Genomic DNA, 55,680 nt, shown 5'->3' on the forward strand with positions numbered 1-55,680 from the left:
GAACTCTGTCGCTGCCGCCGCTGGGCTGCTTCTTCGGCCAGATCGGCTGAGCTCTATTTCATCATCTCATTGAACAAGCACGGAGCGCCCGCAAGTCGCGCCGACAACCCGCACATCGGCCTCGCCGACATGCACGCCGACCGCCGCAAGCACGTTGTAGACCAGTGCGTCGACCGGCGCCGTCACGCCGTTCAGAACCGTTACCACCGCCGGCTTAACCGTTCCGAGCAGGGCCGTCACGTCCAGCCCGAGGCCCAGTGCATTGACGGAGAGCGAGAGGCCACTGACCAGCGATGTCGTGAGCGATTGCGTCAGGTTTTTTGTGGCGGCAGTTTTTATCGTCTTGTTGGCGATATCGGTGCTGTCGAAGGTCAATGTGGTCGGATCGTTGTTGGTGATGGCAAGTGATGAAGAACCCTTCACATCGAGCAGATTGAGGGTTAGCAGCAGAAGCTTCACGCTTACCTGGGCAATCGTGGTGTCGGAGAACGATTGCGGATTGCTGAAATCGGCGAAGGCCGATGGATTGTTGTCTGCGTCGCTGGCGGCAAGGTGCAGCGAGGCCACGCCAGGCTGCGCGGCGATCGAGACCTTGATGCTATCCGGCCGGCCCGTCGGGCAGCTGATGTCAGTCAGCTTGGCTTCCGCATAGGCGACTTCGACATGCAGAGGCAGATTGACGGACAGCAGACTGATGCCGCCGCCGAGATTGGAATTGCCGATGCCGACTGTGGTGACCAGCTTGATTCGTGTCTGCGCGGTGCGCACCACGGTGCCTTTTTCACCTACGGCCAGCCAGGGTGAATATTGCATCGGTTCACCGATGGCGATGGCGAGCGTAGTGGAGGTAAGTCCCGGAATAGTGGCGCCGAGATCGACCTGGACCTGGTTTGAGCCATTGGCCAGCGAGGCGGCGGCACCCAGCATGCCCATCGCGCTTGCGTCGACGGAAAAGCCGGGAGACTTTTGTCCGAGGCCGAGCTTACCGATCGGGCCAAGATCGATAAGATGACTGAGGGGTATCTTGACCGTGTTCGTGGCCCTTGACGCGATCGTCTGCAGCACAAGTTTGCTGGCGCTGCCCGACCCGGACGCATTGGCCATGGCGGTCGCGATCTGGCCTACCGTCGCTTTTGACGCCAGCACGTCGGAATAGCTGACACCTGTCAGTTGCAACTGTACGGCAAGGGCATCGACGAACGAAAGCACGTTGACGTCGGCCGAGATCAGCGCGTTGTAGTCCATGACGCTGAGCGAGATGTTGCCGCCCAGCAACTTGCTTAGAAGCGCGTTAAGGATGCCACCATTGACGCTGAGGAGCCTTGACCCGACCGAGAACATCGCTTGCGGGGTCACGCTGGCAATGGCTTCGGTGCCGATAACCGGAGTAGGGATGAGCGAACTGGCGAAATACCGGGCGGGGATTTTGTGCAGAGTGACGCGAACGGCGTTGTACGGCGTTTTACCGGCTTCGAAGCGCTTGTCGACACCAACGGAGGAAGCCGCTGAGTATCGACCGCCGGTGACGGACACGACGGTTTTCCCAGCCGTGGGGACGATTGTCTGACCTGGCTTTTGAACAATGATGCCGGGCATTCGGTTGTCACTGAGCGTGGTTACTGCCGCGGCTTCCATATTGTTGATGTTCGACGCCGCGGTGATCGCCGCCAGATCCGTCATCGCCTGGGCTTCCCTGCGCTCCGTGTAGATCGAACCTTCGTCGACGGCGAAGGCCGCAAGCCCCAGGGCGAATGGCGCTATCAGCGCCGTCATGACGGCAAAGTTCGCCTTCTCGTCGCCAACCAGCGAGCGAGCGATCCGCCCGATGCCCCTCAGCAAGAACTGCGACATTCAAATGCCTCCAATCCTTATGGTCGACCTGCGTGAGATCGTGGTTTGCGGCATCGCAAGGCTCGGTAACAGGTTCCAGATCGGCAGGTTGCTCGCATCGTACTGGATCGACACGACGAACTGATTTCCATCGGCCGTGCTGTCCGTCGCCTGATATGTCAGCTTGCCGGAATCGACGAACGGGTATCCACTGGCATTGTTTTTGACGAAACTCGCCACCAGCGCCTGGCGCTCGGTTTGGTTCAATCCGGCAATCGCAGTGCGGGCGGCATCGGCGGCGATCTGCTGTAAGGAGTTGCTTGCACCAAAATAGATACCATATGCAACCATTCCGAGCAGGAGCAGGATGAAGACCGGTGAAAGCAGGGCAAATTCGATCGCGGAAGTTCCGGACTCATCTCCAATTTTGCGTAGATTTGTCCTTATTCGACACGTGTTTTTTGCCGCTAATGAGACAGCTTTACTGTCTGTCTTATCCATTGCCCTTGTCCACGGAACTTAAGAGGGATGTGCCGAACCCGTCCAAATATGTAACCCGTGGTTGACTAAGAACCAATTAAGACATTCCCGCAAACTGAAATGATCCGCCAGATTATCTCCCACGCACGGGCGTTTTCTGGGCGATGAAACGCAGCCAAGCCCATGGTTCGATCATTGATTGGCCGTTCGCAAGGCGACTATCCCGGCGCCTTACTTTGGGTGACCCCGAGAGACTGTTGAAATAAAAAATCTCCACGTTACTGTTTGGCCACCAGCTGCCGGAAAGGGAACCGGCTGCGCGCTCGAAAGGAACCAGCCAATCGGTTTCGGGGCGTCAACGCTTAGAGACGTGGCTGAAGGGCGACGTCATTAGGGAGAACTCCATGTTGAAACATGTGCTGAAGGCGACGGTACTCGCCACGACTATGGCCTTGGCCGCCGGTACGTTCTACACGCCGGCTTTCGCCGAGACCGTCTACAACCGCGGAGCCGCCGCCGAAGCGGAGACGCTCGATCCACACAAGACCTCGACGGTCTACGAAGCCGATATCATACGCGACCTGTTCCAGGGCCTCGTCATGCACGACCAGAAGACGAACCTCATTCCGGGTGCCGCCGAAAGCTGGACGGTCTCCGACGACGGCACTGTCTACACCTTCAAGCTGCGCAAGGACGGCCTCTGGTCGGATGGCAGCCCGGTGACGGCGGACGACTTCGTTTATTCGTTCCGTCGGCTGGAAGATCCGGCCACCGCTGCCGAATACGCTTCCATGCTCTATCCCGTGAAGGGTGCCGAGGAAGTCAACACCAAGAAGGGCAAGCCGGAGGATATGGGCGTCAAGGCGATTGACGCAAATACTCTCGAAGTCACGCTCAAGGCGCCAACGCCTTACTTCCTGGAGATGCTGACCCATCAGGCGACCTATCCGGTTAACAAGGCGTCCATCGAAAAGCTTGGCGCCGACTGGATCAAGGCAGGCAAGCTGGTCTCCAACGGGGCCTTTACAGCGGCGGAGTGGATTCCCAACGACCATCTGAAGCTGGTCAAGAATCCGAAATTCTGGGACGCCGCGAGCGTCAAGTTCGACGTGGTCAACTACATCCCGACCGAGGATCGCTCGTCTGCGATGAAGCGGTTCGAGGCCGGCGAACTCGACAGTTACGGTGACCTGCCGACCGAACAACTCGCCGATCTCAAGGCCAAATTCGGCGACCAGGTCCGCGTCGGGCCATATCTCGGCATCTACTATTATGCGATCAAGACCGACAAGGCGCCGTGGGACAATGTCGAACTGCGCAACGCCATCTCTATGGCGATCGATCGCGACTTCCTGGCCGAAAAAGTCTGGCAGAATTCGATGCTGCCCGGCTATTCGATGGTACCTCCGGGCATCGAAGGCTACACGCCGGCACTGGCAAAATACGCCGACATGCCGCAGATCGACCGCGAAGATGAAGCCAAGAAAATCCTGGAGAAGCTCGGCTATACGCCCGAGCATCCGCTGAAGATGCAGATCCGCTACAACACTTCGGAGAACCACAAGAACACCGCTGTCGCCATCCAAGAACAGCTGAAGCCGCTCGGCGTCGAGGTCACGCTGCTCAACACCGACACCAAGACCCACTACTCCTTCCTCGAGCAAAAGGGTGACTATGACGTGGCGCGTGCCGCCTGGATCGCCGACTACAAGGATCCGGAGACCTTTCTCGGCATCTCTCGCAAGGCCAGCGGCAACAACTATTCGGTTTACAACAGTCCGAAATTCGAGGCAGCCATGGACGAGGCGGCCGCCGCGGGCGGCAAGCCCGAAGAGCGTATGAAGAAACTCGCCGAAGCCGAGCGCATCCTCGTCGACGATGTCGGCGAGATCCCACTTCTCTACTACAGCTACCACGATATCGTTTCCTCGAAGCTGCATGGCTTCGACGACAATGTGATGGACATCCATCCGTCCCGCTTCATCAGCAAGGACTGATCCTTCGCTGGGCCGCCGCGCAACTCAATGCGCGGCGGCGCTGGTTTGCCATCGCATCGGCCCGGGAACCGGAATAGATTTTCGGCAATGTCGGTGCGAAGATTTGAAGGCTAGAGCGCAATCGTCCAGCTGGACGCGCGCTCTGGATCAAGCGGGGCACCGATGCTGCGTTACGTATTCCGGCGGCTTCTGACCGCCATTCCGACGCTGTTCGTCATCGTGACCATAGCGTTCTTCCTGATACGTGTCGCGCCGGGCGGCCCGTTCAACCAGGAGCGGGGTCTGAGCCCCGAGATCAGGGCCAATCTCGAAGCCCAGTTCGGCCTCAATGATCCGCTCTGGTTGCAGTACGTCCACTATCTGGGCAATCTTCTGCGCGGCAATTTCGGTCCCAGCTACAACATGCCGGATTTTACCGTCGGCGAGTTGTTCAGGGAGGGCCTGCCGATCTCGATCCAACTCGGCGCTTCGGCACTCGTTCTGGCGCTGCTGCTCGGCAGCGTGCTCGGCACTGTTGCGGCGCTCAACCAGAATAAGCTTGCCGACTATTCGGTGATCGCGCTGGCGACCGCCGGCAGCACCATTCCGACCTTCGTCATCGCCCCGGTAATCCAGCTTGTATTCGGATTGACCTGGAAGCTGCTGCCGATCGGTGGCTGGGGCGATGGAGCCCTTATCAACAAGGTCGGCCCGGTACTGACGCTCGCTCTGCCGCAGATCGCCATCGTTGCCCGCCTGATGCGCGGCTCGATGATCGAATCGCTGCACTCGCATCACATCCGTACCGCGCGCGCTCTCGGCCTGTCCGACTGGTCAGTCGTCGTCAAGCATGCGCTGCGCGGCGCCATCCTGCCGATCGTCTCCTTTACCGGTCCGGCAGCTGCAGCCCTTCTCACCGGCTCGATCATCGTCGAGACCATCTTCTCTATACCGGGCATCGGCCGCCATTTTGTCGTTGCCGCGCTCAACCGCGACTACACTCTGGTTATGGGGACGGTGGTGGTCATCGCGCTCTTCACTATTGTCTTCAACCTGATCGTCGACGTCCTCTATGGTGTCGTCGATCCGAGGGTGCGCTATGACTGATATCGCAGTTGCCGCACCGGTCGTCGGCCGATCCCTGTGGGGTGACGCCTGGGCGCGCCTCAAGGCCAATCGCGCGGCCATGTTCAGTCTGTATTATCTTGCCTTCATCACCGTCATCAGTGTGTTTGGGCCCTATTTCGTGCCGCACCAGTATACCACCATCTATGCCGACTATGTGCGCACGCCGCCGAGCTTCTCCGCCTATCCGCAGGCCGACATGATCGAAGGCGCTCTCGATGAGGCGATCAGGCGTATGCGCGTCGACATCAAGGATTGGCGGCAGGAGGGCAGCCGTGTGTTCGTTACCGTCAGATCGTCCAAGCCGATCGACGACCGCAACATTCGCTACCTTGATCGTTCCGATACCTTTGATGACACAAAGATCGAGAGCAAATCGCCGGATGGTCTCGAAATGGTGATGAGTGCCTCGATCAAGCAGCAATATTTCCTGTTCGGCACCGACAACACCGGCCGCGATCTGCTATCGCGAACGCTGATGGCCGGGCGCATATCGCTGGCCATCGGATTGCTTGCCGGCATTGTGGCCGTGGTCATCGGCGTGCTCTACGGCGCCACCGCCGGCCTTGCCGGCGGCAGGGTCGACGAGGTGATGATGCGTGTCGTCGACGTGCTCTATTCTTTGCCGTTCATCTTCTTCGTCATCATGCTGGTTGTGTTTTTCGGCAGAAACTTCGTGCTAATGTTCCTGGCCGTCGGCGCGGTGCTGTGGCTCGACATGGCGCGTATCGTGCGCGGACAGGCGCTGTCGATCCGCCGGCAGGAATATGTCCAGGCGGCAGAGGCGATGGGCGTCGGACAGCGTGGCATTTTGCTGCGCCACGTCATCCCCAATTTGCTCGGGCCGGTGGTGATCTACATGACGCTGCTGGTGCCGCAGGTCATCATCCTGGAAAGCTTCCTGTCGTTCCTCGGGCTCGGCGTCCAGGAGCCGATGACAAGCTGGGGCGTGCTGATCTCGGTCGGCGCCCAGAACATCGGCTCGGCCAACTGGCTGCTTTTGTTCCCGGCATTCTTTCTCGTCTCGACGTTGTTCGCGTTGAATTTCGTCGGCGACGGCCTGCGCGACGCGCTCGACCCGAAGGATCGTTGAGAGATGGCTGCTTCCGAAACCATCCTCAGCGTCAAGGACCTTCGGGTCCGCTTCCGCACCCTCGACGGTGTGGTGGAGGCGGTGAAGGGCATCAATATCCACGTCAAATCAGGCGAGACCGTCGCCGTCGTCGGCGAATCCGGTTCCGGCAAGAGCCAGACGATGATGGCGGCGATGAGCCTGCTCGCCTCGAACGGCGAAGCCACCGGCACCGTCGATTATCGCGGCCGCAATCTTTTGAGCTTGAGCAAGCCCGAGCTCAACAAGATACGCGGCCGCAAGATCAGCATGATCTTCCAGGAGCCGATGACGTCGCTCGACCCGCTCTATTCGATCGGCAACCAGTTGATTGAGCCGATCCGCAAGCATCGCGGACTTGGCGCCGCCGCCGCGCGCGAGGAGGCGCTCAAGCTGCTGCGGCTGGTCCATATTCCCGATCCGGAGCGGCGGATGAAATCCTACCCGCACGAATTGTCGGGCGGTCAGCGCCAGCGCGTCATGATCGCCATGGCGCTGGCCAACGACCCCGACATACTGATCGCCGACGAGCCGACGACCGCGCTCGACGTCACCATCCAGGCGCAGATCCTCATGCTACTCGCCGAATTGCAGCGCAAGCTCGGCATGGCGATCGTCTTCATCACCCACGATCTCGGCATCGTCCGGCGCTTTGCCGATCGGGTCTATGTGATGCGCTATGGCGAGGTGGTCGAGGAGGGCGAGGCGGAAGCGATCTTCGCCAACCCGCAGCACGCCTACACCAAGATGCTACTTGCCGCCGAACCGACCGGCACCAAGGCGCCGCCGGCTCCGAATGCCCCTGTCCTGCTTGAAGGCAGGAACGTCGAGGTGACCTTCAAGATCGGCGGCGGATTTCTTGGCGGCGAGCCGCTGCTGCTGCGCGCCGTCGATCGCATTTCGATACGGCTGAAGCGCAACCAGACGATCGGCATCGTCGGCGAATCCGGCTCGGGAAAATCGACGCTCGGCCGCGCCTTGCTGCGGCTCCTGCCCAGCGACGGCATCATCCGGCTTGGCGACCGCGACATTTCCCACGCCGATCGCCAGGCGATGCGGCCGCTGCGGCGCGAATTACAGCTCGTCTTCCAGGATCCATTTGGCTCGCTGTCGCCACGCATGACCGTCGGCCAGATAATCACCGAGGGGCTGCTGGTCCACGAGCCCAATCTGTCGGGCAGGCAGCGCGATCTCCGCGCGGTCGATGCATTGCTAGAAGTCGGGCTCGACCCGAACACGCGCAACCGCTATCCGCACGAATTCTCCGGCGGCCAGCGGCAGCGCATCGCCATTGCGCGCGCCATGATACTCAAGCCTAAAGTGGTGGTGCTGGACGAGCCGACCTCGGCGCTGGACCGCTCCGTGCAGAAGCAGATCGTCGAATTGCTGCGCAAGCTGCAGGCCGACCACGAGCTGTCCTATCTGTTCATCAGCCACGACCTCGCCGTCGTGCGCGCCATGGCCGACTACATCATCGTCATGAAACAGGGCAAGATCGTCGAGGAGGGACCGGCCGAGGCGATCTTCAGCAATCCGCAGGCAACCTACACACAGACACTGATGGCCGCGGCCATCGATGTCACGCGATTTCGCCTGAGCGCATAGCGCGATTGATCAGAACTGCGGCGGATAGTGGTTGTTTCGGGAACAAAAACAGCTAAGCCGCTGTTTTTTCTGGTCGGAGTGGCAGGATTTGAACCTGCGACCCCATCGTCCCGAACGATGTGCGCTACCAGGCTGCGCTACACTCCGTGACCAGACCGCGGGCTTATAGCCGCCGCGTTTGGTTACTGCAAGCGCCAATGGAGGCGCTTCTGTCGCATTTCTTTCGCTTTCGCCGCCACGTCATACAGGTTTCAGTTTCCTGTCGCACAAACACGGCTTAAAGGGCTTCTGGGTAACCGTCGCCTTGCCTCGAAGCACCTGATTCAGCAGCCTGGAGTTTGCAGCCTTGTCGATGAAGATCGTTAGCGATGTCAGACCAAACACTTTTGAGTTTGAAACCTCGGCGCTGATCAAGCCGTCCGGGTTTCGCGAATATGATGCGCGCTGGTGGTTCGGCCATCCCGGCTCGAACGGAACGCCGGAACTCAATCTGATCGGGGTCCAGGCGCTCGGCATGGGGCTCGGCACGCTGATCCGTCGCCTGGGCGCCGGACCGGACATCGTCACCGGTCACGATTTTCGCTCCTATTCGCTTGCCATAAAGCTGGCGCTGGTTTCCGGGCTGATGGCAGCCGGCGCACGGGTCAAGGATGTCGGGCTGGCCCTGTCGCCGATGGCTTATTTCGCCCAGTTCGCGCTCGACACGCCGTCCGTCGCCATGGTCACTGCCTCGCACAACGAGAATGGCTGGACCGGCGTCAAGATGGGCGCGGCGCGCCCGCTGACTTTTGGTCCGGAGGAGATGAGTGCGTTGAAGGCGATCGTGCTGTCCGGCGATTTCGATCTTGTAGGTGGCGGCTCCTATGACTTCGTTGCGGACTTCCGCAAAACCTACCTTGACGATCTGACAGCGGGAAAGCGTATCTCGAGGAACCTCAAGGTGGTGGCCGCTTGCGGCAACGGCACCGCTGGGGCTTTCGCTCCCGAGGCACTGGAAAGGATCGGCTGCGACGTGATCCCGCTCGACGTCGAGCTCGATCATACGTTTCCCAATTACAATCCCAACCCCGAAGACATGCAGATGCTGCACGCCATTCGCGACAAGGTGCTGGAAACGGGCGCCGATGTCGGGCTCGGTTTCGATGGCGACGGCGACCGCTGCGGCGTGGTCGACAATGAGGGCAACGAGATCTTCGCCGACAAGGTCGGTGTCATGCTGGCGCGCGACATTTCGCACCTCTATCCCGGCTCGACTTTCGTCGTCGACGTCAAGTCGACCGGATTGTTCATGACTGACAAGGCGTTGCGGGAAAATGGCGCGGTCACCGACTATTGGAAAACCGGTCACTCCTATATCAAACGGCGCGTCGCCGAACTCGGCGCCGCCGCCGGTTTCGAGAAATCGGGCCATTTCTTCTTCAATCCGCCGATCGGCCGCGGCTATGACGATGGCCTGGTAACGGCCATCGCCATATGCCAGATGCTGGATCGCAGCCCGCAAAGCAGCATGGCCGATCTCTACCGCGATCTGCCGCTGACCTTCGGCACGCCGACCATGTCGCCACACTGCGCCGACGAGCTCAAATACGGCGTCGTCGAGCGCGTCGTAAGCGATTTTCGCAAGATGAAGAACGACGGCGCGGTCTTCGCCGGCCAGAAGATCGCCGAACTGATCACCGTCAACGGCGTCAGGGTCGTGGCGGAGGATGGTACCTGGGGGCTGGTGCGGGCATCATCGAACAAGCCGGAGCTTGTGGTGGTGGTGGAGAGCCCGGTATCATCCGAGCGGCGCCGGCAGATGTTCGAAGCCGTCGATGCGGTGCTGCGCCGCAGCCCCGAAGTCGGCGCCTACAACCAGACCTTTTGAGCGGGGCTCGTCTTCATGACCGAACGGATCGTCAGTTTTGTGATGAGTGGCGGCGTCGGCTCGCGGCTGTGGCCGCTGTCGCGCGAGGATAATCCCAAGCAGTTCCATGATTTCTCCGGCGACGGCTCGATGCTGGCCAAGACGCTGCGGCGGCTGACCGCACGGCCGAAGGGCGAAACGCCGGTCTTCCTGATTGCCTCGGAAAGGCACGCCGACCGCGTTCATGCCGATATTGCCGGTCTCGAGCTTTCCGGCGGCGGCCCGCTGTTCGAGCCAACCGGCCGCAACACTGCCGCGGCCGTTGCCTTGGCAAGCCTGCGCACCTTGTCGGAATTCGGCGACAGCCTGGTGCTGGTGGTGCCCTCCGACCACGAGATCGCGACGGCGCAGCAATTCTGGCAGAGCGTCGAAGCCGGCACCGCGGCGGCGCGCGACGGCAGGCTGGTGGTTTTCGGCATCAAGCCCGCGCAACCCGAGACCGGCTATGGCTACATCGAGGTGGCCGGCGAGCGGGACGGCATCTGCGACGTCTCGCGTTTCGTCGAAAAACCCGATCTCGCCACGGCGCAGAGCTATCTCGAGGCCGGTAACTTCTATTGGAACACCGGCATCTTCCTGTTTCGCGCCAGCGCCATGCGCGACGCATTCATGGCTTTCCAGCCCGACATCTGGAGCGCCACCGAGGCTGCTTATCAGGCGGCGACATCAGACCTTTCCGGCCTCTATATGCCTCTGGAGCTCTATGCCGCCATCCCATCGACATCGATCGACTATGCGATCATGGAGCGCGCCAGCGGCATCGCCATGGTGCCGGCGGGCTTTCGCTGGAACGATCTTGGCTCCTGGCAATCGCTGCTCGACGTCGGCCCCTCCGACAGGCAGGGCAATGTCATCGTCGGCGATGTTGTCGCCATCGATTGCGAGAACTCCTATATCCGCAGCGATGGTCGCCTGCTGTCGGCCATTGGCCTGAAGGACGTTGCCATCGTGTCGACCGCCGACGCCACTTTCGTCGCGCCGGTCAGCCACAGCCAAAATGTCAAAAAAATCGTCGAGCAGCTCGAAAAGAGCGGTCGCCTTGAGACCAGGTTCACGCCCGCCGACGATCGCGTCATCGAAAGCGGCGCCTGGCAGCGCCGCGTGCACCATTGGCTGTTCGAGGAGACGGTGCCGTTGTGGTCGACGGTCGGCGTCGATGAGCGCCATGGCGGTTTCCACGAAGCGCTCGGCTTCGATGCCGCCCCGCTGATGAAACCCAAACGCATGCGCACGCAGGCCAGGCAGATCTACGCCTTCGCCGTCGCCAAGGCGCGCGGCTGGAACGGCCCGGCCGATCGGCTGATCAGCCACGGCCTCGAATTCATGGCCAGGCACGGACGTACCGACAATGGCGGCTGGGTACGCACCCTCAACATCGACGGCACCGTCGCCGACGGCGCCGAGGATGCTTACGATCATTCCTGCGTGCTCCTGGCGCTGGCGCATGCCCATATGTGCGGCAATCCCGATGCGTTGCGGCTTGGCGAGGAGACCTTTGCGTTCATCGACGCGCATCTCGAGGACGAACGCCTGACCGGCTTCCGCGAGACCTCGAGCGGCGAGGGCGAGCGCCGCTCCAACCCGCACATGCATCTGCTCGAGGCGTTCCTGGCCTGGCATCAGGCGACCGGCGAGCGCGCTCATCTCCGCCGCGCCGCGCGCATCGTCGATCTGTTCCGCAGCCATTTCTTCGACCCGGAAAGCTGGACCCTTGGCGAGTATTTCGACGATGAATGGCGGCCGGCCCCTGGCGAGAAGGGCACCTGGACCGAACCGGGCCATCATTTCGAATGGGCCTCGCTGCTGGTCGACTTCGCCGGTCGCAGCCGCCAGAGCGACTTGACCGGCCTCGCCAGGAAGCTCTACGCGTCGGCGATCGCCAATGGCCTGAACCGCGCCACGGGCCTCGCCTACGGCGCCGTCTCGCGGCAAGGACTGCCGCTCGACCGTGTCTCGCGCAGCTGGCCGCAGGCCGAAGCGATCAAGGCGGCGATCGCGCTGGACGGTTCGGGGGGTCCCGACCTGAAGCCGGAAATCGAGGCGCGGGTCGGCCGGCTGTTCCGCTGGCACATCAATCCGGCACCGCTCGGCCTGTGGATCGACCGCATCGACGAGCGTGGCCGCTCGCTGGCAAACGAGGTGCCGGCCAGCATCTTCTATCATCTCGTCTGCGCGCTGACCCAGTATCTCGACGGCACGGCCCGCAAGGATCAGTACGGGCTGGCGACATCCCCGGTCTCGACATAGACCGACTTCAGCTGCGAATAGAGCGCTAGCGCCGCGAGCGAGTTCTCGCGGCCGATGCCGGACTGCTTGAAGCCGCCGAAGGGGATTTCGACCGGCGTCAGATTGTAGGCGTTGATCCAGCAGGTGCCGGCCTGCAGTTCGGCGATGACACGATGGGCGCGCGCCAGGTCGCGGGTGAACACGCCGGCGGCGAGGCCGAATTCGGTATCGTTGGCGCGCTCGATCACCTCGTCCTCGCTGTCGAACTTCAGCACGCTCATCACCGGTCCGAAAATCTCCTCGCGCGCTATGCGCATCGTGTCGGTGACACCGGTGAACACCGTCGGCTCGACGAAGAAGCCACCCTGGAAACCCTGCAGCGAAGGCACGTTGCCGCCGCAGGCGAGCACCGCGCCATCCTGCTTGCCGGCCTTGATGTAAGAGACCACCTTGTCGTGCTGCGCCTTCGAGACCAGCGGCCCCATCTGCGTGTCCGGATCGAGCGGATCGCCGATGCGGATTTTCTTCGTCCGTTCGGTCAGCCTCTCGACGAAACGGTCATGGATGCCGCTCTGCACGAAGACCCGGGTGCCGTTGGAGCAGATCTGGCCGGTCGAATAGAAATTGCCGAGCATCGCGCCGCCGATGGCATTTTCGAGGTTGGCGTCTTCGAAGACGATCAGCGGCGACTTGCCCCCGAGCTCCATCGTCGCGTGCTTCATCTTCGAGCCGGCGAGCGACAGCACCTTGCGGCCGGTCGGCACCGAGCCGGTCACCGAGACCTTGGCGACGACATCATGTCCGACAAGCCCGGCGCCGACATCGCCGAAACCCTGGACGACATTGAACAGGCCATCGGGCAGCCCGGCCTCGGTATAGATTTCGGCGAGCGCCAGCGCTGAAAGAGGCGTGTTCTCCGACGGCTTGAACACCATCGCATTGCCCATGGCGAGGGCGGGTGCGGATTTCCAGCCGGCGATCTGGATCGGGTAGTTCCAGGCGCCGATGCCGACGCAGACGCCGAGCGCCTCGCGCTTGGTATAGGCAAAGGGCCCGCCGAGATCGACGGCCTCGCCATTAAAGGCGGCAACGGCGCCGCCGAAATATTCCAGGCAGTCGGCCGCCGACGGGGCGTCAGCAACCAGCGTCTCCTGGATAGGCTTGCCGGTATCCAGCGTCTCGATGCGCGCCAGATCGGCATTGCGCGCGCGCAGAATGTCGGCGGCACGGCGCAGGATGCGGCCGCGCTCGACCGGCTTCAGCCGCGCCCAGGCCGGTTGTGCCGCACGCGCCGCCTCGATCGCGAGCTCCAGCACGTTTGGCGTCGCCGAGCGCAGCATGGCGATGGTCTCGCCGGTTGCCGGATAGATAACCGGCAGCGCTGCGCCGCGCTCGTCGTCGATATAGCGGCCATTGACATAATGCGATGCCGTTGGCTGGGCGCGCATGACTGTTCTCCAAATCGTCTTGTCGCGGCATGCGGAATATGCGTCCGCCGGATCATGGCCTATCTGTCCGACACCTGCCAGCGCGGATTGATCCATGGTTCCTGGTTGGAAGGTGGCAGCGGCGTGCGCCCGAGAATGTGGTCGGCGGCCTTCTCGCCAGTCATGATCGACGGCGCGTTGAGATTGCCGTTGGTGACGCGCGGGAAGATCGAGGAATCGGCGACCCGCAGCCCTTCGATGCCGATGACGCGGCATTCGGGATCGACGACGCTCATCGCATCATCGGCACGGCCCATCTTGCAGGTGCCGCAAGGATGGTAGGCGCTTTCGGCGTGATCGCGAATGAAGGCGTCGAGTTCGTCATCCGATTGTATATGCGCGCCCGGCGACAGTTCCTTGCCGCGGTACGGATCGAAGGCCGCTTGCCCGAAAATCTCGCGGGTCAGCCGGATGCAGTGGCGGAACTCCTTCCAGTCGTCCGGATGCGACATGTAGTTGAAGCGGATCACCGGCTTCGATTTGGGATCGGGCGAGCGCAGCGTGACCGAACCGCGCGACTTCGACCGCATCGGCCCGACATGCGCCTGGAAACCATGCGCCTTGGCCGCCGCCTTGCCGTCATAGCGGACCGCGGCCGGGATGAAGTGATACTGGATATCGGGATAGTCGACGCCGGCGCGCGAGCGCACGAAGGCGGCTGCCTCGAAATGGTTGGTGGCGCCGAGGCCGGATTTGAAGAACAGCCATTGTGCCCCGATCATCGCCTTCGAAAACGGATTCAGCACCGAGTTCAGCGTGATCGGCTTTGTCGATTCCTGCTGGATGTAGAGCTCCATATGATCTTGCAGATTGCGGCCGACACCCGGCCGGTCGGCGATCACCGGAATGCCGTTCTCCCTAAGGTGCTGGCCGGGGCCGATGCCGGAGAGCATCAGGATCTTGGGCGAGTTGATCGAGGATGCGGCAACGATCACCTCGCGCCGCGCTCTAACTACCTGAATCCGTTTGCGCGCTTCGATCTCGACGCCGGTGGCGCGTTGATTCTCGATGATCACCCGCCGGGCGAAACCCTTGACCAGGATGACGTTTTTCCGCCTCAGCGCCGGCCTCAGATAGGCGCTCGCCGCCGACCAGCGACGGCCGCCGCGGATGGTCTGCTCCATCGGCCCAAAGCCCTCCTGCTTCGCGCCATTGTAGTCGTCCGTCAGCTCGAAGCCGGCCTGACGGCCTGCCTCGACGAAGGCGCCATAGAGTGGGTTCGTCCTCGAGCCGCGCTGCACAGTCAGCGGGCCGCCATGGCCGCGCCAGCCATCCTCGCCGCCTGCGCTGTCCTCCATGCGCTTGAAATAGGGGAGCACGTCGGCAAACCCCCAGCCGGCCGCGCCCTGTTCGGCCCAGTGGTCGAAGTCGCGGGCATGGCCGCGCACATAGACCATGCCGTTGATCGACGACGAGCCGCCGATCACCTTGCCGCGCGGCGTCGCCAGCACGCGGCCACCGAGGTGCGGCTCGGGCTCGCTGGCAAAGCCCCAGTCGTAGAGGCTCATATTGAGCGGGATCGACAGCGCCGACGGCATCTGGATCAGCGGCCCAATATCGCTGCCGCCATATTCGATGACGATGACCGAATGCTTGCCGTCCTCCGACAGCCGGTAGGCCATGGCCGAGCCGGCCGAGCCGGAGCCGATAATGACGAAATCCGCTTCAAGCATGGTTCATGCGCGCCCGTGGTTCATATGCGCAATGAAATCGGCCAGCGAGACGTTGCCGCCGGTTGCCACTACGAGAACGGTCTTGCCGGTCGCGTCGACCTTGCCGCCGAGCAACGCCGCCAGCGAAGCAGCGCCGGATGGTTCGAGCACCAGCTTCAGCCGCTCGAAGGCGATGCGCATTGCGCGCCGCACCGAAGCATCGTCGACGGTGACGCCGCGAACGCCAGCCGCCTTCACCGCTGCGAACGGCGCGTCGCCCGGCCGCCGCGACATCAGCCCGTCGCAGATCGATTTCGGCCCGATCGGCATGGTTTCGATGGCGCCATGCGCCAGCGACGAGCCCATGCCGTCAAAACCTTCGGGCTCGACGCCGATGATCTCCGTGGCGGGCGACAGGTAATGGAAGGCCAGCGAAACGCCGCCGATCAGGCCGCCGCCGCCGACTGAGCAGAACAAGAGATCGACCTCCGCTTGCCTAGCGGCGAGTTGGTCGAGTGCCTCCAGCCCGGCACCGGCCTGGCCGGCGACGATCTCCGGATCGTCGAACGGGTGCAGCAGCGCCAGGCCTTCGCTCGAGGCGATCTCGCGCGCCTTGGCGGCGGCGACTTCCTCACGCGCGCGCTCGCCATGGTCAGTCAGCACCACGCGCGCGCCGTAACCCGATGTGGCGTCGCGCTTGGCGGCTGGAGCGTCGATCGGCATGACGATGGTGACGGGAATGCCAAGCGCTTCGCCTGCCGCCGCTAGCCCCTGCGCGAAATTGCCGGAAGAGTAGGCGACGACGCCCTTTTTGGTTTCGTCAGGCGAGAGCTTCTTCAGCCGCCAGTAGGCGCCGCGCACCTTGAACGATCCGGCCCATTGCAGCGATTCGGCCTTGACGAAGACGCGGGCCGCGCCGGTCTCGCGGGCGAGTGCCGCCGATTCCAGCAGCGGCGTGACCTGCGTTGCCTTGGAGGTGACGGCATAGGCCTGCCTGAGATGGTCGAGCGAGGGGACGAGACGGTCTGCCATCATTTGCCTCGCGGAAAGCGCTTCTGCTCTTCGAGCAGGTCGAGGTTCATATGGTTGCGCATGTAGCGCTCCGATGCCTTCTGCAGCGGCTGGAATTCCCAGGGATAATGGGTGCCGTTGCGCAGCGCCGGGTAGACCACCCAGCGGCGTGCCTGGCTGGCACGCACCGCGGCATCGAACGCCGCCATGTCCCAACGCGCCCGCACCTTGTCGGTGAAAGCGGCCACCAAAGCCGCATTGGCCGGATCGGCGGCGAGATTGGTCAATTCCCGCGGATCCGATTCAAGATCAAACAGTTGCGGCGGGTCGATCTCGCAATGGATGAATTTGTAGCGGCCCTCGCGCATCGCCACCATCGGCGCGTTGGAGCCTTCGGCGGCATATTCCATCAGCACCGGCGCGGAGCGTTTCTTTCCGTTCAGCAACGGCAGCAGCGACTGGCCGTCGGTCCACGGGGCAATCGCGCTGATGTCGATGCCGGCGAGGTCGCAAAGCGTCGGCGTCACGTCGAGATTGGAAACCGGCGTCTCGATCAGCCCGGCGTGTACGCCCTTGCCGGCGATCATCAGCGGCACGCGCGCCGAACCTTCGAAAAAGCACATCTTGAACCACAGGCCTCGCTCGCCAAGCATGTCGCCATGGTCCGAGCAAAACAGGATGGTTGTGTCGTCGAGCATGTGTGTGTGCTCGAGCACCGACATCAATTCGCCGAGCTTGTCGTCGAGATAGGAGATGTTGGCGAAATAGCCGCGCCGCGCGCGGCGTATCTGCTCAGCGGTGATGTCGAACCTGTCATAGTCGCTGGCGCGGTAGAGCCGCTGCGAATGCGGGTCCTGCCTGTCGTAAGGAATGAAGCCGACCTCCGGCTCGAGCGCCGGGCAATCCTGGTAGAGATCCCAGTAGCGCCGCCGTGCGACGTAGGGATCGTGCGGATGGGTGAAGGAAACCGTCAAGCACCAGGGCCGATGTGCGGCATCGTCGGAGACGCGGGCAAAATCGTAGAGCTTCTGCACCGCATAGAAGGCGACCTCGTCGTCATATTCCAGCTGGTTGGTGATCTCGGCAGTACCGGCGCCGCTGACGGAGCCGAGATTGTGATACCACCAGTCGATGCGCTCGCCGGGTTTGCGATAGTCGGGTGTCCAGCCGAAATCGGCCGGATAGATGTCGGTGGTCAGCCGCTCCTCGAAACCGTGCAACTGGTCCGGCCCGACGAAATGCATCTTGCCGGAGAGGCAGGTGTGATAACCTGCGGCGCGCAGATGATGGGCAAAGGTCGGGATCGAAGACGCGAATTCGGCGGCGTTGTCATAGACACCGGTGCGTGACGGCAACTGGCCGCTCATGAATGCGGCGCGGCCCGGGGCGCAGAGCGGCGAGGCGGTGTAATTGTTGCAAAAACGCGCCGAACGCGCGGCGAGCGCCGTCAGATTCGGCGCGTGCAGGAAATCCGCCGGCCCATCCGGGAACAGCGTTCCGTTGAGCTGATCGACCATCACGATCAGGATGTTGGGTCGCTTGGATGTCACTGCTTCTGCCGTCCGCTGAGCTTCGTTTCGAGATAGTCCTCGACCAGTGCGATTGCGGTCGCGGCATCGGGGACGCCGTCCTTCAGCGCGCGCCTGATATAGAGCCCGTCGATCAGCGCCGCAGTCGCTTCGGCGACCCGGTCGGCCTCGCTCCTCGGCAGGATGCCGGTCAGCCCGCTGAGCAGATTGGAATGCAGCCGCCGCGCATAGACCTTGAGCAGCCGGCGAAGCGCTGACGACTTCTGCGCCTCGACATAGAAAGCGAGCCAGGCGGCGATCGTTTCGGGCTGGAACTGGACGTCGGAGAAGTTGACCGCGACCACCGCCGAGACGCGCTGGCGCGCCGTGCCGGCCGCGCGAAGTGCACGGCGCGTATCGGCGGTGAGCTCGCTCAGGATGTGCCGCATGGTCGCCAGCAGCAATTCGTCCTTGGCGCCGAAATAATGGTGGGCAAGCGCCGAGGACACGCCGGCGCGCCCGGCGATTTCCGACATCGTCACATCGAGCGAACCGCGCTCGCCGATCGCCGAGATCGTTGCGTCGATGAGCGCCCTGCGGCGCAACGGTTCCATTCCGAGTTTCGGCATTCTTGCTCCGGCCTGTTGGCACCAAGATTATTTTTTATTGACGCATCAATCAACAAAAATCCGGTCTGATTTGCTGGCAAAAGCCAGGCACTATGACCAGATGTTCGAGATCAAGCGATTGTGCGGTTCTGGCCCCTTCACGAAGCCGGCGGAACGGTTCATGCTTGAACAATGCTGAGGGCGCGCCGCAAGTATCGCGTAGCCCGGGTCCACAGAATGGAGATCGCCATGACAGCATGCATCGTCGGTTGGGCGCATTCGCGCTTCGGCAAGCTCGAAGGCGAGACGCTGGAGGGCCTGATCACCAAGGTGGCAGTCGAGGCGCTTGATCATGCCGGCATCGGTCCGGATGACGTCGATGAAATCGTGCTCGGCCACTTCAACGCCGGGTTTTCCGCCCAGGATTTCACCGCGAGCCTGGTACTCCAGGCCGACGACCGGCTGCGCTTCAAGCCGGCGACCCGCGTCGAGAACGCCTGCGCCACCGGCTCGGCGGCAGTCAGGCAAGGCATCCGCGCCATCGACGCCAATGCTGCCCGTATCGTGCTGGTGGTCGGCGCCGAGCAGATGACGACGACATCAGGTCCCGAGATCGGCAAGAACCTGCTCAAGGCCTCGTATCTGCCGGAGGACGGTGACACGCCGGCAGGCTTCGCCGGCGTCTTCGGCAAGATCGCCCAAGCCTATTTCCAGCGCTATGGCGATCAGTCGGATGCGCTGGCGATGATCGCCGCCAAGAATCACAAGAACGGCGTCGACAATCCCTATGCGCAGATGCGCAAGGATTTCGGTTACGAGTTCTGCCGGCAGGAAAGCGAAAAAAACCCCTTCGTCGCCGGTCCGCTGAAGCGCACGGACTGCTCGCTGGTTTCAGACGGAGCCGCCGCGCTTGTCCTTGCCGACACGGCCACGGCGCTGAAGATGCGCCGCGCCGTCGCCTTCCGCGCCAATGAGCATGTGCAGGATTTCCTGCCGATGTCGAAGCGCGACATTCTCGCCTTCGAAGGCTGCGAGCAGGCCTGGAACCAGGCGCTGAAGCAGGCGGGCGTGACGCTCGGCGACCTGTCCTTCGTCGAGACGCATGACTGCTTCACCATCGCCGAACTGATCGAGTATGAGGCGATGGGCCTGGCCAGGCCGGGCGAGGGCGCCAAGCTGGCCCTGGATGGCGAGACGGCGAAGAATGGAAGGTTGCCGGTCAATCCGTCGGGCGGGCTGAAGGCCAAAGGCCACCCGATCGGTGCCACCGGCGTATCCATGCATGTGCTGAGCGCCATGCAGCTTGTCGGCGAGGCGGGCGGCATCCAGGTGCCGGGAGCAAAACTCGGCGGCATCTTCAACATGGGTGGTGCCGCGGTCGCCAACTACGTTTCCATTCTCGACAGGATCAGATAAACCCGCCCGCATTTGCGGGAGGTGACATGGCAAATCCGGTTCTGGTCGAAGTCTTGCGCGGCGCAATCGTCGAGAGTGCCCATCGCGGCGCTGTTGCCGTCTTCGACGCCGATGGCAAGCCTGTCTGGGAGATCGGCGACACGGCACAGCCGGTGTTCCCGCGTTCGGCGGTCAAGGCGATCCAGGCGCTGCCGCTGGTCGAGAGCGGCGCTGCCGATGCCTACGGCTTCGGTGATCGGGAGCTGGCGCTGGCCTGCGCCTCGCATTCCGGCGAGCCGCCACATGTCGAGCTGGCGCGCGCCATGCTGGCGAAGGCCGGCCTGGACGAGGCGGCACTCGAATGCGGCGCGCATTGGCCGTCGAGCCATGGAGCGACGCTGGCACTTGCCCGCGCCGGCAGCGTGCCGGGCGCGCTGCACAACAATTGTTCCGGCAAGCACTCAGGCTTCCTATGCACATGCGTTCACAGCGGCATCGCCCATCGTGGTTACGTCAAGGCTGGCCATGCCTGGCAGGAGATGGTGCGCGAAGCGATGCAGGCGGTGACCGGTGCTGCCCATGACGCCGATCACCGCGGCACCGACGGCTGCTCGATTCCGACCTATGCCGTGCCGCTGCGCAGCTTTGCCCTTGGCTTTGCCCGCATGGCGACAGGTGCCGGCTTCGAGCCGGTGCGCGCCCGGGCGGCGAAGCGGCTGCTCTCCGCCTGCATGGCCGAGCCGTTTTTCGTCGCCGGCACGGGCAGGTCCGATGTCGCGATGATGGAGGCCGCGCCCGGGCGGATTTTCGTCAAGGGAGGCGCCGAAGGTGTTTTTTGCGCCGCCCTTCCGGAGCTCGGGCTTGGCATCGCGCTGAAATGCGACGATGGCGCCGGCCGCGCCGCTGAAGCGATGGTCGCGGCCGTGCTGGCTAAGCTGCTGCACGCCGACAAGATGGTAGCGGCGAAACTGGTCGAACAGGCAAATCCGCCCATCGAAAGCCGGATCGGCGCCAAGGTTGGCGCGCTCCGGCCGACGGCCACCCTCAACTGACGTGGTTGCGCTCGACGGTCAAATGCGCGTAGCCGGCATTGCCTGATGCGGCGAGGTCGCCGGTCACCGGCTCGGTCCAGCGTTGGCCGACGATCGCGCCGTTCTGGACCCCGTCGATGACGTTGTCGGAGATGATTGCCGTCCCGGCACCTTCGACCACGGTGACGACGATGCCGGTCCCGGCCTTGCGGATGACGTTTCCCGTGGCGACCACATTGCGCATGAACGGTCCCCAGCCGATCTGCATGCCGTAGAGCGGCGCATTCTCGACGACATTGCCGGAAACTACGGTGTCTGCCTCGACGCTGATGCCGACGCCGAAGCCGGGCGCGTCGGCAGGGTAGGGGCCGCTGGTCGACAGATTGCGGACGATGTTGCCGGAGCAGACGCCCATGCGGCCGCCCTCGTTGAAATTGACGATCGAAATGCCGTTCGCGGCGCCATCGACGATATTGTTGCCGATGATCGCACCTTCGAATGAGAATTCGGAATACACGGCCGTTTCGCCCGAGCGCGAGCAGGTATTGCCGGTGATCTGCACATTGCTGGCACTGTTGGCGCGGATCGCCGAAAACGCGCAGTCCGAAACAATATTGCCGGAGATGATGACGTTGCCGGCGCGGAAGGCATTGATGCCATTGCCGTTCTGGCCGGTTCCGCCGCTGCGCGCCTGGATGCGTTCGATGCGGTTGCCGCTGACGATGGTGCCGTCTTCCGCTGCCTGCCAGCGGTGCACGAGGATGCCGCCATTGGCGCAATCGGAGACGCTATTGCCTGATATTTCCAGGCCATCGGCCTCGACCGAATAGATGCCGGCGTCGGCTGCGCCGGATATCTCCGAGCGCTCGATGCGGCCCGAGGCGTGTTCGAGCGCCAGACCGTTCTTGCCGCTGCCGGTCATCTGGCAGTTGTCGACGACCAGATGGACGATGCGGCGCAGATCGAGCAGGCCTTGCGTGTAGTCGCCCATCCAGCGCTTGCTGCCGTCGAACACGAGCCCGCTGAGTTCGATATGCTCGGCCTGTTCTGCCATGATGAGATGGCCATTGCCGCCATAGACGATCCGCGATGCGCCCGGCACCCCGGACAGGCGCACGCGGCCGGGCAGCGACAGGCTGGAAACGATATAGGTCCCCGGCGGCAGGAACACCGCCATGTCGCGGTCGTGCGCATCGCGCAGCAGCTTGGTGAAAGCCTTGCTCTGGTCGTCAAGCGCGCCGGGCCGGACGCCGAGATCGGTCGCGTTGATCGCGCCGCGCATCGCGGCTTTCTCGATGCCGGGCAGGTTTTTCGCCGCTGCCTTGCCGAGCGAAAGCCCCATGACGGCAAATCCGGCGGTCTGCGCAAGCAGCGTTCGTCTGTTCAACATCGGCACAGATTCCTTGCGTTCAACGGTCGCGCCGCAGGATTCGTGCCATACAGGATCGGCCCCGACGTCGGTTCGCCGGCTACGGCTTGTGGAGTCGTCGCGTCAGGCATAAGTTCGTCGGATGAGCAGGGCCTTCACCCGCGAGGAAGACAGCGAAAACGCCATCGCCGGCATCGGCGAGCGGCCGATCAGCCATCACCGCAATCTGGTGACGGAACGCGGCCTGGCGCTGATCGATGCGGAGGTGGCCGCTCTGCGCGACGAGCTCGGCCGAGCCGAAAAGCGGGCCGACCGCGAGCGCATCGCGCTGGTGTCGCGTGATCTTCGCTATTGGACGGCGCGGCGCGAAAGCGCCGAACTTTCGGTGCCGGAGCCGGGCAGCGACATGGTCCGCTTCGGCATGGGTGTCACGTTGGAAAGCGACGACGGCAAGAAGGTGCACTGGAAGATCGTCGGCGAGGATGAGGCAAATCCCGCCAAGGGGACAATTTCCCATGTGTCGCCGATGGCGATGGCGCTGTTCGGCAAGAAGGTCGGCGAAGTTGCCGTGGTCAATGGCAAGGAGTGGGAGATCGTCAAGCTCTCCGACAGTTAGTCTTCGAGCTTGACGACATGATCGCGGAAGAACGCCGCGGCACCAGCCTTGTCGATTTCGCCGGCGGCGACCATCATGACCAGTTGAATAATGTCCGCCTGCTCGGCTTCGATGCTCAAGCCATTGAAATAAAGGAACAGATCGGCCGCCGCGAAAGCAGTACGCTTGTTTCCGTCGACGAATGGATGGTTTTTGGCGATACCGAAAAAAAGATAAGCGGACGCCAGCTCACAGAGATCGGGCTCGCCATAGATTTCCCTCTGCTGCGGCCTGTAGAGCGCCGACTCCAGCATTCCCTCGTCGCGGATGCCCGCTGCGCCGCCGTGGAGGCGCAGCTGCTCGGCGTGAAGCGCCTCCATGAATTCCCGCGAATGATGCTCGGTCATTTTGCGAGCGCGCGGTAGGCAACCTCATACTTCTTCATCCGCTCACGCGCGATCTTCATCTTGCGCTCGAATTCTTCAGCAGTGTCCTCGGTGCGGCGCAGACGAAGCTCATCGCCTTCCTGAACGATGACGATGCTGTCGCCCGCCTTCAGGTTCATGCGGACGAGAATTTCCCTCGGCAGGATCACGCCTTCGGAATTGCCGATTTTGCGAATGGTGGTGTTCATGGTGAGACATCCTGTTGCAACGCTGATTATAACTCTGCGTGTTTCTCGTTACAACAGACGTTAGAACAAGGCATCAGCCAACCTGCAGCAGGCGGTCCATCAGCCGGTCCGCCGCTTCCGGGATGACTGTGCCGGGCGGGAAAATTTCAGTGGCGCCTGCCTGCCGGACTGCGTCGTAATCCTGTGATGGAATGACGCCGCCGGCGACGATCAGCATGTCGTCGCGGCCGAGCTTCTTCAGCGCAAGTTTGAGTTCGGGAATAAGCGTCAAATGGCCCGCAGCCAGCGACGAGGCGCCGACGATGTGCACGTCATGCTCGACGGCCAGCCTGGCGATCTCTTCCGGCGTCTGGAACATCGGCCCGACGGTGACGTCGAAGCCTAGGTCGGCAAAGGCGGTGGCGATCACTTTCTGGCCGCGATCATGGCCGTCTTGGCCCATCTTGGCGACCAGAATGCGCGGCCTGCCGCCCGACTTCTCCTCGAACGCCACGATCTTGTCCTGCAGCCGATCGACCACTGGACTGCGACCAAGCGCGTTGCGATAGACGCCGGAGATCGTCTGCACCGAGGCGACATGGCGGCCGAAGACTTTTTCCAGCGCCAGCGAAATCTCGCCGACCGTGGCGTTGGCGCGCGCCGCCCGGATGGCGAATTCCAGCAGGTTTCCGTTACTCCCGGCAGCACGGGTCAGCGCATCGAGCGCGCTCTCGACGGCAGCGACGTCACGCGTGCCTTTCAGCCGCTGCAGCTTCGACAATTGCCGTGCCCTGACCTCGGCATTGTCGATCCTCAGCACGTCGACTTCGATGTCCGTCCCGGGCTGGTGGGCATTGACGCCGACCACGACCTGTTCGCCTGAATCGATGCGCGCCTGGGTGCGCGCGGCAGCCTCTTCGATGCGCAGCTTCGGTAGGCCCTTTTCGATTGCCGCGGCCATGCCGCCGAGGCTCTCGACCTCCTCGATATGCGCAAGCGCACGCGCCGCCAGGTCATGCGTCAACCGTTCGACATAGGCGGAGCCGCCCCACGGGTCGATAATGCGCGTCGTGCCGGACTCCTTCTGCAGGATGAGCTGTGTGTTGCGGGCGATGCGGGCCGAATGGTCGGTCGGCAGCGCCATTGCCTCGTCGAAGGAATTGGTGTGCAGCGACTGCGTATGCCCTTGGGTCGCGGCCATCGCCTCGATCATGGTGCGGATGATGTTATTGTAGGGGTCCTGCGCCGTCAGCGACCAGCCCGAAGTCTGGCAATGGGTGCGCAGCGACAGCGAACGCTCGTCCTTCGGCGAAAAATTCTTCAGCATCAGGCTGGCCCACAAAAGGCGCGCTGCTCTCAGCTTCGCGACTTCCATGAAGAAATTCATGCCGATGGCCCAGAAGAAGGAAAGGCGCGGCGCGAAACGGTCGATGTCGAGGCCGGCCGCGACGCCGGCGCGGGCATATTCGATACCGTCGGCAATCGTGTAGGCGAGTTCGAGGTCCGCCGTCGCTCCCGCCTCCTGCATGTGGTAGCCGGAGATCGAGATCGAATTGAACTTCGGCATGTGCTTCGACGTGTAGGAAAAAATGTCCGCCACGATCCGCATCGAAGGTTTTGGCGGATAGATATAGGTGTTGCGCACCATGAACTCTTTCAGGATGTCGTTCTGAATGGTCCCGGCGAGATCCTTCTGCGCGACGCCCTGTTCCTCCGCCGCCACGATATAGAGCGCCATGATCGGCAGCACGGCGCCGTTCATCGTCATCGATACCGTCATCTCGTTAAGCGGGATGCCGTCGAACAACTGGCGCATGTCGAGAATGGAATCGATGGCGACGCCGGCCATGCCGACATCGCCGGCGACGCGCGGATGGTCGCTGTCGTAGCCGCGATGCGTGGCGAGATCGAAGGCGACCGAGAGGCCTTTCTGGCCGGCGGCAAGGTTGCGCCGGTAGAAGGTGTTGGATTCCTCTGCCGTTGAGAAGCCGGCATACTGCCGGATCGTCCAGGGTTGCTGAACATACATCGTCGGATAGGGGCCGCGCACGAAGGGCGGCAGGCCCGGATAGGTATCGAGATGAGGTAAGCCCTTGAGATCGCCCTGGTTGTAGAGATGCTTGATGGCGATGCCTTCCGGCGTCATCCGCTGACCTTTGACCTCGACAGGCGCCCGCCGTGGCGGCGACCAGGCGATCTGGCTGAAATCCGGGATCATGGTACCGCTCCGATCGACTGATCGATGCGGATCGGAAACAGCGGCTCGCACACCGCAACGCCTTCGTCGAAGGCAGGCCGCCGCGCCGCCGCCAGCGTCTCGACCGGACGCTCGGTCTTCGACGGGTGCAGCGTCGTGCCGACGATCGCCCGTTCGCCCGCCTGGTAGGCTGTGTTGCGGCGGGCGGAAGCTGCCTGGACGCGCCTCTGGATGTGGCCTTGCTCAAGGCTGCTCAGCACGCCGCCTTCCGCCTCGATCTGCTGGAACTCCTGCCAGGCCGCCGCGCAGAGCTCCGCAGTCAGCGCTTCGACGGCGCCCGAACCGCAAACCGGATCGGCGACGTGGTCGATGTGGCTTTCATTGGCCATGATCAGTTGCGCGTTGCGGGCAACGCGGCGGGCAAAGCCCGCGGGTAGGCCGTGCGCGATCGTGTGCGGCAGGATGGCGATCGAATCCGCGCCGCCGGCGGCAGCCGCGAAAGCGGCGATGGTGGTGCGCAGGATGTTGGTTTCCGGGTCGGCCGCCGTCATCATCCGGAAGGAGGTTTCGGCATGGATGCTGGCGGTGGAGGGCGATATCGAGCAGGCCTCCTGGACACGCGCCCACAGCCTGCGCAACGCCCTGACCTTGGCCGTCGAAACGAACTGGTCCTGGTCGACGCTCAGCGCAAAACCGATATGCGGCGCCGCGTAGACGAGCGGCTGGCGCGCCTTCTCGAACAGCCTCAGATAGGAGACGGCCGAGGCGAGCATGGTGCCAAGCTCCTGCGCCTCGGTGGCGCCGGCATTGTGGAATACCCGCCCGTCGGCCTCCAGCAGCACGCCGGGCACACCCATCGAAAAGAAATGCGCCAGCGATTGCGGCATCGAAGCCTGTAAAGCGTCGATCGACATGCGCAGCCTGCCGGTCCCGGCAAAAATCGCCGCCGGATCGATGCCGAAGGAGAGGTTGAGCTTTGCCGGGTCGGAGCGGCGCTTGGTCAAAAACGCCACCAGCCAGTCGGCCACGGCGCGGCTCCAGGGATGGGCGTCGATGCGGATCTGGATGCGGTTGAGCGGCACGCCGTCGAGCACGCCCTCCAGCGCCTCCGCCGTCCTCGGCAAGCCATAGCCGAAGGCGTTCGGCGCACCCTCGAAGACAAGCGACAGTCCGGTGGCACCCTGCGCGACGTCTTCCAGCGCCTGCGCACTGGCCCGGCCTATGTCCGGATCGTCGATACGCTGGCTGACGATCCACGGTGATCCCGGGTTGGCGCGCACGACAGGCTCGGCGGTTACCGAACGCTCGTAGAGCGGTTCGATGCGGATGGCGTCGTCCGTATGCGAGACGAGCTTTTCCTCGAAGGACCCGCCGGCCAGCGCCTTCTCCGCCAGCGCCAGCCATCGTTGCCGGTCGGCGTTCGGAAGTTCGGCATCCTGGGTCAAGGCACCGGCGCCCATCCGTTCTCCTCATTCTAGCGGCCGCAGCGGCCAGCTACGTCAGTCTACGTTCCCCGGTCGCATATCACAATGCAGCGTACACGCCGTGCAACACGTCTTGCGTGACTGCGACCGTCAATCGATTGCCAAACATGGGCAGGTTCCGCAAGCTCCAAAAGCCATTTTCGACGACGCCCATTGTCGCTGCGCAATGGCCTCACTATACCTGCGGCGGGGCTCCCTTTTCTTCAAGGGATCAGGCATTCAACCCTATAGGTTTGCGGAGACCGGGCACATGGCCGATGACACCAGTATCTTCATAGGAGCCAGCCGCAAGCCGGACGACAGCTATCAGCGGCCCGAACAGCTTTTGCTGCAATATGGCAATCGTCACGGCCTGGTCACCGGCGCGACCGGCACCGGCAAGACGGTGACCCTGCAGATATTGGCCGAGGGTTTCTCCAATGCCGGCGTGCCGGTATTCTGCGCCGACATCAAGGGCGACCTGTCGGGTATCGCCATGATGGGCACAGCGCAGGATTTCCTGGTCAAGCGGGCCGAGCAGGTCAAGCTCGATCCCTATGAATTCCAGGAATTCCCGGTCATCTTCTGGGATCTGTTCGGCGAGCAGGGCCACCCGATCCGGGCCACCATCTCGGAGATGGGCCCACTGCTTCTGTCGCGGCTGATGAACCTTTCCGAGGCACAGGAAGGCATCATGAACATCGCCTTCCGCATCGCCGACGAGGAAGGCCTTCTGCTGCTCGACTTGAAGGACCTGCGGTCACTGCTTGCCAACATCGCCGACCGCGCCGAAGAGATCGGCGCTCGCTACGGCAATGTGACGACACCTTCGGTCGGCGCCATCCAGCGCACGCTGCTGGTCCTGGAGCAGCAGGGCGCGGCCAATTTCTTCGGCGAGCCGGCATTGCGGATCGCCGATATCATGCGCACCACGCGCGATGGACGCGGCGCCATCAGCGTGCTCGCCGCCGACAAGCTGATGATGAATCCGCGGCTCTATGCGACGTTCCTTCTGTGGCTGATGTCGGAACTGTTCGAGGAACTGCCCGAGGTCGGCGACCCGGACAAGCCGAGGCTGGTCTTCTTCTTCGACGAGGCGCATCTTCTGTTCGACGACGCCCCGAAGGTGCTGGTCGACCGCGTCGAGCAGGTGGTCCGGCTGATCCGTTCGAAGGGCGTCGGCGTTTATTTTGTCACGCAAAATCCGCTGGATATCCCTGAAACCGTGCTGGCCCAGTTGGGCAACCGCGTGCAGCACGCACTTCGTGCCTATACGCCGCGCGAACAGAAGGCCGTCAAGACGGCGGCCGAGACGTTCAGGCCCAATCCCGATTTCGACTGCGCAACCGTGATCACGCAGCTCGGCACCGGCGAGGCGCTTGTCTCGACGCTGGAAGCCAAGGGCGTGCCGTCCATGGTGCAGCGGACGCTGATCCGCCCGCCATCGTCGCGCCTTGGCTCAATCACGTCCGAAGAGCGCCGCAAGCTGATCACTGAAAGCCCGGTTGCGGGACAATACGACCAGACCGTCGATCGCGAATCCGCTTTCGAGATCCTGCAGAAAAAGGCCAAGGACGCCCAGGAGGCACAGGCGCAGCAACAGGACGCAGGCCGTTCGCGCTGGACCATTCCCGGCTTCGGCAACGACGATCCCCAGCCGACCGGCGGCCGCCGCGCGCCGCGGCCATCCAACCGCCAGACGGTGGCGGAGGCTGCGATCAAATCCGTGGTTCGCTCGGTCGGCTCGTCGGTCGGACGAGCGATCGTCCGCGGCATTCTGGGCAGCCTGTCCAGGGGGCGGTGAGGCGCATCGGACCCGAAGGCGGGCATCGGTGTTTGCAAATTCTGCCTTGGCATGAAGCGCCAGTAGGGAGATCTGAAGGACAGCGGACGGCGGCTATGCGCCATTTCGAGACCTTTCTGACAATCGCCCACAATGTCGCGCTTCTGACCCGAAGCCGCTTTCCGGCCAGTGGGACTCCGGGCGCCATCCGTCGTCGCGAGTTCACGCCGTTCCAAATGGAGCGGTCTTGCGCTTGAGTCTGTGCTATGTTGGGCAGTGAAGGAAGGGGCAAGGTGAGCGAGATCCGCAAACTTGCGGCGATCCTGGCCGCCGATGTTGTCGGATACAGCCGGCTGGCTGGGTCGGACGAAGATCGGACGCTCGCGCGACTCCGGGCGCTCCGCAGCGATGTCATCGACCCCACCATCGCGGTTCACGCCGGTCGGGTAGTGAAGCGAACAGGTGACGGAGCCCTCGTGGAATTCCGCAGCGTTGTCGATGCCGTGCGCTGCGCCATCGAAGTGCAAAATGGCATGGTCGAGCGCAACGTCGGCCTCCCACCGGAGCGCCGCATTGAATTCCGGATCGGTATTCATCTTGGCGATGTGGTCGAGGAGAGTGACGGCGACCTGATGGGCGACGGCGTCAACATCGCCGCCCGTCTGGAAGGAATCGCCGAACCAAATGGGATCTGCCTCTCAGGTGCGGCCTATGAACAGGTGCGCGACAAGCTGAAAGAAGAATTCGTCGATCTCGGCGACAAGGAGCTCAAAAACATTGTACGGCCGGTGCGAGCCTATCGTCTGAGCCTGAGCCAAAACGTGGCGAAGTTGGAGCTCGTCGCGTCGGCCGTGTCCGGCGGAAACCTGCCGCTTCCCGACAAGCCTTCCATTGCCGTACTGCCATTCCAGAACATGAGCGGAGACAGGGACCAGGAGTTCTTGAGCGACGGCATCAGCGAGGATATCATCACCGCGCTGTCCAAGCTGCACTGGCTGTTCGTCATCGCCCGCAACTCGACATTCGCCTACAAGGGCAAATCGGCCGACATCCGCCAGGTGGCCCGTGAGCTCGGCGTCCACTACGTGCTCGAGGGCAGCGTTCGCAAAGCCGGCGACCGTATTCGCGTTACTGCCCAGCTGATCGAAGCCGCATCCGGGACGCATGTGTGGGCCGAGCGCTATGACCGCGCGGTGAGCGACATATTTGCCGTGCAGGACGAGATCACGGGAAGCGTCGTCGGATCGCTGGAGCCGCAGCTCTATGCTGCAGAGAACGTGCGCCTCAGGAAGCGGCCAACCGAGAGCCTGGACGCCTGGGGCTGCGTCGTGCGCGCCATGCCCTACGTGTGGACCTGGGTTGCCCGGGACAACGAGGTCGGTGTCGGTCTGCTCAAGCGGGCCATCGAGATCGATCCGGAATATGCCCGCGCCATTGGCCTGCTCGGCTGGCTTTATGCCGCGAGGGCGCATCTAGGGGTGGCGGAGCCTTCCGAGGTGCTCGACGGGGCACTCGCGCTCGGCCAGCGCGCGCTCGACCAGGACAATGACGATCCATGGGCTCATCTCGTGCTCGGTTACGTCCACATGGTCGCGCGGCGTCCCAAGCCTGCCAGGGAGGCGCTTACCGAAGCGATCGAGCGAAACCCGAGCTTTGCCATGGCGCATATGGTTCTGGGCTCGAGCTACGGCTACGCCGGGATGGGCGCGGAGGGCGCCCGCCACGCAGAACTAGCGATGCGGCTCTCCCCACGCGACACGATCCAAGCAGCGGTGCTCTCGACGATCGGCACCTGTCATTTTGCAGCCGGGCGCATCGCCGAGGCGGTCGAGTTCCAGCACCGCGCGGTACAGCTCAGGCGCGACTTCGGCACCGCATGGCGCAGTCTCGCGGCAGTGGCCGGGCTGTCCGGCGACCTTGCGCTCGCCGCTTCCGCACTTGCAGAGGCCCTGCGGATCCAGCCGAACCTCACGCTGGACTGGATCGAGCGCTATCATCCGATCGCCCCCGCGGAGCTTCGTGCGCTCTATGCCGAAGGGCTGCGCCGGGCGGGCCTAAGCTAATTAATCAACCTGGCCGTACAAAGCGACACCCAACAACCTGGCAACCGCCGGCTCGAGGCAGATCGACCGCTTGAGCCGCGAGGAAGATCCCGCCCGCGCTTTCGACCAGCTCAGAAGATCGAATTTGTGATCGATTTTATCGGGCCGAGCAGGATCGATCCTTCCGGCACGCCGGCGTCGATCGGAATGGCTCTGCGGTTTGCTGTTGCCACCACCGGCTGGCCGACATCGGCTGTCACCACGACCGGGGTCTTGTTCGGCACACGATCGTAGAGATCGATAATGTCCTGGTTCATCAGGCGCACGCAGCCCGACGACACCGATTTGCCGATCGACCGCCATTCCGGCGAGCCGTGCAACCGGTACAGCGTGTCCTGGTTACCCTGGAACAGGTAAAGCGCACGCGCGCCAAGCGGGTTGTCCAGCCCGCCGGGCATGCCGCCATTATCGGCGCTGTATTTTGCGAGCTCGGGCTGGCGGGCTATCATGTCGTCCGGTGGCGTCCATTTCGGCCATTTCTGCTTCCATTGGACCACCGCATCGCCCGACCATTCGAAGCCGGCGCGGCCGAGGCCGACGCCGTAGCGGATCGCCTGGCCGCCCGGGCGCACCAGGTAGAGGAAGTGGTTGGTCGTGTCGACGACGATGGTGCCGGGCTGCTGCCCGGTCGGATCGTCAACGATCTGGCGCAGGAACTGCGGGTCGATCTTGTCGACAGGTATGGCCGGCAGCTCGAAGCCGCCATCGGACATCGGCCCATACATCGTCACGTAATCGCCGAGCGCCGGCTCGACATAGGTCGGCGGCGGTGGCTCGACCGGCTGCTGCGACAGGGTGGTGCAACTGGAGACCGCGACCGAGGCGGCGCCAAGGGCTGCTGCGTTGAGGAAACCGCGACGGCTAAGGCGCAGAGAGGACGATTGGGGTGTGAACATGATTGCCTTTTTTAAGTCTCAAATCGCAACAAAGCGTGAATGCGTCCGATACGGCGCAGGTGCTTGAGCAATGTCAGTGCGATAGGCGGTTCCAATTCTGGCCGCAGGGTGGACAAACAAAGGCAAAGCTGTGACTGGATCGTCACTGTTGCGTCGAGGCAACATGTCCGGCCGTCAAACCCCGGAGATCAGACCATCGAGGGACGGCAGGATCAGGGCCGGTGGGAAATCCCGGTATTCCTCTGGTTGATTGGCGCGGTTGATCCACACCGTCCTGAAGCCGAACTTGGTGGCGCCGGCGACGTCCCAGCGGTTGGATGACTGGAAAGAGACGGCGCCCGGATAGAGGCGCCAGCCCGTGGTGACCATGTCGTAGACCGACGGATCGGTCTTGAAGCGCCTGACGCTGTCGACGGAAAAGACGTCGTCCAGGACCTGGTCGAGCGCGGCGGATTTGACCGCCGCTTCCAGCATCTCAGGCGAACCGTTTGACAGGATCGCCAGCCTTGCCCCCGATGCCTTGAGCGCCTTGAGCAGGGCCGGTACCTCCGGATAGCAGTCCAGCCGCCAATAGGCCTCGAGCAGCTTCGCCCTCAGCCCGGCATCCGCGGATGGAACCTTGCGCAGGGCGAAGTCGAGGGCCTGCTCGGTGAGCTGCCAGAAATCGGCATAGGCCCCCATCAGCGTCCTGACCCAGGAATATTCCAGCTGCTTGGCGCGCCAGATATCGGACAGCAACTGGCCGTCCGGCCCGATCTGGTCGGCGTGACGGCGCACGGCCGCATGCACGTCGAACAGCGTGCCATAGGCGTCGAAAACGTAAGCCGCGAACTGCATTCGACAGTTTTGAGGCCGCGTAAGGCAAGGCGCAAGCGCTGATTGCAGTCCGCCAGCCCGCTGGCCTCAACAAATCTCAGCCAAGCCGGTTGACGGCGGCCGCCAAAGCATCTTCCAATGCGCCGCAACAAGCATCGAACGGAACCTGGCAATGACACTGGCGACTGCGGCGCAATCCGCGACATGGACCTTCGTCGACGGCGACTGGTACGAGGGCAATGTTGCCATTCTAGGGCCGCGCAGCCACGCCATGTGGCTCGGCACCAGCGTGTTCGACGGCGCCCGCTGGTTCGAGGGCGTCGCTCCCGATCTCGATCGCCATGCAGCGCGGGTCAATGCCTCGGCGATCGCGCTCGGCCTGAAGCCGACGATGAGCACCGACAAGATCGTCGGCCTGACCTGGGACGGGCTGAAGAAGTTCGACGGCAAGACGGCAGTCTACATCAGGCCGATGTATTGGGCCGAGCATGGCGGCTATATGGGCGTGCCGGCCGACCCGGCCTCGACGCGTTTCTGCCTTTGCCTCTACGAATCGCCGATGATCTCGCCGGCTGGGTTTTCGGTGACGGTGTCGCCGTTCCGGCGCCCGACCATCGAAACCATGCCGACCAACGCCAAGGCTGGCTGCCTTTATCCCAACAACGGCCGGGCCATCCTCGAAGCCAAGATGCGCGGCTTCGACAATGCGCTCGTGCTCGACATGCTGGGCAATGTCGCCGAGACCGGCACCTCGAATATTTTCCTGGTCAAGGACGGCCATGTCCTGACGCCGGCGCCGAACGGCACCTTCCTGTCCGGCATTACCCGCGCGCGCACTATGGCCCTGCTGGGCGAATACGGCTTCACGACGACGGAAAAGACGCTGTCGATCCGCGATTTTCTCGAGGCGGACGAAATCTTCTCGACCGGAAACCACTCGAAAGTCGTGCCGGTCACCCGTATCGAGGAGCGCAATCTGCAGCCCGGACCAGTGGCCAAGAAGGCGCGCGAACTCTATTGGGAATGGGCGCATTCGACTTCGCCCGGCTGACCCGCTAAAAAGCGGCCGGCGCTTCGTTTCCGGAGTTGTTCCAGACCAATCCAGTCCTATGTTAGTCCGGTATCGACACCGGATTTTTCCACGAGGGAGTACGACCGATGGCTTTTGAATTGCCCGCCTTGCCCTATGATTACGAGGCCTTGCAGCCTTATATGTCAAAGGAAACGCTGGAATATCACCACGACAAGCACCACAAGGCCTATGTCGACAACGGCAACAAGCTGGCCGCCGAGGCGGGCATGGGCGATTTGTCGGTCGAAGAGGCCGTCAAACAGTCCTTCGGCAAGAATGCGGGCCTCTTCAACAATGCCGCCCAGCACTACAATCACATCCATTTCTGGAAATGGATGAAGAAGGGCGGCGGTGGCAACAAGCTGCCGGGCGCATTGCAAAAGGCGGTCGACAGCGATCTTGGTGGCTACGACAAGTTCAAGGCCGACTTCATCGCCGCCGGCACCACCCAGTTCGGTTCGGGCTGGGCCTGGGTCTCGGTCAAGGACGGCAAGCTGGCGATCTCGAAGACGCCGAATGGCGAGAACCCGCTCGTCCATGGCGCGACGCCGATCCTCGGCGTCGATGTTTGGGAACATTCCTATTACATCGATTATCGCAACGCCCGGCCGAAATACCTCGAAGCCTTCGTCGACAGTCTCATCAACTGGGACTATGTGCTCGAACTCTACGAAAAGGCCTGATCCGTTCCAGAAAAGCCCCGGCAGAACCGGGGCTTTTCTTTTTCAGCATCAGAACGACAGTTGCAAAATTTCACGCAAGCGTGAGGCGCAGCGTCGGAATTTTTAAGCCATCCTTGCCGTTTGTCATCGGGTGGGACCGCATCCTGAATTGCCTTCAACATGGAGCCAAGTGAATGAGAAAGCTTATCCTCGCCATCTCGATGCTCGCCTTCGCCGGTTCGGCGGCGTTTGCCGATCCGGTTGCTGACCGGCAGGCCCTGATGAAGGAACGCGGCAAGATCGCCGCCGGCTTGTCGAAAGTGGTCAAGGGCGAGACGCCCTACGACGCAGCTTCGGTGCTGACCGCGTTGCAGGCACTGCAGGCCAATGCCGAGAAATTCCATGCCGGCGTCGACACGCTTTTCCCCGCGGGCAGCGACACCGGCGACACCACGGCGTCTCCCAAGATCTGGCAGGACATGGCCGGCTTCAAGACGGCTGAAGGCAAGTACCTCGCAGACGTCAAGGCAGCGGTCGCCGCAGCACCTGCAGATGCCGAGGCGTTGAAGGCACAGTTCAACACCATCGGCGGCGGCTGCGGCAACTGTCATCAAAACTACAGGGTGAAAAAAGGCTGATGGCGGGCAATGCGCTTGCTGAAGAAACTTGCCGGCGCCGCCCTCGTTCTGGGCGGCGCGGCCGCGATTGCCGGCTGGTTCCTGTCGGCTCCGGTCAGGCTCGATGCCGCAACGCTGGCTGAGCTTGGTCCCGGCGACGCCGCCAGGGGCAAGCGCATCTTCTACGCCGGCGGCTGCACGTCCTGTCATGCCAAGCCCGGCTCGCAAGGCGACGCCCGCCTTCAGCTGGTCGGCGGCCTCGAGCTCAAGACGCCGTTCGGCACCTTCGTGCCGCCGAACATATCGCAGGATGCCAGGGACGGCATCGGCGCCTGGTCGGTCGAGGACTTTGCCAACGCCATGCTGAAGGGCGTATCACCGTCGGGCGAGCATCTTTATCCGGCATTTCCCTATACTTCATACGCGCGCATGAAGCCGGCCGACATTGCCGATCTCTATGCATTCCTCAAGACCTTGCCCGCGGTCGCCGGCAAGGCGCCCGCCAATTCGCTGGCATTTCCCTTCAATGTCCGACGCGGTCTTGGCTTGTGGAAGCTGCTCTATTTGAGTGACCAGCCGGTCGTTTCCTTTCCCGACGGCACGCCCGACCCGGTGCTGGCCGGCCGCTATCTGGTGGAAGGCCCCGGTCATTGCGGCGAATGCCACACGCCGCGGGACCTCGCCGGCGGCACCAGGAAGGGCCAGTGGCTGGCAGGTGCGGCCGCCGCCGAAGGCAGCGGTATCGTGCCGAACATCACGTCGGGCGAGGGCGGCATCGCCGACTGGTCCGAAGCTGACATCGCCAACTATCTCGAAACCGGCTTCACGCCGGATTTCGATACGGTCGGCGGCGCGATGGTCGACGTGCAACGGAACATGGCCGTGCTGACCCCGGAGGACCGTGCGGCGATCGCCGCCTATCTGAAAGCCGTGCCGCCGCATCCCAACGGCTATCCGGCTCGCAAGAAGCCGGCGAGCTGACGGCCGTTGCGTCAGCGGTCGCCGAGAAAGTCGAAGCCGGTTTCGAAGAAGTGATTGTAGTCGCAGGTCATTTCCTCGCCAGGCGCAATGTCGCGCAAGGCATAGGTCTCCTCCGGCTGCGAGACGTCGCAATTCGGGTCGTCGGCATGGTTCATGTAGCGCGCATCGTCGGCTTCGAAGACGATGTAGTTCGGGTCGCACCGGTCCGGGTAGGCGTAGCGGTCAAGGTAGGTTTTCACCGGCCCGGTTTCCCGCTCGTAGGTCGTCACCTCGATGCGGCGGTCGTATTTCGGGTCGAGCTTCCAGACCAGCGTGCCGCGGGGAATGTGGTTCTTGGCAAAGACGCCGATGCCCTGGATGGGCGATTTGTCGAGATAGACATCGACGAGCAACATGGCAGATTCCTGGGTGATTGAGTGTTGGCGGCGACCGTGAAAAGGCCGCGCATTGGGTAGCGCGCGACCTTTGCAATTGCGAGCGGAAAATCAACTGTGCCTGCCCAGTATCCGAAGCCTCATGCGGCGTCGCATGTCGAGACCCTAGCGCTGTTGCAGCGCCAGCCGGATGCCCAAGACGCAATAGATGCAGCCGACAGCCTTGCCCTGCCATCTCAGCACCGTCGGGTTTCGGCGCAGGAAAGCGCCGAGGCCGCCCGCACCCACGGCGAAAACCACCGTGCTGACGAGGCCCAACAGAACAAAGATCACGCCCAATGTCGCCAGTTGAAGCATCACCGATCCGTTTTCAGGCCGCACAAACTGCGGAAGAAATGCAAGGAAGAAAAGCGCGGTCTTGGGGTTGAGAATCTCGGTCAAAACAGCCTGCCGAAATGCTTTGGCAGCGGGGATCGCAAGTGCGCCGGCGGCCGGATAGGCAGGCGTTTTCTCGATGACCGCGCAAATGCCGAGATAGATGAGGTAGGCTGCGCCGATGTACTTCACTATGCTGAAAAGCGCCGCCGACGTGGCAATGATAGCCGAAATGCCGACGATCGCCATGAAGGTGTGAACCACGTCGCCGGCCGCGATCCCCGCGCCGGTTGCGATGCCCACCCTGGTGCCAGAGCTGGTTGCCCGCGCCACGGTCAAAAGGGTGGCAGGACCCGGGATGAAGACAAAGCCAAGCACAACCGCGACATACGCAATCAATGTGGCAAGATCGATCATTGGTGGGCTTCTCCGCAACTTTCATCCTCAATGAAGGCATGTAGCGGAACAGCAAGCAATACCTGCCTAACCGCGGCGTTCACGCGGCCAGCTCGGCCTTGCCTGTGACCCTGAGCGCAAAGGCATAGGTGAAGGCGATTTCCTCCAGCCTCGAAAACCGGCCGGAGGCGCCGGCATGGCCTGAATCCATGTTGATCTTGAACAGCACAGCATTCTCACCTGTCTTGCGGTCGCGCAACCGCGCTACCCATTTGGCCGGCTCCCAATAAGTGACGCGCGGGTCGGTCAGGCCGGCCAGCGCCAGAATCGGCGGATAATCGAGTGCGGCGACATTGTCGTAGGGTGAATAGGCGGCGATGGTCCGGTAATCCTCCGCCGAAGCGATCGGATTGCCCCATTCCGGCCATTCCGGCGGCGTCAGCGGCAGGCTGGCGTCGAGCATGGTGGAGAGCACGTCGACGAAGGGAACTTCGGCGATGATGGCGCCGAAACATTGCGGCGCCATGTTGGCGACCGCCCCCATCAGCATGCCGCCGGCCGAACCGCCTTGCGCGACGATGCGGTCATGCTGCGTATAGCGTTCGGCGACGAGGTGCTGGGCGACCGCGATGAAGTCGGTGAACGTGTTCATCTTGTTCGTCCGCTTGCCGTCGTCGTACCAGCCATAGCCCTTGTCCTTGCCGCCGCGAACATGGGCTATTGCGTAGACAAAGCCGCGGTCGACCAGCGAAAACAGATTGGTATTGAACGCGGCCGGCACGGTGATGCCGTAGGAGCCGTAGCCGTAAAGCAGGCACGGCGCCGACCCGTCGAGCGGCGTGTCGCGGTGATGGAGGAGCGAGATCGGCACCAGTTCGCCGTCGGCGGCAGGCGCCATCAGCCGGCGCGTGACATAGTGCGCCGGGTCGTGGCCGGACGGCACTTCCTGGGTCTTGAGCAGCACCCGCTCGCGGGTGCGCATATTGTAGTCAAAGACCTGCGCCGGCGTCGTCATCGACGAATAGGAAAAGCGCATGATCTCGGTGTCGTATTCGTAGGAGCCGGACAGGCCGAGCGAGAAGGCCTCCTCGTCAAAGGAGATCAGGTGCTCCTCGCCGCTCTTGCGGTCGTGCACGACGATGCGCGGCAGGCCTTCCTTGCGCTCGAGCCGGACCATGTGGTCCTTGAAGCCGATAACCGAAAGGATCAGTCGGCCCGCTTCGTGCGGCACCAGTTCCTGCCAGTTGGCACGCACCGGATCATGCGCTGGCGCCGTCATGATCTTGAAGTCCTTGGCACCGTCGGCATTGGTGAGGATGAAGAAGATGTCGCCGCCTTCCTCGAGCTCGTACTGCAGGCCGGTCTGGCGCGCCGCCACCAGCTTCGGCTCTGCGAACGGATCGTTGGCGCTCATGATGCGGTATTCCGAGGTCTCATGGTCGTTGATGCCGATCATGATCCACTCGTTGGAGCGCGTGCCGCCGACATCCATGAAGAAGCCGGGATCGGTCTCCTCGTAGATCAGCCGGTCGTTTTCCGGACTGTCACCAAGCGCATGGAACAGCACTTTGGAAGGCCGGTGGTTGGGGTCGAGGCGAGTGTAGAAAAACCCGTCATTGCCGGCATCCCAAACACCGCCACCGCCGGTGTCCGGAACCCTATCCGCCAGGTCGTTGCCGCCGGCGAGATCGCGGACGCGCAGCGTGTAGAATTCGGAACCCTTGTCGTCGAAGGCCCAGAGCAGCTTGCTGTGGTCGTCCGAATGATCGACGCCGCCCAGCCGGAAATAGGGCTTGCCCTCGGCCTCGGCATCGCCGTCGAGCAATATCTGCTTGTCGCCGCCGTCGCGCGCCGTGCGGAAATAACGCGGCTGCTGGCCGCCAAGCTTGAAGGAGGAGCCGTAGGCATAGGGCCCGTCCTTCATAGGCACAGAGGAATCATCTTCCTTGATACGCCCCTTCATTTCCGCGAAAAGCTGCTTCTGCAGCTGAGCCGTATCGGCCATCAGCGCCGTCTGGTAAGCATTCTCGGCTTCGAGGTGGGCGCGGATTTGGCCGTCGAGCAGAGACGGATCCCTGAACATCTCTTGCCAATTGGTGGCCCTCAGCCAAGCATAGTCGTCCGTCCGCGTCATGCCGTGATGCGTGTCGAAGATCGGCCGTTTCTCCGGCTGCGGTGGGGTGGCGGTCGGAAACACTGGGGTTCTGGTCATTGCGTCTCGCTGTGGAAGTTACTTGAATAGCGAATGAACACGCCGCTCAGCGCGGGTTCAACGGCTATGATCTATTGTCGTGGTGGCTCGAGGGGACGGGCTGGAGGAGAGGACAATGAACATTTTTTCTCGGACTGTCGCGGCCCTCGCCGTCGCTGCGACGACCCTGGCCAATGCCGGTCATTCTCATGCAACTGCCTTTGCGGCTTGGCAAGTGGCCAATGTGCCGTTCGGCGACACACTCAATGTGCGCAAATACCCTTCCGGAACTTCGCAGAAGCAGGCCGCCTATCCCAACGGGACGGTTCTGCAGATGACCGGCAAATGCACCGGTGGGATAAATCTGCTCAATCTCGCCAACCATTCGTACTGGCAGCAGAAACAGAAGATCCGCAATCACTGGTGCCAAGTCTGGCATGATCCGGCACAGAACGGCCAGTTCGTCACCGGCTGGGTCTACGGAAAATACATCACTCCGTTTCAGTGACGCGGCACGCCGCTCCCGGCCGACGGCTCACGAGCAACAGTAATGCTTCGCAACCTATGATTTTACTGAATCCGCCGATTGGCCAGGCTGTAATGCTGCCGGCTGGATCAAGCATTGAGCTCTATTTACCTGCTGCAGTCTGTGTAATGGCTGCTTGCCGCCGCGTCAGTCGATGCTGGTCTGACCAGAAAAAACGGCAAGTTTACACTCTGCACGAAAGAGTGAAGCTGAATATGAAAGATTTGACTTGCATCGCTGAATAGAGCGCAAGAAGCGAATTGACTTACTTGACGCCAAGGCCCATTAAGGTGCCGCGACGCGAATCGCGGAGGCTTTTTCCTGCACAAGTTCGCGCGATGCCCAACTATCGAAACGGGCGCAAACAGAAACAATTCTCGTTGGGGCCTGAACGCCATGGATATTACCGAAACACCTTCCAGAAACAGTGACGCGCTGATCGAGCTCACCGCCGACGTGGTGGCCGCCTATGTCAGCAACAATCCCGTGCCGGTCGGCGAATTGCCGAACCTCATTGCCGATGTCCATGCCGCTTTGGGGCGCGTCGGCGGGGCCGCCGAGCAGCCGCCTGCCGACAAGCAGAAGCCGGCGGTAAATCCGAAGCGTTCGGTGCATGACGACTACATCATCTGTCTCGAAGACGGCAAGAAGTTCAAGTCGCTCAAGCGTCACTTGATGACCCACTATGATCTCACGCCCGACCAGTATCGCGAAAAGTGGAACCTGGACCCGAGCTATCCGATGGTTGCTCCCAATTATGCGGCCGCCCGTTCGCAGCTCGCCAAGAAGATGGGTCTCGGCCGCAAGCGCAAGGGACGCTGATAACCGGCTCTTCGGGTTTGACACTCAAACGGCGCCTGCGGGCGCCGTTTTGTATTATGGGGTCAAAGGTCGAACCCGCCATGCTGCCGGCACCTGCCGTCCGGTCAGGCGGTCTGCTTCAGCGCTGCTTCGGCGTCGCGCTTGATGCGCTTGACCATCGAGCGAAGACCATTGGCGCGCTGCGGCGACAGGTGCTCGTCAAGTCCGAGCGCCTTCAATGTGGCCTCTGCGTCGGTCCTCTGGATTTCGCTGGCCGGCCGTCCCGAAAACAGCGCCAGCATGATGGCGACCAGACCGCGCACGATATGGGCGTCGGAATCGCCCTTGAAGGTGATAACGGGGTCGGGACCACCGCCCTGTTCGGTGGTCAACCAGACCTGGCTGACGCAGCCGGGTACCTTGTTGGCCGGTATGCGTTGCTCATCGGGAAACGGCGGCAGCGCTTCACCCAGTTCAATCACATAGCGATAGCGGTCTTCCCACTCGTCGAGCAGGGAAAAGTCGTCGCGGATGGTCTGGATCGTCGTAGTCATCACCCCGGATATAGTCATCCGGCGCTGCCACGTCACGGAAAAAGAGGAGAAACGCCGCAGGCGCCGAGAGCGGGGAGCCTTGCGGTCTGGCGACGAATTCGGCCGAAACAGTGTCAGTTCTTCGCCGGAAAGTGCAGTTTCGCCGGCAGATCGACTTTCGCCGGCAAGACGATTTCCTCGGGCACGCTGCCGGTGGTCGTCACCGTATCTGGTTCAGGGGTCTTGTCGTCCAGCATGGCGGCCGCGATCTTGGCGGTCTCCTTTGCCCGGGCGGTGATGGTGTGCATTGCCGATTTGCCGGTCTCGCACACGTCCGGCTTGCGCTCGCAGATGCCGGCGATGTCGCCGACGGCTTCGCGCGCCGCAAACAGCGCCTGGAGCGGCCCGACGCTTTCGCGGCCCGCATCATCGGCGCCGACACCCAACGGCAGCGCCAGAAGCACTAGGGAAAACCAGAAAGCAGCTCTTATCAGAAAGCCCATCTGTCTGTCCTTTATGACGGTCATGCCTCCGAACCACACGACCTTTGTACCGCGATACTGGCACAGACGCGCAAAGGACGGCTTGTCCCGAAAGCAACAGTTTTCCTCAAATTTTAGGCAGATTCGAAACGAAGCGTTTTGAAGTTCATTTGCCTCGAATGGTTCATATTTCATTCAGCAAATGATTACCATACAACGTGCTGTTTTTGTTCGTTATTTTTTGCGTTGGTGACAGTTTGATGCGATCGCCCGCAAACCCAGGCGCGGGTGGTCCGGATAACGCTCCGTTTACTATGGCGGCAATTGCCCCGGTTTTTTCCCCGCCGGTATCCCGACATTTGCAGCCTGCCGGGGACGATCGGCGCAGCCTTATCCATTCCTTAAACGCTGGATGCGAGTTTCGGATCGACAAAAGCCGCCTGCAAAGCAGGGCCGTTCACCACCGGGTGCGTTGAGTTGAGTGCGATCAAGGCCAGATACGCCGAGTTGCCGGGCGCGATAGCCGCCGGTTGCGAACGGATGGTTCATCCGTCCGTCCTCGGCCAGGACGACCGCCGCCGTGAGAGCCGGTTCATTGGCGTCATGCTGGCGGCTCCGTTCTTCAGCGCGGGTGCAGCGGTGACGCTGGTCACGTCGGGCATGGGCGCGGCCGTGACTGTGGCTGCGATCTTTGCGGCGTTCGGCCTTTGCTGGTTCGCCGCCCTGCTGGTGGCTGCATCGGGCAAGATGACCCTGGCCGGCCAACTCGCCTTGGTCGTCGGCAGTGTTGCCCTGGGTGCCCTTATCGCTGCCGCCGGCGGTGTGGCCTCGCCGGTTGCCTTGCTCGCGGTGGCGCTGCCGTTTGAAGCCTGGTGGATCGGCCAGTCGCGGCGTGCCGTGATCTGGGGCGCCATATCGGCCCTTGTCGCAGTCTTGCTGCAGCCTTTAGCCGGTTCCGTCTTGCCGCTCGGCCAGACCGAAATCGCCGCATGGCACTGGCTGGTGCCGTTGGCCTGGGCGCTCACGCTCATTCCGCGCGTCGCTTCACTTTGTGCCACCGCCAGCGCTCAGCTCGATCCGGCCGGCAGCCACCGGCTCGAAGACCTGATCGACGCCGTCGTGCTGCGAATCGCTGCGCATGGCGAGGTTCTGGACGCCTCGGCTAAGGCACGCACGATGCTGAGGCTGCCACCGGAGCTGCTTTTCGGCACCGGACTTTTCGATCGCATCCATCTGTCCGACCGCGTCCCATATCTCAGTGCGCTGGCCGATATGCGCGAGGGCGCCCTGTCGCGCCGGCTCGATCTTCGCGTCCGGCTGCCGCAGAGCAGCGGCGTGACGGCCGACAACTACCAGCCGTTTTCGCTCGAGATGATGCGCGCACCGGGGGAGGAGACTGTCTTCACGCTTGTTCTGCGCGAGAACGATGAACTGGCCGGACTGCGCCAGGAGCTTGCCGCTGCCAACGAGGCGGCTGCTTCGGCCGAGGTGGCGAAAGGACGCTTCCTTGCCGTCGTCAGCCATGAGTTGCGCACCCCGCTCAATGCCATCATTGGCTTTTCCGACATGCTGCTGCACGAGATGTTCGGCAGCTTCAAGGATCCGCGCCAGAAGGAATATGTCGGCTTGGTCAGGGATTCGGGCCAGCACCTGCTTGCCGTCGTCACCTCGATACTCGATGTATCGCGGATCGAATCGGGCGCCTACGCGACCGAACCGGAACCGTTCCGCTTCCGCGAAGCGGTCGAGATGTGCCAGTCGATGATGCGCCTGCAAGCAGAGGCAAAGGACATCGATCTGCAGGCCCAGATCGCGCCGGACGCAGGCGAAATAAATGCCGACCGTCGCGCCGTGCAGCAGATCCTGATCAATCTCGTCTCTAATGCGATAAAGTTCACGCCCGAAGGCGGCAATGTCGTCATCGGCGCCAAGCGGATCGGCTCGCGGCTGCATTTCTGGGTCCGGGACACCGGTATCGGCATCGCCGAGGAAGATTTCGCCAATCTCGGCAAGCCGTTCATGCAGATCCAGAACGACTATACCCGTCGTTTCGAAGGCACAGGGCTCGGGCTTTCGCTGGTGAAGGGGCTGGTGGCGCTGCACGAGGGCACAATGTCGATCGAAAGCATGCCGGGCGAGGGCACCACGGTGACGATCAGCCTTCCCGTGAGCGGCCCGACGGGCCGCTCGGCGGAGAAGACCGGCGTGGTGCCGATGTCCGCGGTCAAAGCCAAGGCGGACGGTGGCAAAGGGGAGAGCAATGGGTCGCGCCGCAAAACAGCCTAAGGCGGTCAAACGCCGCGGCAATGCCTTCGAGCACGGAGCGATGGCGCTGGGCAGCCTGATCTCGCGCAATCCTGTTGTGGTCGGCGGCTCCACCGCGTTCCTGGTGACGCTGTTCTACGTCTCGGCGAACGCGCTTTGGTACCAGCCCTTTCCGCATGCCGGCGCGTTTTTCGCTACCAGAAGCATCGAACGCTTTCCGCGGGCGGATAGCGATGAGCCCGAAACCACCATCAATATCGTGCGTCCGGCCGCTACGCCGATCAAGAGCGACCCGGTCGTCGAGCAGGTCCAGGGCATCTTGAAGGATCTCGATTTCTATTCCGGCACCGTCGACGGGATTCCCGGACCGAATACGCGCAAGGCCATCCAGGCCTATCAGCAGAAAGTCGGATTGAATGCCTCCGGCGAGATCGACGGCGTCCTGCTGGATCAACTGGGCGCCACGCCAAAGACCGCGGCCGTGGTTCCGCATCCCGTGCCGCGGCCGGTCGAAACGGCCGCTGCTCCGGCCGCCATTCCGGTATCCGCACCAGCAAATGCAGCGGCGCAAACGCCGGATCCCCGCATCGTCAAGATCCAGGCCGGACTGAAAGCGTTCGGCAATGAGGACATGCAATTGGATGGCGTCGTCGGCGCGCGCACCAAGGCCGCGATCAAGGAATTCCAGGCGCTGTTCGGCTTGCCGGAGACCGGCGAGCCCGACGAGATCGTCTACGTCAAGATGCGCGAGATCGGCCTGACCAACTGAGGGCCGAAACCTAGTCTCCCGGCCTATTTAAGCCATTGCTCCGGGTCACGCATTCCATGGACTATCGCCACGGCTAACACGCCGTAGGGCATGGGCTCGTAAATCACGATGTAGCGCCCCTCGACCAGAATGCGGGCGGTGGCGCTCAATTCCGGTCGAGCTGCGCCCATTTTGGCGTGCTCGCAAGCCAATTCCAGCCTGTCGAAAATGCGTCCGATCAGCTTGTCAGCCGCCTTCTCGTTATCGACGGCAATGTGATGCCAAATATCTCGCAAATCCTGAGAAGCTCGCGGGGTGAGCCGGTATTCAGCCACGGACTGCGCGTTCGGCCTTCAGAGCGCGTAAGAAAGCCGTACGATTTACGTGTTGACCTTCGCCACTTGCCATCCCTTCGTCATAGGCCCTTTTGAGGCGTTCCAGTTCAAGAGTGCGGAATTCCTCGCGCTGCTCCCATAGACGTAGTGCTTCCCTGACGATTTCACTGTTGGAAGCATAGTCTCCGCTGTTCACGGCGTCTTGTAGACGGGCGGCCTGCTTGGGGGTAAGCGACACAGTAAGAGTGCGCATGGGCTGGGCTTTCATACCGGGCACTATAGCATTTTTCACAGAGGCCAACAAGTTTTGTTAGACTTTGTAGGTAAATCGTCGCATTCCGGGACTTGCTTTGATGGCCAACCGTTGCTCGCGAATAAGTGAGAATCTCGACACCACAAACCCGAAATCGTACAGGGTCCCGCCATGCGGGTAACCACCGATCTGTGGGTGTCGGCCCTGTTGCGCCGGGTTTTTAGCGCCGGCGGCTTTGCCGCCGTGGTCAAGCGCGGCGCCACGGAAGCCGGCGCGGTTTTCGTGTTGGCGCGTGGCCGGCTAGGAGAGATGGCGCTGTTCGGGCCGGCGCCGCAGACGAGCTACGATTCGGCCAGGCCGGACGACCGTTTTTTCAGTCTGCTTGGCGAAGGCGACGATGTCGCCATTTTCGACGCGCGGCTGGAGCGCGAGAAGAAATTCGATCCGGATATCTGGGTGATCGAGATCGAGGCGGGCGCCGTTCCCGTCGAGGAGCTTATCTCGGTCAAGGCGTCGTAACGGCAAGCCTTCAGATGCGAAGCGCCTTTGGGGTGGCGGTTATATCGGCGCTGTTCGGCTTGCGCAGGTCGGCATTTGCCGCGACGCGCCCGGGCTTGCGAACGATTTTCGACACGGTGTCGGCCTTCCAGCCGCGGAGCCTGTCCAACGCAGCGTCGCGATGCAGCAGGCGGTAGCGGTCGAGGAAGATGCGGATCGCCTGCGGGTGCGGAAACTCGGTCGGATAGATGGCAGCCGTGATCAGGAACGCCTTGTCTTCGCCAAGGTCGAGCGCGCGCAAGGCGAAAAGTAGCGGTGTGTAATTTTGGCTCGCGGTGAGCGTCCGCGCCGTTGAAAAATCGACTTCGAGCGCATCGGCGAGCGCTGTCTGAAAGAATGCCGCATTGCCGGTCAGCGCGGTTTCGCGCAGCTTGACGTAGGTTTGTGGCTCGACGAACGGTCTGATGGCGGTGCCGCGCTCGGCGCGCATCATGGATCGCAACCGGCGGCGTACGGTTTCGGCGGCGTCGGCCGCCTCTTGTCTGTTTGCGTCGCTCGCGACCATTTCCGCGTTTTCGGACGGGGCAATGGCAGTTGCTTCCGGCTGCTGCTGCGACCGCACCAGCGTCGGCCTTTCAAGCACTTTGATGAGATCGGCGATGGTTTGGTTGAGATCCTTGCGGCGGGCAATGGCACGGGCATGCGGCAGGCCGTGACGCCCAATCAGCGCGATCAGGTCGATGTCGCTGAGGGCACGCGAGCGGATGAGTAGTGGAGCGGCGATGTCGACCCGCTCCTGGCAAAGCCGCCGCACCAGCGCGGCGGGTGCATATTCGCATTCGGAAAGGGCAGCCGCGACGTAGCGGCGCGATTCGACCGAGACATTCTCGAAAAGCGGCAGCGTCAGGTCTTCGAGCTGCGCGATCTCCCGGCGCGAAGGGCGGGTGAGCGAACAGAATGCCGATACCGCGGCGCGAAACAGCCTTTCGGCCTTTCCCGATTCAGCTCCTGCTGCGATTTGCCTGAAATCCGAAGCTGACACGAAGGATACGCCCGACACTCGACACGATCTGGAGGGCGCTCTGCCGGGCTGTACCGGTTTCGCGTTTCCCAAGAACAAAGATCAATTTAGCGGCGATCCGTTAGCGCTCCGTTAACCTACTGCCTTCTTAATCGACTATGGAGGCGTTGCGTTGTGCTCCGGGGCAACCGAGAGGAATACGCGAACCATGGGCATGGTACTGTCTTTCGTGCCGCGAACGGCGGCAACCAATCGAGCACAACAAGCCGCGCCGGCGGCAGTGATCATCTTTCCCGGGGTGCGCTACGAGCAGCGGCCGCTGACGGCCGAAACGCGGCCGGCCGGGCCCGACAAGCCGGGACCTTCGGGAACATTGCCCGTACCGCATCACTGAGCATCGGAACCGGCTTAAAAATCCTGCAGTTCGCAGGAACTCTGTTCGAGAAAGCGCGAGACGATCGGCTTCCAGCTGTCGTCGGGCACGAACGAACGGATGACGAATACGCCTTCCTCTATCGGCGCCTCGACGAAGATGGCCCCTTGCAGTTCCTCGGGAAGATCCTTGCGGACCTCGATCATCTGGGCCGGCGTCAGCACAACGGTGTCGAGCACGCCTGCGGTCGCACTGTGGTCGTTGAAAGAGTAGATGTTGTGGCCGCCGCGGTCATAGACCGATATCGACCAGAACGGCACCTTGCCCGGCGCCTTGACCCGCACCATCCCCTCGGCAAGGTCGAAGCGGCAAGCCGCCGCATAAAACAGCGGATCGACCGATTTCACCACCGGCGTGCCGCCGGCTTCCGCGTCGAGCCTGGTCATCTTGTAGAGATCCGAAGCCATGGCCAATCGCGACCAGGCGTCGCGTTCCGAGAACTCGGGGACGAGCAGCAGCACGACGATGTGCACGATGCCGGCGCCGAGCAGGCCGAGCAGCACGGCATGCAGCAGGCTACGCATTGCAGCCGACCTTCTGGATCTGCGGCAGCGTGACGTCCGACAGACCGGTGCTGCTGGCGATCGGTGTATCGTAGAACGTGAGCACCAAGTACATCTTGCCGGCGCCGCTGGTCAGCAGCCAGTTGCCGGGCGCAGGGCGGCTGCCGACGGAAATGACCACCGAATTGTCGGCCTGGCGCAGCACTTGATAGGACTGCAGCGCAGCCGGCCTCGGCGTGCCGGTCTCGACCACCCCAAGCGACTGGTCGGCGGCATAAAGCGTCCAGAACCGGGCGGTGGGAAAACCGCCCGCAATCTTATAGGTGCATTGCCGCTTGAGCTGTTCGCCGCCGGAATCGCGTTCGGCTATGAAGGACAGCCCTTCCGCCTGTCCAAGCGCCAGCACGCCTTCGCGAGCCACCCGGGCTTTGGAATAGGGATCCGCCGTCGGCGTGCCGATATCCGGGAAGGCGGTCCATTGGCCGATCCTGATGGCGCCGACGCCATCCTGCAGCTTCAGCGCGTACCAGACGCTGGCGCCACCGCCACCGATGGCGATGGCAAGCGAAAGCAGCGTCAGGAAGGCGTTCTTGAGCATGACGAGCCGGGAGAACCGAAGGCCGGGGACAGAAAGATTGCCGCCGGGGATATCTCGGCGCAGGGGCTTATGGCAAGCGGCCCCGCGGAATTGGCCGTCACAGCGCCGACAGGGTCTCCGGTGCAGCGGGCGCGTCGAGCACGGGTGCCGCCTGGAAAAGCCTGGTCAGTTCTTTCAGGGTCCGGGTGGTCCGGCTGGACAGCACCGGCGGACGCTCGGCGGCGGCGTCGGCTGCTGCCTGTTCGGCGTTCTTCTTTTCCGCTTCCTCGGCCTTGGCGGCGATTTCGGCATCGACGAAGGGATGATCGATACCGGGGATCGGTTTCAGGTCTATATTCTGGTGCGCATAGAGCATCAGCCGCTGCCACACCATTGCCGGCAGCGTGCCGCCGGTCATCTTGTTGGTCGCGGTGAAGTCATCGTTGCCGAGCCAGACGGCGGCTGTGTAGTTGCCGGTAAAACCGACGAACCAGGCATCGCGGTAGGATTGCGTCGTGCCGGTCTTGCCGGCGACAACGATGTTTGGAAGGGCCGCGCGCCGGGCCGTGCCGATCACCGGCACCGCCGCCAGCATGGTGTTCATGTATTTGAGCGCCTGCTCCGACAGCACCCGGTGCGGCGGCTGCGCGTCCTTGGCGAAGTCGTAGACCACTTCGCCGGTACGGTTGAAGAGTTGGCTTATGCCGTGCCGGGTTCCGGCAAAGCCGTTCTGGGCGAACACGCTGTAGCCCGTCGCCTGGTCCATCACAGTCATGCCCGATGTACCGAGTACCATGGTCTTGTGCGATTCCAGCGGCGACTCGACGCCCATGGCTTCCGCCATCGCCTTGATCGGCTTGATGCCGAGATAATCCTTGGCCAGCCGCACCGGCACGGTGTTGATCGATTTGGCCATCGCCGTGATCAGCGTCACCTTGCCGGCCGACCCGCCATTGTAATTGTGGGGCGACCAGCTGCCCCAGGAGATGGGTCCGCCGGACACCACCGAATCCGGCGTGAAGCCATGCTCCATCGCCGTCGCATAGACATAGGGCTTGAACGAGGAGCCGGTCTGGCGAAGTGCCTTGGTGGCGCGGTTGAACTGGCTGGCGCCGTAGTCGCGGCCGCCGACGATCGCCCGGACCGCGCCGTTGGTCTCGATGACGACGATGGCGCCCTCGGTGACGTTGTATTCCTTGCCGAACTGGCGGAGGTGGAACTCCATCGATTCTTCGGCCGCCTTCTGGATGTTGGCGTCGAAGGTGGTGTGAGCGACAAGCGAGTGCGGGCCGCCTTTGGCGGCGATCTTCTTGACCTCGTCGAAGGCCCAGTCGAGGTAATAATCGGGGCTCTTCTGCTCGCCGCGGTCGACGATTTCGGCCGGGTGTAATCTTGCCTGCAGCACCTGGCCTTCGGTCATGAAGCCGGAATCGACCAGATTGGACAGTACCACATTGGCCCGCGCCCGGGCGGCGGGCAGGTTTATGTGCGGCGCGTATTTGGTCGGCGCCTTGAACAGGCCGGCCAGCATCGCCGCCTCGGCAAGGTTCAGGTCCTTGACGCTCTTGCCGAAATAGAAATCGGCTGCCGCCTCAATGCCGAAAGTGCCGCCGCCCATATAGGCGCGGTCGAGGTAAAGCTGCAGGATTTCCTTCTTCGACAGATTGGCTTCGAGCCACAGCGACAGGAAGGCTTCCTTGATCTTGCGCTCGAAGGTCCGTTCATTGGTCAGGAACAGGTTCTTGGCCAGCTGCTGGGTGATGCTCGAGCCGCCCTGGACGACGGAATTGGCCCGTACGTTCTCGAAGATGGCGCGCGACAAGCCAAGCACGTCGATACCGTAATGGTCGAAGAAACGGCGGTCCTCGGTGGCCAGCACCGCCTTGATGACATGGTCGGGCATCTCGTCGACCGGCACCGAATCGCGCTGGATAATGCCGCGCTGGCCGATCTCGTTGCCGTAGCGGTCTAGGAAGGTGACGGCGAAGTCGCCTTGCGTGCGCCAGTCGCCGGCGGTTATCTGGAAGGCCGGCAAGGCCAGCGCCAAAAGGACGACGATGCCGCCGGCACCGAGCGTAAAGCCTTCACTCAACAGTTCGATCAGGCCGCGGCGCCAGCCGCCGACGCGGAAACGCCGCGAGAAGATGGTGGCCGCTTCCCAGAACTGGCGCGCCCTGAAGCCGATTTCATAGACAGAGGAATCGATCCACGCATCCACCGCCAGCAGCCTTGCGGCGATCGGACCTCTTCTCTTGCGTGGTTCCAAAGGACTGGCCATTCCAGGATCCGGCTGCGGCGACGCCGCCAACTGAGAAACCGCATGCCGGCAATTTCACGGCGGCGCGCCTTTCAAGACTATTCGTCCATTTTGGTGCTGCCTACAAGGGCAATGAAGGTTCCGCGCTTGCGTGGGTGCTGAGGATTGGCAGCGTCACATGGGACGCTTGTCCGCGATCTTTTTCGGGTCGCGGCCTATCATACCGGCGTTGGCTTTCCTGTGCTTGTCGGCAAGCCTGCGAATGCGATCGAAGCGGCTTTCCTCGGCCACTTCGATTTTCGCCGCTGCATTTGGCTTCGGGACGAATGCGATCATTGATCGATCTCCTTGCCGATGGTGCGCGCCTGGAAGATACCCCGGAGACTGTCTTTCAGGCTTGTTTCCGGCAGTGACTGGTCAAAAGCCCATGCCGCCGGGCGAAGCAGCGGCTTCCTTCGCCGGAACGTCGGTGATCATGGCTTCCGCCGTGATCAGAAGCGCCGCAATGGAGCCCGCGTCCTGCAGCGCCGTCCGTACCACCTTCGCAGGGTCGACGATGCCGGCCTTGATCATGTCGACATAGACCTCGTTCTGGGCATCGAAGCCCTGATTGTGATCCTTGCCGTCGGCGAGCTTGCCGACGACGATCGAACCTTCGACGCCGGAATTTTCGGCGATCTGCCGGATCGGCGCTTCGAGCGCTCTCGACACGATCGAAATACCCGCCGTCACATCGGCATTGGCTCCGGTCATCCCGTTCAGCACAGCCTTGGCGCGCAGCAACGCGACACCGCCGCCCGGAACGATGCCTTCTTCAACGGCCGCGCGCGTGGCGTTCAGCGCATCGTCGATGCGGTCCTTCTTTTCCTTGACCTCGGATTCGGTGGCGCCGCCGACACGGATGACGGCAACGCCGCCCGCCAGCTTGGCGAGACGTTCCTGTAGCTTCTCCTTGTCATAGTCGGACGTGGTTTCCTCGATCTGCCCCTTGATCTGCTGGACGCGCGCCTGGATGGTGGTCTTCTCGCCGGCGCCGTCGATGATCGTGGTGGTGTCCTTGTCGATCAGCACGCGCTTGGCGCGGCCGAGCATCTCTATGGTGATGTTCTCCAGCTTGATGCCGAGATCCTCGGAAATCATCTGTCCGGCGGTGAGCACGGCGATGTCTTCCAGCATCGCCTTGCGGCGGTCACCGAAGCCAGGCGCCTTGACGGCCGCGACCTTGAGGCCGCCGCGCAGCTTGTTGACGACCAGCGTTGCCAGCGCTTCGCCCTCGACGTCCTCGGAGATGATCAACAGCGGCCTGCCGCTTTGCACCACGGCTTCGAGGATGGGCAGCAGTGCCTGCAGATTTCCGAGCTTCTTTTCGTGGATGAGGACGTAAGGGTCTTCCAGCTCGGCGCGCATCTTCTCGGCATTGGTGACGAAATAGGGCGAGAGATAGCCGCGGTCGAACTGCATGCCTTCGACGACGTCTAGTTCGGTTTCGGCGGTCTTGGCCTCCTCGACGGTGATGACGCCGTCATTGCCGACCTTGTCCATGGCCTTGGCGATCATGGCGCCGACGCTGGTGTCGCCATTGGCGGCAATGGTGCCGACCTGCGCGATCTCGCCTGAGGACTTGACCTTCTTGGCGCGCGCCTGGATTTCCTGGACGACGGCGCTGACGGCAAAGTCGATGCCGCGCTTGAGGTCCATCGGGTTCATGCCGGCGGCAACGAATTTGGCGCCCTCGCGCAGGATGGAAGCGGCAAGCACCGTGGCGGTGGTGGTGCCGTCGCCGGCGAGGTCGTTGGTTTTCGAGGCCACTTCGCGCACCATCTGTGCGCCCATGTTTTCGAACTTGTCGGAAAGCTCGATTTCCTTTGCCACGGCCACCCCGTCCTTGGTGATGCGCGGCGCGCCGTAGGCCTTGTCGATGATGACGTTGCGGCCTTTGGGGCCGAGCGTCACCTTGACGGCGTTGTTGAGGATTTCGACGCCGCGCAGCATGCGGTCACGCGCGTCGGTGGAGAATTTGATTTCCTTGGCAGACATGATCTTTTCCAGTTCGGTTGTCGTGGCACGGCGCTTGCAGCGCCTGAATCAAAGCTCGGAGCGTCCTTGCGCGCCCGGGAGCGCGCGCGGCCTTCCAATCAGGCGGCCTTCTTGGCAGCCACGGTCTTATCGACGGTGCCCATCTCGCTTTTGTCGATGATGCCCATGATGTCGGCCTCCTTCATGATCAGAAGGTCCTCGCCGTCTATCTTGACCTCGGTGCCGGACCATTTGCCGAACAGGATGAGGTCGCCGGCCTTGACGTCGAGCGGGATCAACGCGCCGCTTTCGTCCCGCGCACCCGGCCCGACGGCGATCACTTCGCCTTCCTGCGGTTTTTCCTTGGCATTGTCGGGGATGATGATGCCGCCCTTGGATTTGGTGTCGCTTTCGGCGCGCCGAATGACGACGCGATCGTGGAGTGGCCGGAATTTCATGGGGACTCTTTCTGGGGCCGGCTTAGGCGGCCGCCCCTCTCTATAGGCGCCTTGGCACTCGATTGATAGGAGTGCCAAAAAATATTCATAGGGCACATCAAATATTGAATTTATTATCTTGCCTGGCCATCCCCCTGTGTTCGGGACTTGCCGAATATTATTGAAATTGAATTTCTGTCTTTGAACACCTATTTACGATGAAGTTCACAGCCATGACTTTCGCTGCAAGGGAGATTTTACCGATGGCCGAAGGCAATCAGAACATCATGGAAAAAGCTCAGGCTCGCTTCATGGAAAACCAGAAGAAGACGGCGGAACGGAACAAAGCAACTGCCGAATATCTCTCGGAGGCGAAGGCTAGGAGCATCAAAACGGCAAGGCTGAGGGAATTGCGACTGGCCAAGGAAGAGGCGGACCGCGCGGCGGAAGCTCTGAATCCGGTCGCCGCAAAGAAGAAGCGGGCACGGGCAGTCAAGAAGGCCGTATCCGCATCGATGGAGGCGAAATCATGAGCCTGACATTTCCCAATCCCAGCCGCAGCTACGACGAGGCAAGCAAACGCATCCGCTTCGTCGGCCATGACGGCATGTTCCAGATTTCCTTCTCTGTCGCTACCGATGCCATCTCCAAGATGCAGCCGGGAACGGCGGCCTCAGAAGCTACCTACCTGGCAGCCTTCGACACGGCTTCCAACTCGATCCACGATGTCGCCAGGAATGCCTATGCCCGCACCCGCAGGAGCATATATGTGCTGACTGCGGCGGATTTTCGCTAGTCGCGATCCGTCCACAAGACGCTTTCTCAGGGCGTCCGACTTCGCTCGCCGTTTGACGTCGCGACCGTTCAGCCGGTCACGGGTCCGTGACGCGGACGGCTGCGGCGTCGCGCATTCCAGGAGCAGGGCTTATTCCCGAGGTCATGAAGGTTCATAATCCGTATGAGACGCGCTGATTCGCGCTTTTGCCGGGATGCCGTCATGCAACGCAGCTACGCAGCCGGGAGGTCGACGCGACGGGCGAGGGCAAAGACAATGACCGCCCCGGCCGTCGAATTGCAGAAGGCCATATTCGAGGCAGTGAACGACGATCCCGATTTATCGGCGGCACTGGGCGACGCACGATTGTTCGACCGTGCGCCGGAAAATGTTGCATTTCCCCACATGACCGTCGGCCGCACCAGCGTCTACGACTGGGCAACAGGGACGGAGAACAACGCCGAGCAGTTGCTGACGCTGCATGTCTGGTCGAACTCCGAGGCCAGCAAGGAAACCACCGACATCATGGACCTGGTCAGCGCCCGCCTGCGAGATGCGGCGCTCTCGCTTGGCGACCATCGTCGCGCCCACCTCAAGCTCGAATTCGCCGAAGCCCGCTACGACGAGGACCTTTCGGCCCATCATGGGCTGCTGCGCTTCCGCGCCGTAATCGAGGAAGGCGGCTGACCACCGGGCACTTTTCGCGAATCGGGCAACTTTGTTCTTGCTTTGTGCCGGCAGCTATGCTACTAATTTAGGCATGGTGCTAATTGGCTCCAACGACCCGCAGCTTGGCGGGTTTTTTTGTTTCAGGTTCGGTTCGCCTGAGCTGCTATCGGTTGCCTTGGGCCGGATGCTTCGTCCTCCCAAATGGTCCTGCCCGCCAGATGATGCCGGTTGTCGGCGAAGGATTGCAGGGCTAGGTTAAACTTTGGCGATTTCGCGAGACGGGCGGCGAAATGGCAATCCGATAATCTCGCGCTTCAGGGGTGTGGCGGGCATGCATTCGAGCGTTCACCGTTCATATCACGTTCAGCACCGGCGCGTTAGAACGCTGGCCATGAAAACCCTTCGCTCCCACTTCCGGACCGCGGCACTGGCGCTCTCAGCCGCCGGCCTGCTTGCGTCGCAAGCGATGGCGATCCCCGCTGTCACCCCCGAGCAGCCCCAGCCGGTCGTCCTCGCCGCGTCCGACTGCTACGCGATCGGCCAGCAGGTGGCCGAGCAGAATGGCGGCACCTTGGCCAAGGCCTCGCAGTCGACACGCGGCGGCCAGCCGGTCTGCGTCATCGTCGTGCTCGTTCCGGGCAAGGACGGGCAGCGTCCCCGCCGCTCGGAGATCGTCGTTCCGCTGAACTGAACCGTGCCGTTTCCCAGTCTGCCGGAATCGGCCTATATCTGAACAGCTTCAACAGGCCTTCCGCATGCGCGTACTCGTCGTCGAAGATGACAAGGATCTCAACCGGCAGATCGGCGACGCGCTGGTCGATGCCGGCTATGTCGTCGACCGCGCTTTCGATGGCGAGGAAGGGCACTTTCTCGGCGACACCGAGCCCTATGATGCCGTGGTGCTCGATATCGGCCTGCCGCAGATGGACGGCATCAGCGTGGTCGAGCGCTGGCGGCGCGGCGGCCGCAAGATGCCGGTGCTGATCCTGACGGCACGCGACCGCTGGAGCGACAAGGTTGCCGGCATCGACGCCGGCGCCGACGACTACGTCACCAAACCTTTTCACATCGAGGAAATCCTGGCCAGGGTGCGCGCAT

The 55,680-nt window shown here is 62.5% G+C and carries 55 protein-coding genes and 1 tRNA gene (2 of these 56 cut by a window edge); 27 read left to right on the forward strand and 29 right to left on the reverse strand.

The window, feature by feature from the left end; genetic code table 11:
• Positions 1–50 carry the final stretch of a beta-galactosidase BglA gene (gene bglA, locus NKJ72_RS22700; RefSeq protein ID WP_352479489.1) on the forward strand. Its footprint begins 1,579 nt before the window's first position, so the window shows 50 of its 1,629 coding nt (coding positions 1,580–1,629); the start codon falls outside the window, past its left edge; the stop codon is at positions 48–50.
• 16 nt (positions 51–66) lie between these two features.
• Here bglA and NKJ72_RS22705 read toward each other — a convergent pair whose 3' ends face one another.
• Both NKJ72_RS22705 and NKJ72_RS22710 read right to left on the reverse strand, forming a co-directional pair.
• Positions 67–1,773 (reverse strand): pilus assembly protein TadG-related protein, encoded by a 1,707-nt coding sequence (locus NKJ72_RS22705; protein ID WP_352479490.1) that lies wholly within the window; start codon positions 1,771–1,773, stop codon positions 67–69.
• Between the two features lie 78 nt (positions 1,774–1,851).
• Positions 1,852–2,331 (reverse strand): TadE/TadG family type IV pilus assembly protein, encoded by a 480-nt coding sequence (locus tag NKJ72_RS22710; protein WP_352479491.1) that lies wholly within the window; start codon positions 2,329–2,331, stop codon positions 1,852–1,854.
• A gap of 383 nt (positions 2,332–2,714) precedes the next feature.
• On the opposite strand from NKJ72_RS22710, the gene NKJ72_RS22715 reads away from it, so the two are divergent.
• From NKJ72_RS22715 to NKJ72_RS22730, 4 genes are all read left to right on the forward strand, one after another.
• The gene (locus NKJ72_RS22715) at positions 2,715–4,307 is read left to right on the forward strand and encodes a peptide ABC transporter substrate-binding protein (protein ID WP_352479492.1); all 1,593 of its coding nucleotides are present in this window, start codon (positions 2,715–2,717) and stop codon (positions 4,305–4,307) included.
• 162 nt (positions 4,308–4,469) lie between these two features.
• Positions 4,470–5,393, forward strand: coding sequence for an ABC transporter permease subunit (locus NKJ72_RS22720; protein WP_352479493.1), 924 nt, complete (start codon positions 4,470–4,472; stop codon positions 5,391–5,393).
• A complete protein-coding gene (locus NKJ72_RS22725) occupies positions 5,386–6,504 on the forward strand; it encodes an ABC transporter permease (protein WP_254819905.1) in 1,119 nt (372 codons plus the stop codon). The genes NKJ72_RS22720 and NKJ72_RS22725 overlap by 8 nt, the downstream gene beginning before the upstream one ends.
• Before the next feature lie 3 nt (positions 6,505–6,507).
• Positions 6,508–8,127, forward strand: coding sequence for an ABC transporter ATP-binding protein (locus NKJ72_RS22730; RefSeq protein WP_352479494.1), 1,620 nt, complete (start codon positions 6,508–6,510; stop codon positions 8,125–8,127).
• 70 nt (positions 8,128–8,197) lie between these two features.
• Here NKJ72_RS22730 and NKJ72_RS22735 read toward each other — a convergent pair.
• Positions 8,198–8,274: transfer RNA gene (locus tag NKJ72_RS22735), tRNA-Pro, on the reverse strand.
• 205 nt (positions 8,275–8,479) lie between these two features.
• Between NKJ72_RS22735 and NKJ72_RS22740 the strand changes: the two genes are divergently transcribed.
• Positions 8,480–9,994 (forward strand): phosphomannomutase/phosphoglucomutase, encoded by a 1,515-nt coding sequence (locus tag NKJ72_RS22740; protein WP_502901886.1) that lies wholly within the window; start codon positions 8,480–8,482, stop codon positions 9,992–9,994.
• 15 nt (positions 9,995–10,009) lie between these two features.
• The gene (locus NKJ72_RS22745; protein ID WP_352479496.1) at positions 10,010–12,280 is read left to right on the forward strand and encodes an AGE family epimerase/isomerase; all 2,271 of its coding nucleotides are present in this window, start codon (positions 10,010–10,012) and stop codon (positions 12,278–12,280) included.
• Here the strand turns inward: NKJ72_RS22745 and betB are convergent.
• The 5 genes from betB to betI are packed head-to-tail and all read right to left on the reverse strand — an operon-like array spanning position 12,244 to position 18,546.
• Positions 12,244–13,707, reverse strand: a complete 1,464-nt coding sequence (gene betB / locus NKJ72_RS22750) for a betaine-aldehyde dehydrogenase (protein ID WP_352479497.1) — start codon at positions 13,705–13,707, stop codon at positions 12,244–12,246. The genes NKJ72_RS22745 and betB overlap by 37 nt on opposite strands.
• Positions 13,708–13,766: 59 nt before the next feature.
• On the reverse strand, positions 13,767–15,419 hold the full coding sequence (gene betA, locus NKJ72_RS22755; protein ID WP_352479498.1) for a choline dehydrogenase: 1,653 nt from the start codon (positions 15,417–15,419) through the stop codon (positions 13,767–13,769).
• 3 nt (positions 15,420–15,422) lie between these two features.
• Positions 15,423–16,430: a threonine/serine dehydratase family protein gene (locus tag NKJ72_RS22760; protein WP_502901887.1), complete on the reverse strand. Its 1,008-nt coding sequence runs from the start codon at positions 16,428–16,430 to the stop codon at positions 15,423–15,425.
• On the reverse strand, positions 16,430–17,959 hold the full coding sequence (gene betC / locus NKJ72_RS22765; protein WP_352479500.1) for a choline-sulfatase: 1,530 nt from the start codon (positions 17,957–17,959) through the stop codon (positions 16,430–16,432). Before betC ends, NKJ72_RS22760 begins: the two co-directional genes overlap by 1 nt.
• The gene (gene betI, locus NKJ72_RS22770; RefSeq protein WP_352479501.1) at positions 17,956–18,546 is read right to left on the reverse strand and encodes a choline-binding transcriptional repressor BetI; all 591 of its coding nucleotides are present in this window, start codon (positions 18,544–18,546) and stop codon (positions 17,956–17,958) included. Before betI ends, betC begins: the two co-directional genes overlap by 4 nt.
• Positions 18,547–18,774: 228 nt before the next feature.
• Here betI and NKJ72_RS22775 point away from each other — a divergent pair, with 228 nt between their 5' ends.
• Together NKJ72_RS22775 and NKJ72_RS22780 are read left to right on the forward strand one after the other, a co-directional pair.
• Positions 18,775–19,941: an acetyl-CoA acetyltransferase gene (locus NKJ72_RS22775; protein ID WP_352479502.1), complete on the forward strand. Its 1,167-nt coding sequence runs from the start codon at positions 18,775–18,777 to the stop codon at positions 19,939–19,941.
• Between the two features lie 26 nt (positions 19,942–19,967).
• Positions 19,968–20,972, forward strand: a complete 1,005-nt coding sequence (locus NKJ72_RS22780) for an asparaginase (RefSeq protein WP_352479503.1) — start codon at positions 19,968–19,970, stop codon at positions 20,970–20,972.
• Here NKJ72_RS22780 and NKJ72_RS22785 read toward each other — a convergent pair.
• Complete coding sequence (locus NKJ72_RS22785) at positions 20,965–22,341, reverse strand: TIGR03808 family TAT-translocated repetitive protein (protein ID WP_352479504.1); 1,377 nt, start codon at positions 22,339–22,341, stop codon at positions 20,965–20,967. The two genes, NKJ72_RS22780 and NKJ72_RS22785, sit on opposite strands and share 8 nt — an antisense overlap.
• A gap of 121 nt (positions 22,342–22,462) precedes the next feature.
• On the opposite strand from NKJ72_RS22785, the gene NKJ72_RS22790 reads away from it, so the two are divergent.
• Positions 22,463–22,936, forward strand: coding sequence for a GreA/GreB family elongation factor (locus NKJ72_RS22790; protein ID WP_254819923.1), 474 nt, complete (start codon positions 22,463–22,465; stop codon positions 22,934–22,936).
• On the opposite strand, the gene NKJ72_RS22795 is transcribed toward NKJ72_RS22790, so the two are convergent.
• The 4 genes from NKJ72_RS22795 to NKJ72_RS22810 form a co-directional block, all read right to left on the reverse strand.
• Positions 22,933–23,322 (reverse strand): type II toxin-antitoxin system death-on-curing family toxin, encoded by a 390-nt coding sequence (locus tag NKJ72_RS22795; RefSeq protein ID WP_352479505.1) that lies wholly within the window; start codon positions 23,320–23,322, stop codon positions 22,933–22,935. The genes NKJ72_RS22790 and NKJ72_RS22795 overlap by 4 nt on opposite strands.
• Complete coding sequence (locus NKJ72_RS22800) at positions 23,319–23,549, reverse strand: AbrB/MazE/SpoVT family DNA-binding domain-containing protein (protein ID WP_352479506.1); 231 nt, start codon at positions 23,547–23,549, stop codon at positions 23,319–23,321. Before NKJ72_RS22800 ends, NKJ72_RS22795 begins: the two co-directional genes overlap by 4 nt.
• Positions 23,550–23,622: 73 nt before the next feature.
• A complete protein-coding gene (gene scpA / locus NKJ72_RS22805) occupies positions 23,623–25,746 on the reverse strand; it encodes a methylmalonyl-CoA mutase (protein WP_352479507.1) in 2,124 nt (707 codons plus the stop codon).
• The gene (locus NKJ72_RS22810) at positions 25,743–27,185 is read right to left on the reverse strand and encodes a methylmalonyl-CoA mutase subunit beta (RefSeq protein WP_352479508.1); all 1,443 of its coding nucleotides are present in this window, start codon (positions 27,183–27,185) and stop codon (positions 25,743–25,745) included. Before NKJ72_RS22810 ends, scpA begins: the two co-directional genes overlap by 4 nt.
• Before the next feature lie 274 nt (positions 27,186–27,459).
• On the opposite strand from NKJ72_RS22810, the gene NKJ72_RS22815 reads away from it, so the two are divergent.
• Positions 27,460–28,992: a helicase HerA-like C-terminal domain-containing protein gene (locus NKJ72_RS22815; RefSeq protein WP_352479509.1), complete on the forward strand. Its 1,533-nt coding sequence runs from the start codon at positions 27,460–27,462 to the stop codon at positions 28,990–28,992.
• A gap of 272 nt (positions 28,993–29,264) precedes the next feature.
• The gene (locus NKJ72_RS22820) at positions 29,265–31,034 is read left to right on the forward strand and encodes an adenylate/guanylate cyclase domain-containing protein (RefSeq protein ID WP_352479510.1); all 1,770 of its coding nucleotides are present in this window, start codon (positions 29,265–29,267) and stop codon (positions 31,032–31,034) included.
• Positions 31,035–31,144: 110 nt separating this feature from the next.
• Here NKJ72_RS22820 and NKJ72_RS22825 read toward each other — a convergent pair whose 3' ends face one another.
• Both NKJ72_RS22825 and NKJ72_RS22830 read right to left on the reverse strand, forming a co-directional pair.
• A complete protein-coding gene (locus NKJ72_RS22825) occupies positions 31,145–31,969 on the reverse strand; it encodes a L,D-transpeptidase (protein ID WP_352479511.1) in 825 nt (274 codons plus the stop codon).
• 174 nt (positions 31,970–32,143) lie between these two features.
• On the reverse strand, positions 32,144–32,806 hold the full coding sequence (locus tag NKJ72_RS22830) for a haloacid dehalogenase type II (protein WP_352479512.1): 663 nt from the start codon (positions 32,804–32,806) through the stop codon (positions 32,144–32,146).
• A 151-nt stretch (positions 32,807–32,957) separates the two neighbouring features.
• Between NKJ72_RS22830 and NKJ72_RS22835 the strand changes: the two genes are divergently transcribed.
• The 4 genes from NKJ72_RS22835 (at position 32,958) to NKJ72_RS22850 (ending at position 36,117) form a co-directional block, all read left to right on the forward strand.
• Positions 32,958–33,836, forward strand: a complete 879-nt coding sequence (locus tag NKJ72_RS22835; RefSeq protein WP_352479513.1) for a branched-chain amino acid aminotransferase — start codon at positions 32,958–32,960, stop codon at positions 33,834–33,836.
• 107 nt (positions 33,837–33,943) lie between these two features.
• Positions 33,944–34,540, forward strand: coding sequence for a superoxide dismutase (locus NKJ72_RS22840; RefSeq protein WP_023677850.1), 597 nt, complete (start codon positions 33,944–33,946; stop codon positions 34,538–34,540).
• A 173-nt stretch (positions 34,541–34,713) separates the two neighbouring features.
• The gene (locus tag NKJ72_RS22845) at positions 34,714–35,157 is read left to right on the forward strand and encodes a c-type cytochrome (protein ID WP_254819933.1); all 444 of its coding nucleotides are present in this window, start codon (positions 34,714–34,716) and stop codon (positions 35,155–35,157) included.
• Positions 35,158–35,166: 9 nt separating this feature from the next.
• Complete coding sequence (locus NKJ72_RS22850) at positions 35,167–36,117, forward strand: cytochrome c (protein WP_352479514.1); 951 nt, start codon at positions 35,167–35,169, stop codon at positions 36,115–36,117.
• Positions 36,118–36,128: 11 nt separating this feature from the next.
• On the opposite strand, the gene NKJ72_RS22855 is transcribed toward NKJ72_RS22850, so the two are convergent.
• The 3 genes from NKJ72_RS22855 to NKJ72_RS22865 form a co-directional block, all read right to left on the reverse strand.
• Positions 36,129–36,512 (reverse strand): SET domain-containing protein, encoded by a 384-nt coding sequence (locus NKJ72_RS22855; RefSeq protein ID WP_254819935.1) that lies wholly within the window; start codon positions 36,510–36,512, stop codon positions 36,129–36,131.
• A 144-nt stretch (positions 36,513–36,656) separates the two neighbouring features.
• Positions 36,657–37,283 (reverse strand): LysE family translocator, encoded by a 627-nt coding sequence (locus tag NKJ72_RS22860; protein ID WP_352479515.1) that lies wholly within the window; start codon positions 37,281–37,283, stop codon positions 36,657–36,659.
• A 79-nt stretch (positions 37,284–37,362) separates the two neighbouring features.
• The gene (locus NKJ72_RS22865) at positions 37,363–39,474 is read right to left on the reverse strand and encodes a S9 family peptidase (protein WP_352479516.1); all 2,112 of its coding nucleotides are present in this window, start codon (positions 39,472–39,474) and stop codon (positions 37,363–37,365) included.
• Between the two features lie 115 nt (positions 39,475–39,589).
• On the opposite strand from NKJ72_RS22865, the gene NKJ72_RS22870 reads away from it, so the two are divergent.
• Both NKJ72_RS22870 and NKJ72_RS22875 read left to right on the forward strand, forming a co-directional pair.
• The gene (locus tag NKJ72_RS22870) at positions 39,590–39,961 is read left to right on the forward strand and encodes an SH3 domain-containing protein (RefSeq protein WP_352479517.1); all 372 of its coding nucleotides are present in this window, start codon (positions 39,590–39,592) and stop codon (positions 39,959–39,961) included.
• A 414-nt stretch (positions 39,962–40,375) separates the two neighbouring features.
• Complete coding sequence (locus NKJ72_RS22875) at positions 40,376–40,801, forward strand: Ros/MucR family transcriptional regulator (RefSeq protein ID WP_023677844.1); 426 nt, start codon at positions 40,376–40,378, stop codon at positions 40,799–40,801.
• 104 nt (positions 40,802–40,905) lie between these two features.
• Here the strand turns inward: NKJ72_RS22875 and NKJ72_RS22880 are convergent, their stop codons facing one another.
• Positions 40,906–41,334, reverse strand: a complete 429-nt coding sequence (locus NKJ72_RS22880; protein ID WP_352479545.1) for a SufE family protein — start codon at positions 41,332–41,334, stop codon at positions 40,906–40,908.
• Between the two features lie 113 nt (positions 41,335–41,447).
• Positions 41,448–41,816: a DUF5330 domain-containing protein gene (locus NKJ72_RS22885; protein ID WP_352479518.1), complete on the reverse strand. Its 369-nt coding sequence runs from the start codon at positions 41,814–41,816 to the stop codon at positions 41,448–41,450.
• Positions 41,817–42,335: 519 nt separating this feature from the next.
• Here NKJ72_RS22885 and NKJ72_RS22890 point away from each other — a divergent pair.
• Together NKJ72_RS22890 and NKJ72_RS22895 are read left to right on the forward strand one after the other, a co-directional pair.
• Positions 42,336–44,081, forward strand: a complete 1,746-nt coding sequence (locus NKJ72_RS22890) for an ATP-binding protein (protein WP_352479546.1) — start codon at positions 42,336–42,338, stop codon at positions 44,079–44,081.
• Positions 44,056–44,829, forward strand: a complete 774-nt coding sequence (locus NKJ72_RS22895; protein WP_352479519.1) for a peptidoglycan-binding domain-containing protein — start codon at positions 44,056–44,058, stop codon at positions 44,827–44,829. Before NKJ72_RS22890 ends, NKJ72_RS22895 begins: the two co-directional genes overlap by 26 nt.
• A 23-nt stretch (positions 44,830–44,852) precedes the next feature.
• On the opposite strand, the gene NKJ72_RS22900 is transcribed toward NKJ72_RS22895, so the two are convergent.
• Both NKJ72_RS22900 and NKJ72_RS22905 read right to left on the reverse strand, forming a co-directional pair.
• A complete protein-coding gene (locus NKJ72_RS22900) occupies positions 44,853–45,143 on the reverse strand; it encodes a type II toxin-antitoxin system RelE/ParE family toxin (protein WP_254819939.1) in 291 nt (96 codons plus the stop codon).
• The gene (locus tag NKJ72_RS22905; protein ID WP_502895544.1) at positions 45,136–45,411 is read right to left on the reverse strand and encodes a type II toxin-antitoxin system ParD family antitoxin; all 276 of its coding nucleotides are present in this window, start codon (positions 45,409–45,411) and stop codon (positions 45,136–45,138) included. The genes NKJ72_RS22900 and NKJ72_RS22905 overlap by 8 nt, the downstream gene beginning before the upstream one ends.
• Positions 45,412–45,567: 156 nt before the next feature.
• Here NKJ72_RS22905 and NKJ72_RS22910 point away from each other — a divergent pair, with 156 nt between their 5' ends.
• Entirely contained in the window at positions 45,568–45,915 is a 348-nt protein-coding gene (locus tag NKJ72_RS22910; RefSeq protein ID WP_352479520.1) for a DUF1491 family protein, read from the forward strand.
• A 10-nt stretch (positions 45,916–45,925) separates the two neighbouring features.
• On the opposite strand, the gene NKJ72_RS22915 is transcribed toward NKJ72_RS22910, so the two are convergent.
• Positions 45,926–46,936, reverse strand: coding sequence for a hypothetical protein (locus NKJ72_RS22915; protein ID WP_352479521.1), 1,011 nt, complete (start codon positions 46,934–46,936; stop codon positions 45,926–45,928).
• A 187-nt stretch (positions 46,937–47,123) separates the two neighbouring features.
• On the opposite strand from NKJ72_RS22915, the gene NKJ72_RS22920 reads away from it, so the two are divergent.
• The gene (locus NKJ72_RS22920; protein WP_352479522.1) at positions 47,124–47,309 is read left to right on the forward strand and encodes a hypothetical protein; all 186 of its coding nucleotides are present in this window, start codon (positions 47,124–47,126) and stop codon (positions 47,307–47,309) included.
• A 14-nt stretch (positions 47,310–47,323) separates the two neighbouring features.
• Here NKJ72_RS22920 and NKJ72_RS22925 read toward each other — a convergent pair whose 3' ends face one another.
• The 6 genes from NKJ72_RS22925 to NKJ72_RS22950 form a co-directional block, all read right to left on the reverse strand.
• Positions 47,324–47,872: a DUF1254 domain-containing protein gene (locus NKJ72_RS22925; RefSeq protein ID WP_352479523.1), complete on the reverse strand. Its 549-nt coding sequence runs from the start codon at positions 47,870–47,872 to the stop codon at positions 47,324–47,326.
• Positions 47,865–48,449: a DUF1214 domain-containing protein gene (locus NKJ72_RS22930; RefSeq protein ID WP_352479524.1), complete on the reverse strand. Its 585-nt coding sequence runs from the start codon at positions 48,447–48,449 to the stop codon at positions 47,865–47,867. The genes NKJ72_RS22925 and NKJ72_RS22930 overlap by 8 nt, the downstream gene beginning before the upstream one ends.
• A gap of 97 nt (positions 48,450–48,546) precedes the next feature.
• Complete coding sequence (locus tag NKJ72_RS22935) at positions 48,547–50,706, reverse strand: transglycosylase domain-containing protein (protein ID WP_352479525.1); 2,160 nt, start codon at positions 50,704–50,706, stop codon at positions 48,547–48,549.
• A gap of 153 nt (positions 50,707–50,859) precedes the next feature.
• Positions 50,860–51,021 (reverse strand): hypothetical protein, encoded by a 162-nt coding sequence (locus tag NKJ72_RS22940; protein WP_352479526.1) that lies wholly within the window; start codon positions 51,019–51,021, stop codon positions 50,860–50,862.
• Between the two features lie 81 nt (positions 51,022–51,102).
• Complete coding sequence (gene groL, locus NKJ72_RS22945) at positions 51,103–52,722, reverse strand: chaperonin GroEL (RefSeq protein WP_352479527.1); 1,620 nt, start codon at positions 52,720–52,722, stop codon at positions 51,103–51,105.
• A gap of 98 nt (positions 52,723–52,820) precedes the next feature.
• Positions 52,821–53,159 (reverse strand): co-chaperone GroES, encoded by a 339-nt coding sequence (locus NKJ72_RS22950; RefSeq protein WP_352479528.1) that lies wholly within the window; start codon positions 53,157–53,159, stop codon positions 52,821–52,823.
• A 242-nt stretch (positions 53,160–53,401) separates the two neighbouring features.
• Here NKJ72_RS22950 and NKJ72_RS22955 point away from each other — a divergent pair, with 242 nt between their 5' ends.
• The 5 genes from NKJ72_RS22955 to NKJ72_RS22975 all read left to right on the forward strand — a co-directional run.
• Positions 53,402–53,671: a hypothetical protein gene (locus NKJ72_RS22955; RefSeq protein ID WP_352479529.1), complete on the forward strand. Its 270-nt coding sequence runs from the start codon at positions 53,402–53,404 to the stop codon at positions 53,669–53,671.
• On the forward strand, positions 53,668–53,934 hold the full coding sequence (locus NKJ72_RS22960; RefSeq protein ID WP_254819951.1) for a DUF1488 family protein: 267 nt from the start codon (positions 53,668–53,670) through the stop codon (positions 53,932–53,934). The genes NKJ72_RS22955 and NKJ72_RS22960 overlap by 4 nt, the downstream gene beginning before the upstream one ends.
• A gap of 255 nt (positions 53,935–54,189) precedes the next feature.
• Positions 54,190–54,600, forward strand: a complete 411-nt coding sequence (locus NKJ72_RS22965; RefSeq protein WP_352479530.1) for a DUF3168 domain-containing protein — start codon at positions 54,190–54,192, stop codon at positions 54,598–54,600.
• 373 nt (positions 54,601–54,973) lie between these two features.
• Positions 54,974–55,273: a hypothetical protein gene (locus NKJ72_RS22970; protein WP_352479531.1), complete on the forward strand. Its 300-nt coding sequence runs from the start codon at positions 54,974–54,976 to the stop codon at positions 55,271–55,273.
• A gap of 64 nt (positions 55,274–55,337) precedes the next feature.
• Positions 55,338–55,680 carry the 5' portion of a response regulator transcription factor gene (locus NKJ72_RS22975; protein WP_023718390.1) on the forward strand. The gene runs 323 nt beyond the window's last position, so the window shows 343 of its 666 coding nt (coding positions 1–343); the start codon lies at positions 55,338–55,340; its stop codon lies off the right edge, out of view.

The sequence above is a fragment of the Mesorhizobium sp. M0045 genome, from assembly GCF_040323385.1.
Classification (GTDB): Bacteria; Pseudomonadota; Alphaproteobacteria; order Rhizobiales; family Rhizobiaceae; genus Mesorhizobium.

Coding starts and splice junctions, on each gene's coding strand:
- NKJ72_RS22705 (WP_352479490.1), bottom strand. CDS start 1,773: ATGACGGCGCTGATAGCGCCATTCGCCCTGGGGCTTGCGGCCTTCGCC.
- NKJ72_RS22710 (WP_352479491.1), bottom strand. CDS start 2,331: ATGGATAAGACAGACAGTAAAGCTGTCTCATTAGCGGCAAAAAACACG.
- NKJ72_RS22715 (WP_352479492.1), top strand. CDS start 2,715: ATGTTGAAACATGTGCTGAAGGCGACGGTACTCGCCACGACTATGGCC.
- NKJ72_RS22720 (WP_352479493.1), top strand. CDS start 4,470: ATGCTGCGTTACGTATTCCGGCGGCTTCTGACCGCCATTCCGACGCTG.
- NKJ72_RS22725 (WP_254819905.1), top strand. CDS start 5,386: ATGACTGATATCGCAGTTGCCGCACCGGTCGTCGGCCGATCCCTGTGG.
- NKJ72_RS22730 (WP_352479494.1), top strand. CDS start 6,508: ATGGCTGCTTCCGAAACCATCCTCAGCGTCAAGGACCTTCGGGTCCGC.
- NKJ72_RS22740 (WP_502901886.1), top strand. CDS start 8,480: ATGAAGATCGTTAGCGATGTCAGACCAAACACTTTTGAGTTTGAAACC.
- NKJ72_RS22745 (WP_352479496.1), top strand. CDS start 10,010: ATGACCGAACGGATCGTCAGTTTTGTGATGAGTGGCGGCGTCGGCTCG.
- betB (WP_352479497.1), bottom strand. CDS start 13,707: ATGCGCGCCCAGCCAACGGCATCGCATTATGTCAATGGCCGCTATATC.
- betA (WP_352479498.1), bottom strand. CDS start 15,419: ATGCTTGAAGCGGATTTCGTCATTATCGGCTCCGGCTCGGCCGGCTCG.
- NKJ72_RS22760 (WP_502901887.1), bottom strand. CDS start 16,430: ATGGCAGACCGTCTCGTCCCCTCGCTCGACCATCTCAGGCAGGCCTAT.
- betI (WP_352479501.1), bottom strand. CDS start 18,546: ATGCCGAAACTCGGAATGGAACCGTTGCGCCGCAGGGCGCTCATCGAC.
- NKJ72_RS22775 (WP_352479502.1), top strand. CDS start 18,775: ATGACAGCATGCATCGTCGGTTGGGCGCATTCGCGCTTCGGCAAGCTC.
- NKJ72_RS22780 (WP_352479503.1), top strand. CDS start 19,968: ATGGCAAATCCGGTTCTGGTCGAAGTCTTGCGCGGCGCAATCGTCGAG.
- NKJ72_RS22785 (WP_352479504.1), bottom strand. CDS start 22,341: ATGTTGAACAGACGAACGCTGCTTGCGCAGACCGCCGGATTTGCCGTC.
- NKJ72_RS22790 (WP_254819923.1), top strand. CDS start 22,463: ATGAGCAGGGCCTTCACCCGCGAGGAAGACAGCGAAAACGCCATCGCC.
- NKJ72_RS22795 (WP_352479505.1), bottom strand. CDS start 23,322: ATGACCGAGCATCATTCGCGGGAATTCATGGAGGCGCTTCACGCCGAG.
- NKJ72_RS22800 (WP_352479506.1), bottom strand. CDS start 23,549: ATGAACACCACCATTCGCAAAATCGGCAATTCCGAAGGCGTGATCCTG.
- scpA (WP_352479507.1), bottom strand. CDS start 25,746: ATGATCCCGGATTTCAGCCAGATCGCCTGGTCGCCGCCACGGCGGGCG.
- NKJ72_RS22810 (WP_352479508.1), bottom strand. CDS start 27,185: ATGGGCGCCGGTGCCTTGACCCAGGATGCCGAACTTCCGAACGCCGAC.
- NKJ72_RS22815 (WP_352479509.1), top strand. CDS start 27,460: ATGGCCGATGACACCAGTATCTTCATAGGAGCCAGCCGCAAGCCGGAC.
- NKJ72_RS22825 (WP_352479511.1), bottom strand. CDS start 31,969: ATGTTCACACCCCAATCGTCCTCTCTGCGCCTTAGCCGTCGCGGTTTC.
- NKJ72_RS22830 (WP_352479512.1), bottom strand. CDS start 32,806: ATGCAGTTCGCGGCTTACGTTTTCGACGCCTATGGCACGCTGTTCGAC.
- NKJ72_RS22835 (WP_352479513.1), top strand. CDS start 32,958: ATGACACTGGCGACTGCGGCGCAATCCGCGACATGGACCTTCGTCGAC.
- NKJ72_RS22840 (WP_023677850.1), top strand. CDS start 33,944: ATGGCTTTTGAATTGCCCGCCTTGCCCTATGATTACGAGGCCTTGCAG.
- NKJ72_RS22845 (WP_254819933.1), top strand. CDS start 34,714: ATGAGAAAGCTTATCCTCGCCATCTCGATGCTCGCCTTCGCCGGTTCG.
- NKJ72_RS22850 (WP_352479514.1), top strand. CDS start 35,167: ATGCGCTTGCTGAAGAAACTTGCCGGCGCCGCCCTCGTTCTGGGCGGC.
- NKJ72_RS22855 (WP_254819935.1), bottom strand. CDS start 36,512: ATGTTGCTCGTCGATGTCTATCTCGACAAATCGCCCATCCAGGGCATC.
- NKJ72_RS22860 (WP_352479515.1), bottom strand. CDS start 37,283: ATGATCGATCTTGCCACATTGATTGCGTATGTCGCGGTTGTGCTTGGC.
- NKJ72_RS22865 (WP_352479516.1), bottom strand. CDS start 39,474: ATGACCAGAACCCCAGTGTTTCCGACCGCCACCCCACCGCAGCCGGAG.
- NKJ72_RS22870 (WP_352479517.1), top strand. CDS start 39,590: ATGAACATTTTTTCTCGGACTGTCGCGGCCCTCGCCGTCGCTGCGACG.
- NKJ72_RS22875 (WP_023677844.1), top strand. CDS start 40,376: ATGGATATTACCGAAACACCTTCCAGAAACAGTGACGCGCTGATCGAG.
- NKJ72_RS22880 (WP_352479545.1), bottom strand. CDS start 41,334: ATGACTACGACGATCCAGACCATCCGCGACGACTTTTCCCTGCTCGAC.
- NKJ72_RS22885 (WP_352479518.1), bottom strand. CDS start 41,816: ATGGGCTTTCTGATAAGAGCTGCTTTCTGGTTTTCCCTAGTGCTTCTG.
- NKJ72_RS22890 (WP_352479546.1), top strand. CDS start 42,336: ATGGTTCATCCGTCCGTCCTCGGCCAGGACGACCGCCGCCGTGAGAGC.
- NKJ72_RS22895 (WP_352479519.1), top strand. CDS start 44,056: ATGGGTCGCGCCGCAAAACAGCCTAAGGCGGTCAAACGCCGCGGCAAT.
- NKJ72_RS22905 (WP_502895544.1), bottom strand. CDS start 45,411: ATGAAAGCCCAGCCCATGCGCACTCTTACTGTGTCGCTTACCCCCAAG.
- NKJ72_RS22910 (WP_352479520.1), top strand. CDS start 45,568: ATGCGGGTAACCACCGATCTGTGGGTGTCGGCCCTGTTGCGCCGGGTT.
- NKJ72_RS22920 (WP_352479522.1), top strand. CDS start 47,124: ATGGGCATGGTACTGTCTTTCGTGCCGCGAACGGCGGCAACCAATCGA.
- NKJ72_RS22925 (WP_352479523.1), bottom strand. CDS start 47,872: ATGCGTAGCCTGCTGCATGCCGTGCTGCTCGGCCTGCTCGGCGCCGGC.
- NKJ72_RS22930 (WP_352479524.1), bottom strand. CDS start 48,449: ATGCTCAAGAACGCCTTCCTGACGCTGCTTTCGCTTGCCATCGCCATC.
- NKJ72_RS22935 (WP_352479525.1), bottom strand. CDS start 50,706: ATGGCCAGTCCTTTGGAACCACGCAAGAGAAGAGGTCCGATCGCCGCA.
- NKJ72_RS22940 (WP_352479526.1), bottom strand. CDS start 51,021: ATGATCGCATTCGTCCCGAAGCCAAATGCAGCGGCGAAAATCGAAGTG.
- groL (WP_352479527.1), bottom strand. CDS start 52,722: ATGTCTGCCAAGGAAATCAAATTCTCCACCGACGCGCGTGACCGCATG.
- NKJ72_RS22950 (WP_352479528.1), bottom strand. CDS start 53,159: ATGAAATTCCGGCCACTCCACGATCGCGTCGTCATTCGGCGCGCCGAA.
- NKJ72_RS22955 (WP_352479529.1), top strand. CDS start 53,402: ATGGCCGAAGGCAATCAGAACATCATGGAAAAAGCTCAGGCTCGCTTC.
- NKJ72_RS22960 (WP_254819951.1), top strand. CDS start 53,668: ATGAGCCTGACATTTCCCAATCCCAGCCGCAGCTACGACGAGGCAAGC.
- NKJ72_RS22965 (WP_352479530.1), top strand. CDS start 54,190: ATGACCGCCCCGGCCGTCGAATTGCAGAAGGCCATATTCGAGGCAGTG.
- NKJ72_RS22970 (WP_352479531.1), top strand. CDS start 54,974: ATGAAAACCCTTCGCTCCCACTTCCGGACCGCGGCACTGGCGCTCTCA.